The 57,025-nt window shown below is 60.4% G+C and carries 50 protein-coding genes and 2 pseudogenes (2 of these 52 running past the window's edge); 23 read left to right on the top strand and 29 right to left on the bottom strand.

Annotated elements, in window-relative coordinates; genetic code table 11:
• Together AC1DM5_RS25925 and AC1DM5_RS25920 are read left to right on the top strand one after the other, a co-directional pair.
• Positions 1-441, top strand: partial view of a UDP binding domain-containing protein gene (locus tag AC1DM5_RS25925; RefSeq protein ID WP_477975965.1) — the 3' portion only. Its footprint begins 63 nt before the window's first position; the window shows 441 of its 504 coding nt (coding positions 64-504); the start codon falls outside the window, past its left edge; the stop codon is at positions 439-441.
• Positions 442-578: 137 nt separating this feature from the next.
• Positions 579-788, top strand: a pseudogene (locus AC1DM5_RS25920) (IS110 family transposase); the annotation flags it as partial.
• A 95-nt stretch (positions 789-883) separates the two neighbouring features.
• Here AC1DM5_RS25920 and AC1DM5_RS25915 read toward each other — a convergent pair.
• On the bottom strand, positions 884-1,795 hold the full coding sequence (locus AC1DM5_RS25915; RefSeq protein WP_477820099.1) for an HNH endonuclease: 912 nt from the start codon (positions 1,793-1,795) through the stop codon (positions 884-886).
• Positions 1,796-1,846: 51 nt separating this feature from the next.
• On the opposite strand from AC1DM5_RS25915, the gene AC1DM5_RS25910 reads away from it, so the two are divergent.
• Entirely contained in the window at positions 1,847-2,743 is an 897-nt protein-coding gene (locus AC1DM5_RS25910; RefSeq protein WP_477820098.1) for a recombinase family protein, read from the top strand.
• Here AC1DM5_RS25910 and AC1DM5_RS25905 read toward each other — a convergent pair.
• On the bottom strand, positions 2,740-3,996 hold the full coding sequence (locus tag AC1DM5_RS25905; RefSeq protein ID WP_477820097.1) for a type II toxin-antitoxin system HipA family toxin: 1,257 nt from the start codon (positions 3,994-3,996) through the stop codon (positions 2,740-2,742). The genes AC1DM5_RS25910 and AC1DM5_RS25905 overlap by 4 nt on opposite strands.
• Before the next feature lie 22 nt (positions 3,997-4,018).
• Positions 4,019-4,333: a helix-turn-helix domain-containing protein gene (locus AC1DM5_RS25900; protein ID WP_477820096.1), complete on the bottom strand. Its 315-nt coding sequence runs from the start codon at positions 4,331-4,333 to the stop codon at positions 4,019-4,021.
• A 240-nt stretch (positions 4,334-4,573) separates the two neighbouring features.
• Here AC1DM5_RS25900 and AC1DM5_RS25895 point away from each other — a divergent pair.
• Positions 4,574-6,055 (top strand): annotated as a pseudogene (locus AC1DM5_RS25895) (hypothetical protein); the annotation flags it as partial.
• 169 nt (positions 6,056-6,224) lie between these two features.
• On the opposite strand, the gene AC1DM5_RS25890 reads toward AC1DM5_RS25895, so the two are convergent.
• From AC1DM5_RS25890 to AC1DM5_RS25850, 9 genes are read right to left on the bottom strand one after another with little or no spacing between them, the layout of a single operon-like run.
• Positions 6,225-7,109, bottom strand: coding sequence for an intradiol ring-cleavage dioxygenase (locus AC1DM5_RS25890; protein ID WP_477820095.1), 885 nt, complete (start codon positions 7,107-7,109; stop codon positions 6,225-6,227).
• A gap of 7 nt (positions 7,110-7,116) precedes the next feature.
• A complete protein-coding gene (locus tag AC1DM5_RS25885) occupies positions 7,117-8,871 on the bottom strand; it encodes an FAD-dependent oxidoreductase (RefSeq protein ID WP_477820094.1) in 1,755 nt (584 codons plus the stop codon).
• Positions 8,864-9,979, bottom strand: a complete 1,116-nt coding sequence (locus AC1DM5_RS25880; RefSeq protein WP_477820093.1) for a branched-chain amino acid ABC transporter permease — start codon at positions 9,977-9,979, stop codon at positions 8,864-8,866. Before AC1DM5_RS25880 ends, AC1DM5_RS25885 begins: the two co-directional genes overlap by 8 nt.
• A gap of 9 nt (positions 9,980-9,988) precedes the next feature.
• Complete coding sequence (locus AC1DM5_RS25875) at positions 9,989-10,852, bottom strand: branched-chain amino acid ABC transporter permease (protein WP_477820092.1); 864 nt, start codon at positions 10,850-10,852, stop codon at positions 9,989-9,991.
• Positions 10,839-11,561: an ABC transporter ATP-binding protein gene (locus AC1DM5_RS25870; RefSeq protein WP_477820091.1), complete on the bottom strand. Its 723-nt coding sequence runs from the start codon at positions 11,559-11,561 to the stop codon at positions 10,839-10,841. Before AC1DM5_RS25870 ends, AC1DM5_RS25875 begins: the two co-directional genes overlap by 14 nt.
• A complete protein-coding gene (locus AC1DM5_RS25865) occupies positions 11,561-12,280 on the bottom strand; it encodes an ABC transporter ATP-binding protein (RefSeq protein ID WP_477820090.1) in 720 nt (239 codons plus the stop codon). Before AC1DM5_RS25865 ends, AC1DM5_RS25870 begins: the two co-directional genes overlap by 1 nt.
• Before the next feature lie 51 nt (positions 12,281-12,331).
• A complete protein-coding gene (locus tag AC1DM5_RS25860; protein ID WP_477820089.1) occupies positions 12,332-13,612 on the bottom strand; it encodes an ABC transporter substrate-binding protein in 1,281 nt (426 codons plus the stop codon).
• 51 nt (positions 13,613-13,663) lie between these two features.
• Complete coding sequence (locus AC1DM5_RS25855; RefSeq protein WP_477820088.1) at positions 13,664-14,725, bottom strand: maleylacetate reductase; 1,062 nt, start codon at positions 14,723-14,725, stop codon at positions 13,664-13,666.
• On the bottom strand, positions 14,722-15,597 hold the full coding sequence (locus AC1DM5_RS25850) for a dioxygenase family protein (protein ID WP_477820087.1): 876 nt from the start codon (positions 15,595-15,597) through the stop codon (positions 14,722-14,724). Before AC1DM5_RS25850 ends, AC1DM5_RS25855 begins: the two co-directional genes overlap by 4 nt.
• A 98-nt stretch (positions 15,598-15,695) precedes the next feature.
• Here AC1DM5_RS25850 and AC1DM5_RS25845 point away from each other — a divergent pair, with 98 nt between their 5' ends.
• Both AC1DM5_RS25845 and AC1DM5_RS25840 read left to right on the top strand, forming a co-directional pair.
• A complete protein-coding gene (locus AC1DM5_RS25845) occupies positions 15,696-16,646 on the top strand; it encodes a LysR family transcriptional regulator (protein ID WP_477820086.1) in 951 nt (316 codons plus the stop codon).
• Positions 16,647-16,937: 291 nt separating this feature from the next.
• The gene (locus AC1DM5_RS25840) at positions 16,938-17,708 is read left to right on the top strand and encodes a class I SAM-dependent methyltransferase (RefSeq protein WP_477820085.1); all 771 of its coding nucleotides are present in this window, start codon (positions 16,938-16,940) and stop codon (positions 17,706-17,708) included.
• A 169-nt stretch (positions 17,709-17,877) separates the two neighbouring features.
• Here AC1DM5_RS25840 and AC1DM5_RS25835 read toward each other — a convergent pair whose 3' ends face one another.
• The 7 genes from AC1DM5_RS25835 to AC1DM5_RS25805 all read right to left on the bottom strand — a co-directional run bounded on the left by AC1DM5_RS25835 (position 17,878) and on the right by AC1DM5_RS25805 (position 25,226).
• Complete coding sequence (locus AC1DM5_RS25835) at positions 17,878-18,321, bottom strand: YybH family protein (protein ID WP_477820084.1); 444 nt, start codon at positions 18,319-18,321, stop codon at positions 17,878-17,880.
• A 322-nt stretch (positions 18,322-18,643) separates the two neighbouring features.
• Positions 18,644-19,489 (bottom strand): carbohydrate ABC transporter permease, encoded by an 846-nt coding sequence (locus AC1DM5_RS25830; RefSeq protein WP_310381389.1) that lies wholly within the window; start codon positions 19,487-19,489, stop codon positions 18,644-18,646.
• A 6-nt stretch (positions 19,490-19,495) separates the two neighbouring features.
• Positions 19,496-20,404, bottom strand: coding sequence for a carbohydrate ABC transporter permease (locus AC1DM5_RS25825; RefSeq protein WP_477975962.1), 909 nt, complete (start codon positions 20,402-20,404; stop codon positions 19,496-19,498).
• Between the two features lie 23 nt (positions 20,405-20,427).
• Positions 20,428-21,681: an ABC transporter substrate-binding protein gene (locus AC1DM5_RS25820; protein ID WP_477820082.1), complete on the bottom strand. Its 1,254-nt coding sequence runs from the start codon at positions 21,679-21,681 to the stop codon at positions 20,428-20,430.
• Positions 21,682-22,205: 524 nt separating this feature from the next.
• Entirely contained in the window at positions 22,206-23,351 is a 1,146-nt protein-coding gene (locus AC1DM5_RS25815) for an ABC transporter ATP-binding protein (RefSeq protein ID WP_477975960.1), read from the bottom strand.
• 132 nt (positions 23,352-23,483) lie between these two features.
• Positions 23,484-24,422: a PfkB family carbohydrate kinase gene (locus tag AC1DM5_RS25810; protein WP_477975958.1), complete on the bottom strand. Its 939-nt coding sequence runs from the start codon at positions 24,420-24,422 to the stop codon at positions 23,484-23,486.
• 3 nt (positions 24,423-24,425) lie between these two features.
• Positions 24,426-25,226, bottom strand: coding sequence for a beta/alpha barrel domain-containing protein (locus tag AC1DM5_RS25805; RefSeq protein WP_310381376.1), 801 nt, complete (start codon positions 25,224-25,226; stop codon positions 24,426-24,428).
• Positions 25,227-25,457: 231 nt separating this feature from the next.
• Between AC1DM5_RS25805 and AC1DM5_RS25800 the strand changes: the two genes are divergently transcribed.
• Positions 25,458-26,219, top strand: coding sequence for a DeoR/GlpR family DNA-binding transcription regulator (locus AC1DM5_RS25800; RefSeq protein ID WP_112542647.1), 762 nt, complete (start codon positions 25,458-25,460; stop codon positions 26,217-26,219).
• A gap of 156 nt (positions 26,220-26,375) precedes the next feature.
• Complete coding sequence (locus AC1DM5_RS25795) at positions 26,376-27,410, top strand: LacI family DNA-binding transcriptional regulator (RefSeq protein ID WP_477820079.1); 1,035 nt, start codon at positions 26,376-26,378, stop codon at positions 27,408-27,410.
• Here AC1DM5_RS25795 and AC1DM5_RS25790 read toward each other — a convergent pair.
• Together AC1DM5_RS25790 and AC1DM5_RS25785 are read right to left on the bottom strand one after the other, a co-directional pair.
• Positions 27,398-28,351, bottom strand: coding sequence for an alpha/beta hydrolase (locus AC1DM5_RS25790; RefSeq protein ID WP_477820078.1), 954 nt, complete (start codon positions 28,349-28,351; stop codon positions 27,398-27,400). The two genes, AC1DM5_RS25795 and AC1DM5_RS25790, sit on opposite strands and share 13 nt — an antisense overlap.
• Before the next feature lie 9 nt (positions 28,352-28,360).
• A complete protein-coding gene (locus tag AC1DM5_RS25785; protein WP_477820077.1) occupies positions 28,361-29,509 on the bottom strand; it encodes a Gfo/Idh/MocA family protein in 1,149 nt (382 codons plus the stop codon).
• 252 nt (positions 29,510-29,761) lie between these two features.
• Here AC1DM5_RS25785 and AC1DM5_RS25780 point away from each other — a divergent pair, with 252 nt between their 5' ends.
• The 6 genes from AC1DM5_RS25780 to AC1DM5_RS25755 are packed head-to-tail and all read left to right on the top strand — an operon-like array spanning position 29,762 to position 34,980.
• A complete protein-coding gene (locus tag AC1DM5_RS25780) occupies positions 29,762-30,583 on the top strand; it encodes a sugar phosphate isomerase/epimerase family protein (RefSeq protein ID WP_477820076.1) in 822 nt (273 codons plus the stop codon).
• Positions 30,584-30,592: 9 nt separating this feature from the next.
• Positions 30,593-31,669 (top strand): Gfo/Idh/MocA family protein, encoded by a 1,077-nt coding sequence (locus AC1DM5_RS25775; protein WP_477820075.1) that lies wholly within the window; start codon positions 30,593-30,595, stop codon positions 31,667-31,669.
• Entirely contained in the window at positions 31,669-32,490 is an 822-nt protein-coding gene (locus AC1DM5_RS25770; RefSeq protein WP_477975956.1) for a sugar phosphate isomerase/epimerase family protein, read from the top strand. Before AC1DM5_RS25775 ends, AC1DM5_RS25770 begins: the two co-directional genes overlap by 1 nt.
• Complete coding sequence (locus AC1DM5_RS25765; protein ID WP_477820073.1) at positions 32,487-33,320, top strand: alpha/beta fold hydrolase; 834 nt, start codon at positions 32,487-32,489, stop codon at positions 33,318-33,320. The genes AC1DM5_RS25770 and AC1DM5_RS25765 overlap by 4 nt, the downstream gene beginning before the upstream one ends.
• On the top strand, positions 33,317-34,039 hold the full coding sequence (locus AC1DM5_RS25760) for a ribulose-phosphate 3-epimerase (RefSeq protein ID WP_477820072.1): 723 nt from the start codon (positions 33,317-33,319) through the stop codon (positions 34,037-34,039). Before AC1DM5_RS25765 ends, AC1DM5_RS25760 begins: the two co-directional genes overlap by 4 nt.
• Entirely contained in the window at positions 34,036-34,980 is a 945-nt protein-coding gene (locus AC1DM5_RS25755; protein ID WP_477820071.1) for an ROK family protein, read from the top strand. The genes AC1DM5_RS25760 and AC1DM5_RS25755 overlap by 4 nt, the downstream gene beginning before the upstream one ends.
• Before the next feature lie 110 nt (positions 34,981-35,090).
• On the opposite strand, the gene AC1DM5_RS25750 is transcribed toward AC1DM5_RS25755, so the two are convergent.
• Complete coding sequence (locus AC1DM5_RS25750; protein ID WP_477820070.1) at positions 35,091-36,113, bottom strand: class I SAM-dependent methyltransferase; 1,023 nt, start codon at positions 36,111-36,113, stop codon at positions 35,091-35,093.
• A 460-nt stretch (positions 36,114-36,573) separates the two neighbouring features.
• Here AC1DM5_RS25750 and AC1DM5_RS25745 point away from each other — a divergent pair, with 460 nt between their 5' ends.
• Positions 36,574-38,949, top strand: a complete 2,376-nt coding sequence (locus AC1DM5_RS25745; RefSeq protein ID WP_477820069.1) for a methyl-accepting chemotaxis protein — start codon at positions 36,574-36,576, stop codon at positions 38,947-38,949.
• Positions 38,950-39,521: 572 nt separating this feature from the next.
• On the opposite strand, the gene AC1DM5_RS25740 is transcribed toward AC1DM5_RS25745, so the two are convergent.
• Positions 39,522-40,007 carry a GFA family protein gene (locus tag AC1DM5_RS25740; RefSeq protein ID WP_477820068.1) on the bottom strand — a complete coding sequence of 162 codons (486 nt, stop codon included), beginning with the start codon at positions 40,005-40,007 and terminating at the stop codon, positions 39,522-39,524.
• A gap of 405 nt (positions 40,008-40,412) precedes the next feature.
• Between AC1DM5_RS25740 and AC1DM5_RS25735 the strand changes: the two genes are divergently transcribed.
• The 6 genes from AC1DM5_RS25735 to AC1DM5_RS25710 are packed head-to-tail and all read left to right on the top strand — an operon-like array spanning position 40,413 to position 46,749.
• Positions 40,413-41,591 carry an acyl-CoA dehydrogenase family protein gene (locus AC1DM5_RS25735; RefSeq protein WP_477975954.1) on the top strand — a complete coding sequence of 393 codons (1,179 nt, stop codon included), beginning with the start codon at positions 40,413-40,415 and terminating at the stop codon, positions 41,589-41,591.
• A gap of 11 nt (positions 41,592-41,602) precedes the next feature.
• Positions 41,603-42,961, top strand: coding sequence for an LLM class flavin-dependent oxidoreductase (locus AC1DM5_RS25730; RefSeq protein WP_477820066.1), 1,359 nt, complete (start codon positions 41,603-41,605; stop codon positions 42,959-42,961).
• 10 nt (positions 42,962-42,971) lie between these two features.
• A complete protein-coding gene (locus tag AC1DM5_RS25725; protein WP_477820065.1) occupies positions 42,972-43,313 on the top strand; it encodes a DUF3088 domain-containing protein in 342 nt (113 codons plus the stop codon).
• A 12-nt stretch (positions 43,314-43,325) separates the two neighbouring features.
• Positions 43,326-44,558 carry an acyl-CoA dehydrogenase family protein gene (locus AC1DM5_RS25720; protein WP_477820064.1) on the top strand — a complete coding sequence of 411 codons (1,233 nt, stop codon included), beginning with the start codon at positions 43,326-43,328 and terminating at the stop codon, positions 44,556-44,558.
• The gene (locus AC1DM5_RS25715; RefSeq protein ID WP_477820063.1) at positions 44,555-45,880 is read left to right on the top strand and encodes an LLM class flavin-dependent oxidoreductase; all 1,326 of its coding nucleotides are present in this window, start codon (positions 44,555-44,557) and stop codon (positions 45,878-45,880) included. Before AC1DM5_RS25720 ends, AC1DM5_RS25715 begins: the two co-directional genes overlap by 4 nt.
• A gap of 20 nt (positions 45,881-45,900) precedes the next feature.
• A complete protein-coding gene (locus AC1DM5_RS25710; RefSeq protein WP_477820062.1) occupies positions 45,901-46,749 on the top strand; it encodes an NADPH-dependent oxidoreductase in 849 nt (282 codons plus the stop codon).
• A gap of 24 nt (positions 46,750-46,773) precedes the next feature.
• Here AC1DM5_RS25710 and gcvA read toward each other — a convergent pair whose 3' ends face one another.
• The gene (gene gcvA, locus AC1DM5_RS25705; RefSeq protein WP_477820061.1) at positions 46,774-47,784 is read right to left on the bottom strand and encodes a transcriptional regulator GcvA; all 1,011 of its coding nucleotides are present in this window, start codon (positions 47,782-47,784) and stop codon (positions 46,774-46,776) included.
• Between the two features lie 290 nt (positions 47,785-48,074).
• Here gcvA and AC1DM5_RS25700 point away from each other — a divergent pair, with 290 nt between their 5' ends.
• Together AC1DM5_RS25700 and AC1DM5_RS25695 are read left to right on the top strand one after the other, a co-directional pair.
• Positions 48,075-49,688: an ABC transporter substrate-binding protein gene (locus tag AC1DM5_RS25700; RefSeq protein WP_477820060.1), complete on the top strand. Its 1,614-nt coding sequence runs from the start codon at positions 48,075-48,077 to the stop codon at positions 49,686-49,688.
• A 14-nt stretch (positions 49,689-49,702) separates the two neighbouring features.
• On the top strand, positions 49,703-51,322 hold the full coding sequence (locus tag AC1DM5_RS25695) for an ABC transporter substrate-binding protein (RefSeq protein ID WP_477820059.1): 1,620 nt from the start codon (positions 49,703-49,705) through the stop codon (positions 51,320-51,322).
• A gap of 93 nt (positions 51,323-51,415) precedes the next feature.
• Here the strand turns inward: AC1DM5_RS25695 and AC1DM5_RS25690 are convergent, their stop codons facing one another.
• The 5 genes from AC1DM5_RS25690 to AC1DM5_RS25670 form a co-directional block, all read right to left on the bottom strand.
• A complete protein-coding gene (locus AC1DM5_RS25690; protein WP_477820058.1) occupies positions 51,416-52,834 on the bottom strand; it encodes an FAD/NAD(P)-binding protein in 1,419 nt (472 codons plus the stop codon).
• A 131-nt stretch (positions 52,835-52,965) separates the two neighbouring features.
• Positions 52,966-54,210 (bottom strand): acyl-CoA dehydrogenase family protein, encoded by a 1,245-nt coding sequence (locus AC1DM5_RS25685; protein ID WP_477820057.1) that lies wholly within the window; start codon positions 54,208-54,210, stop codon positions 52,966-52,968.
• 73 nt (positions 54,211-54,283) lie between these two features.
• Positions 54,284-55,342 (bottom strand): aldo/keto reductase, encoded by a 1,059-nt coding sequence (locus AC1DM5_RS25680; protein WP_477820056.1) that lies wholly within the window; start codon positions 55,340-55,342, stop codon positions 54,284-54,286.
• A gap of 12 nt (positions 55,343-55,354) precedes the next feature.
• Positions 55,355-56,290: an ABC transporter ATP-binding protein gene (locus tag AC1DM5_RS25675; protein WP_477820055.1), complete on the bottom strand. Its 936-nt coding sequence runs from the start codon at positions 56,288-56,290 to the stop codon at positions 55,355-55,357.
• On the bottom strand, positions 56,268-57,025 hold the 3' portion of the coding sequence (locus AC1DM5_RS25670; RefSeq protein ID WP_477820054.1) for an ABC transporter ATP-binding protein. It continues 238 nt past the right edge of the window; the window shows 758 of its 996 coding nt (coding positions 239-996); the start codon falls outside the window, past its right edge — the gene reads right to left on this strand; the stop codon is at positions 56,268-56,270. Before AC1DM5_RS25670 ends, AC1DM5_RS25675 begins: the two co-directional genes overlap by 23 nt.

The following is a 57,025-nucleotide window of genomic DNA, read 5'->3' as shown; positions in this document are numbered from 1 at the left end:
CGCCGGGCGCGTGAAATCAATGAGAGCATGCCTAAGTTTTCAGCGGACTTGCTGATGAGAGCTTTAATTGCGCGTGACATTCATATCAAAGGAGCGCGGATTCTGGTTCTTGGCATTACTTTCAAGGAGAATTGCTTGGACACCCGGAACTCTAAAGTTGGCGACCTTATATCCATCCTTTCTGAGTTTGGGTGTTTATGTGAAGTTTTCGATCCGCGCGCCAACGCGCAGAGTGTGGAACGGGACCTCGGTATAGAGTTGAGCCCCTCCTTGCCGGAAAGCGCATTTTCTGGCAGTTACGATGCTGTCATTCTGGCTGCACCTCATCAAGAATTTATTCAGATGGGTGCTCAACGGATACGCTCCTTCATGCGCCCAGGAGGCGTCTTGTTTGATATAAAGTCGGCCTTCTCGCGTGATGAAAGCGATCTCCGGCTCTGAGCGACTTTCGAGTTCCACTTGAAGGCGCTGGGTGAGACCGTATGCCCGTCTTCGTGGGTGAGGTGGTTCGCCCTACACTGGTCGTCCGAGGGTTGCTCGGACAGGCCGAGCCGATCCTCATCACACGAGGACGAGCCGTGGTAGATTATAGAAGCTTTTGTGGGATTGATGTCGCCAAACTGAAGAATGCGATTAACGTTGCTGAATCCGGTCGGGAGGGAGAGATCCGATTTTGGGGTGAGGTGGGAGCGTCTGATACCAGCATGCGCCGCATCATCCAGCGGATAGCTGCTAAGTTTGACCGCGTGCATTTCTGCTACGAGGCCGGCCCAGGGAGACATCGCTTACCGACGACAGGTGTGGCACGACGCCTTCACGTCCGTCCTGGCCAGCATGGAAGGGATAGGTCGCTCGCCTTGAATGGATATGAACCGCCGGCATGCTAATGTTTGAATGTATTCTCGCGATGCCATTGTAGAAATTGAGGATGCGGGCGTTCGTGAATACCTCCCGGCGAGATCGCCTTTCCAGTCTTGTTGATGAGACCCTGGATACTGTCGCGATCGTTTGCATGGCGTGAGACCAGGATCTCAAGATCGTCTGACAAGCCGATAAGGCCTCGATCAAACATCCAATGTGCGGTTCCGGAGAGCGCAATGCCGTTCGACAGGATGTCTGGTCCATTCGCTTCAACTGGGCGGATATGGGCAGCATCAACCTCGGCTCGGCCGCCGCCATTGATCAGCTTCAAGCCTGTTACCGCACATCGTTTGTCGTAGGCTTGCAAGATCAAGCGACGAAACAGGCGATCACGAACGATGCGCGACGAAAGCTGCGTGACCCGCGCCCTCTCCTGCTCGACCATAAAAGGAGCTTGGACATCCTCCGAGAACCCGTTCGGCGACAACGTGTCGATTGCTTGTCCTGACCGCGGCAGTTCCGGTTGATCTTCCGCCAGTCCGATAGAGAGAATGCGGTTGAAATCTGCTGCTGAGATCGGCCGCACTGCGGCCTGCGCTCGTCCCGAGATCCGTCCCGCTTCGTTCAGCACACCGCGCTCGATCACGCCATCCGGCCCGCTAAAAGGAACGGCGTTGACGAAATCGAGGTAGCTACCGGGTTCGATCAGAGCCAAATACATTTCGGGCGCTTTGGGATCTGGAATGACCTGTGCGACTTTGGCCACAGCGAAATATCCGCGGGTCGCCGCCACCTTTCGGGGCTCATAATAGATGATCCAGTCCCCAACACTGGCTTGGACACGGCTGAGATATTGGCCCGGAAACTGATATTGCTCAGCCGGGCTGTCGTCATAGATCGAATCTGTGCGGTGAATGAAAACCCCGAATCCCATTTGCAATATCTACCATGGCGATCGCGAATCAAAACAGGGAGATCGGTCATTATGCATGCCCTCAAGCGCGTCATGCTTTACGCGCGTTACTCAACAGATCAACAAAACCCCGCCTCGATCGAAACCCAGCTCGATCTCGGAAAAGAATTTATTCAACGGCAAGGCTGGTATCTGGCTAACGCTTTCGTTGATGCTGGCATCAGCGGCTCGTCTTTCGAAACGAGGCTAGGTCTTCAGGCTGCGTTGGCCCGGTCGAATGCTGGTGCATACGACGTTTTTCTCTGCCTCACCCTCGATCGCCTTTCCCGCGACCTGGAGCACAGCGCCCGTATTCTCAAGATCCTGCAGTTTCATGATGTTGAACTCTGGACGGTCCACGGTGCTTCAGCGGTGTCATCGATGGAATTGGGACTGCGCGCCGTCCTCAATCAGGAAGTTCTCGAGCAAGTCCGCTATCGCACGCGAGAGGGCATGAAAACCGTCGCTAAGCATGGCCGGGTACCTGGCGGCATCTGCTACGGTTACAGGGTGCGACGGGAGTTCGACGAGAACGGCGAGCCGGTGCGCGGCCTCCGTTCCATCGACCTCGATGAGGCGGCAACCATCGTCTGGATTTTCGAGCGATACGCGGATGGCCTTAGCCCGGTCAAGATTGCCGACGAACTCAATGCACGCGGAGTGCCCGGTCCACGCGGACGACGTTGGCAGGGTACCGCAATCCGCGGTCATCGAAATCGTGGCAGCGGCATTTTGAACAATCAGGCCTACATCGGGCGGATCATCTTCAACCGCCTCGCCTATCGCAAAAATCCCGCCACCGAACGTCGGGTCTCGCGGGAGAACGCTGCCGAGATGCATGTCGTTCAAGAGGTGCCGTCACTCAGGATCATTGACGACAGTCTCTGGCAACGCGTGAAGATGCGACAGGAAAACCGGTGCACTGGCTAGGATAGAGCTTCATCCCCGCTGGACTGGAAGGGTTTAGTCCGTATGCCAAGGATCGGCATCATTAGCCGCACATGAGCATCGATCCGCTCGAGAACCTTCGCCGGAACGACCTCGCGCTCCTGCAGCGACCACCAGAGCTCGTTAACGCGCTCGATAGTTTCGGCCACCGCCTTGAGAACCGCGGCTTCCGGCAGACGTGCGCGGTTGGCGAAGGCTTTCCATCGCTGCGCATTCATTGCCTTGAAGGGACGCTCGCCTGCAAGCGACAGCGCCATGGCGTCCGCTGGGATGTAGGGGATCGTCGAGAGCACATCATAGACAGGCGCGAGTTGCGGTTTGTCGCCAGCCTCGCGATAGATCAACGACCAGTTCTTCAGGTGCATGTCGCCATTGCCGGTCAAGGCAGCCAGTGCCAGTCGGCGGACGAACTCGAGCGCGGCGTCTGACGAAACGGCAACGTTCAGTGCTGCAGCGATATCATGATAGGCGGCTCCTTCGTATTTGCGAGAAGGATAGACGCCGAACACCTGCGCGAAATCCTCGATATGGATCCGCTCACCGCCAAGACCGCGATCGAAGCGTCTGACGAGCAGGACTTTTCCGTCCGACAGCGTCTCGAACTCTTCCGGGATACCCTCGAACTCCGACTGCTCGACAAGTTCACGTTCTGGTACCTCCATGCCGATCGCTTCGGCCAAAGCAAGATTGGCATATTCGTTTTCCGACACTCCGGGAAATGAGGTCGACGGAAATTTAGCAATATACGAACCTTGCTCATCGCCAAGCGGTAGGGTCAACCCACCACCTTTCCCCGTGTTCTTGATGACCGAAAGCTTCATCTGGACGCCGGCGAGCGAAAACCGAGCCTTCGGTTTCGGAACAGGCGGATCGTTGAGACCAGCAACCGTTCCGTCGCTCGGCACGACACGAACGGCACCCGGCAGATCTGACCCGAGTGCGACGAGCAGGTCGAAATCGTTGCCGGCGCGAACGGTACCGGCGTGGTGTTTTTCCATCGCCTCGCGCAGCTTGTCTTCGGGAAGCAGATTGGCGAAAAAAGCCGGCAAGGCCCTGGCAACAGGCTTCGGGTCCTTGCGCAAGCCGCCGGTGGCTGCGCGAAAAGACAGGCTGAGAACGGGAAAGCCGCCTGTTGCGCGATAGCTTTCCTCGAAGCTGAAGGCGTTGAAATCGCCGGGCGTCCGAACGATCGTGCCGACCTTCACGTCGTTCAGCATAACGTCAAGCGACGACATGGATCTCGGATCAGGAAAAGCCTTAGACACCAAGATCACCGTCCGGATGAGCGACAAATGCCGGGAGATCATCAAGATCGTCATGCGGCCGCAGCAACGCATCGACAGCAGGCACCATCGCCTGCGGCACGAGCATCAGTTCAAGCCCGAGAGCGCGGGCGATGTTGATCAGCGTCGTCGTGCGCGCCGCACTGCTTCCGGCCTCGATCTCACGATAGCGAGGACGCGATATGCCGGCCATGTCGGCGACTTGCTCCTGGGTCAACTGCCTGCCCTTACGAGTAGCCTTCAGCAACTGTCCGATATCCAGCAGGGCATCTGACTCAGACTGCGCCATCATACCTCCCTGTCATTCTTCACTGGAATCGAGGAAGACCTACCAAAATCATGCCTACGAGTCAAAATGAAAAGATATAAATAAGGATCATTTTCAAAAATAAGATCCATTCACATATCATTCACAGTGTTATTTAAATCACTGGGGCCTGTCTGGCTGATTGTCTCTACGATACATGCTTTGTTAAATCTGGGCTCTTATTTCCGCTCGCCCTCGGCACTGGTGCCAGAGAGAAACGGAATGAGTATGCCCAAACACGATCTTTCATCACGTCATTTTCAGCGAAAAATTTCGGAATTCTGCGAGGTGCGTATCGCGCCGATCGCGTCAAAACGGGTGCTAGAGAACGTCCGCCCCTATCTCATCAGCCTGATCATTTATCGCAAACGACCGCCGATCCTGAACGGCCATCTCGACTGGACCGCGATCGGAGAGGCCCGTGGGATCGAAGACGAAATGGCAGCTGAACTGAAGAAGCAGTTACGGCCGGCACTGGATGCGATCATCAGATGGCTGAAGGCACCGCCCGTCGCAGAAGACGTTCCGCCAGCGAAGCTGTCTGCGCGCGCAAGCAATGTCGAGCTGCTCAAAAGGACAGTGGCCGCCGCTTCGACCAGAAAACCCTAACGCGCTGGGGCCGACGGAGTTTTTGCACGGCACACGTCTACGTCACGCGGTCCGGCGCCAAAGCCGATCAGTCCGTTTCCGGATGCCTTGTTCGACGCGACCGACGATCCGGCAAGTTTTCAGGATGCGCTCATCTACCATATGCGCCGCTTCAGCGACAGCTACTGGCAGCTTTATCGCGCTATTATCCGCTTGACCGAGACCTTCGACAGCAAGACACTTCTGTCCTGGATCCAGGGCGAGCGTGTGCCGCGGTCGGTTGCGAGCTTCGACATCCTGCGGCGGATCGAGCAGCGCTATCGATTATCGGAAGGATACTTCAAGGCGAAGCTGCCGCATCAGGCGCGCTCACTCTACGGGCACGATCTCGGCGACATCAGTGCGGCCGAGCGGCGGCGGATTTCCTTGCACCTGCCGGATAATTTTAGCAGCCTCCCCTTCACCAAGCGGGAAGAGATCCTCGACTGGGTGCGTCGGGTGATCATTTCGGGATCAACCGAGTATCGCCGCTATCAAGCGGCAGCTAGCAAGCAGCGTTATGCGATCCGGTTTCCCGGTGTCACTTATGGCGGCGGCTCGCTGTCGCCCCGATCTCTGAAATCGGCAGTCGGCGCGAACCAGAACGTTGCCGAAGAGCTCGACGATCCCGACCTTCTGTCCGGAGTTGTTGACGCGCCGCCGCGGCTCGCCATGGAGATGGCTGACCTTATCCGGTTCAAGACCTCGACGCTGACGGCGATCGGTTTCCAGCGAAACGGGGTCTGGGGTGAGGAAACCGCATCCCAGAAGATCGAACATCTTGGCTTGATGTTCGGCGCACTGGCAGCTTCCCAAGCCGGTATCGTTAAAGGTCGCGGCATTCCGCTCAGCCAGTTGAGCTTTGGCCTGCTGGTTTTCCCAGGCGTCTGGGATTGGTACCTGCAATGGCGTGAACAGCGGCGCGGCTTCTATACCAAATGGGAGGAAGACATGTTGATGGTCGCCCAAGCTCTCACCCGCGCGGAGGTGGGCTGGATACGCCATAACTTAGCTGAACCGCCAAGCCTGCTGCATAAACACCCCTCACTATACCCATCAGTTCCGGTGGCGGGCGTGTCCTCGTCCTGACTTCAAAAATTGCGTTTGTGTATTCTAAACAACCGCAGGTCTAATCCTCGCAATCTGAACAATTTGCCAATGCGATCTACACAACGAGCGACCGCTCAATTTGGCCCATGGACCGCTTTTGACCAAATTGCCGTGACCAGTGCGGACCCATGCCAACCTAAGACTTGGCTGGCGCCAGCACGAAATCGTGCTCGACCTGCCAGAATTTTCCCTCAAAGCCGAGCTCTCTGGCTCGAGCGGGATCCTCGGTCAGCTTGAATTCGGCAAGAAGGCTCTCCTTCACGCCAAACACTGCGTCCGAATGGATGTAGGGATCGTCGGGATCAAAGATGTGCGTGACAAGCGTTTCGAACCCTTCCGCCTTGATGATGTAATGCAGATGCGCCGGCCTGAAAGGGTGTCGGCCGAGCGCACCCAACATCTGTCCGACCGGCCCGTCATCGGGGATCGGATAATATTTGGGCTTGACCGCGTGGAACCAATAGCGCCCGTCCTTTCCCGTTCGGAATACGCCGCGCAAGTTGAAATCCGGCTGGATACCTTGCTGCTGCACGTCATAGAAACCTTCGTTATTGGCCTGCCAGACATCGAGGACGGCATTGGCGATCGGCTCGCCATCGGTATCCAGGATACCGCCACTGATGACCATGTCCTCGCCCTTGTGGTCGAGGCAGATATTGGCACCCATCGGCAGTTCAGGGGCATCGGCGACGTGGAACGGTCCGAGTACCGTGCTCTCCGAAGCGCCGGTGGGCTTGCGATTGTTGATCGCATCGACCAGCATCGAAACACCGAGCACATCCGATAGCAGGATGAATTCCTGCCGCCAATCGGTACAGGTGTGGCCTGTGCGCGTGAGGAAAAGGATCGCATCCATCCATTCCTCCTGCGTCGGTTCCAGTTCCTTCACCGCTTCGTGGAGCTTGCGGGTGACCACCTCCATGATCACCTTCAACCGCTCGCTCCTTGCCCCGCCATTGCGGCTTGTGACGACGTCGACGGAATTTTCTTCGGTGAAATAACCGTTTTCTTCAGCACCCATGACGACCTCAGCGATCCAGGATTGTTTTCAGGACGTGGCGCAGTTCGGCTTCCGGTTCGGGGGCCGCCGTGTGCGAACGCCAGGCGACATGATGGTCGGGACGAACGAGCAAGGCGCCGGAATCACTGATCTCGCGGGCACGCGCCCAATCTCCCGTCAGATCCTGCCAGGCCTGCCGGGGGCCGATCTTGTGGACGGCGATCGGCACGCTGAACTCCTTCGACAGCGCCTTTGCCGCTGAAACCCAGCTGTCGCCGCCGATCCCGGTCAGGATCGTGAAGAGGCCATGACCGGTGAGATCGAGGCTGGAGACATTTTCTCCCTGCGCCCCGAACAGCCAGACATGCGGCAGCCTTGCACCAGGCCATGTCGTCGGCTGGCAATGAAGTTCGGCGTCCTTTTCGAAGGCAGGCTCCGGCTGCCCATCCTTGACGACCGCCTTCGATGCATAGCGATGGTTCATTTCGACGCCATGGGCATCGAATTCATAGACCTTATAGGCAATGGCATCGCGGATGGCAGCGCGCTGGCGTTCGGCGGCCTCGCCGTCATCGCAACGCGCATCCATGTTCTGCTGCATCTTCACCGGATCGACGGAGTCGAGCAGTCCAAGCGCCTTGAAGATCGGGCCGAATTCCTCGATCGACTTGTTGGCGCGGGTGACGATCTGCTTGGCGATGGGCGCGCGCTCAGCCTGATAGCTGTCGAGAAGCCCCATTCCCGCCTGGCCCCCGATCACCATGGCAAGCTTCCAGGCAAGGTTGAACCCGTCCTGGATCGAGGTGTTGGAACCGAGGCCGTTCGATGGCGGGTGTCGATGCACAGCGTCGCCCATGCAGAAGACCCGGCCGTTCGACAAGGTCGTCGCATACATATTGTTGACCGTCCAGGTGGAGACCGACTTGATCTTCGGCTCAAGCTCGGGAACGCCGACGAGTTCACGCACGACCTTGGTGGCAAGGGCGTTGTCGACGGCAGGCGCCGGCTGGTTGATGTCGTAACCCCAGACGATCAGCCACTCGTTCCATGGCCTGACCATGCGCACGAGGCCCATGCCGATGCCGCCGACATCAGCGCCCGGCTGCAGCACCCAGTAAAGTACGGAGGGGCGATGGGCGACATAGCGTGACAGATCAGCCTCGAAGAGGATGTTCATCGAGCCGGCCACACCCATCCGGCCCTCGAAGGTCAGGCCGGCATGTTCGGCCACCTTCGAATTGCCGCCGTCGGCGCCGACGAGGAATTTCGAGCGGATCGTCAATTCCTTCCCCGTCAGGCGATCGAGGCAGGTCGTCGTAACACCGTCCACGTCCTGGACGTGGCTCAGATATTCGGTCGACATGCGCGGCTGGGCGCCGCGCGAGCAGGCCGTCTTGAAAAGGAGCGGCTCCATGTAGGTCTGCGGCAGGTCGTTCATCCGGCCGGGTGAGGACAGGATATGCTCGGCGCGCGACAGCGGATGATTGCCCCAGCTCTGCATGCGGCCGATTTCCTCGCCGGCGACCGCCGTGCAGAAGACGTTCTGGCCCATCAGGTCTTGTTCGGTCGCAAACAGATAGGCCTCGTCCTCAACATCCCGGCCGAGATCGCGCAGAACCTCCATTGTACGCTGGTTGGTGATATGCGCGCGCGGCGTATTGGCGAGCCAGCGATAGCGATTGATCACGAGCGGCTCCAGACCGTAGCTCGCAAGCAATGCGGCAGTCGCCGAGCCCGCAGGTCCCGTGCCTATGATCAAGACGTCGGTGTTGATATCAGCCATTCGGCCCTCCCTTTTCATTTGGTAGAACAGGTCCGCCCCTGAGCAGGCGGCGAACCGGAAAGAGTTCCCAACCGGTGCGGTCGGATATCAGCCCCCAGAGCCCCCGGGGCGCAAACAGCATGGTGATGATGGCAAGCGCCCCGAGCGCCAGAAGGTACCAGGAGCCGTAGGCCGAAAAAGCGTTCTGCAGGAAAAAGAAGACCAGCACGCCAAGGATCGGCCCTTCGATCGTGCCTATCCCACCGATGACCGTGATGAAGATGACATAGGCCGTCCAGTCGGTCAGCGAGAAGGCGGCATCGGGCGATATCCGCCCCTTCTGGAGATAGATGAGCGCGCCGATGATGCCGGTGATGAAGGCCGTGAGCAGGTAGATCATCGTCTTCAGCCGGCGTGCATCGACGCCGAGTGCACGCGCAGCCGTCTCGTTGTCGCGCACCGCGGCAAGCCCGAGACCCTGGCGGCTGCGCAACAGCTTGTAGACAGTCGCAATCGTTGCGGCCGCAACGATCAGTGCGAGCCAGAAGGACAGGGCATCGGCTGCCGCGGCCGCCCGCATGCCAAACCAGTCTTCAAGCAGGGAGATGCCGAGCATGTCGCGGGTCGCATCGCGCGGCAGCGACGTGCCGGTGCCGCCGCCGAGCGCCTTCCATTGGGCAAGCAACAGTCGCCCGATCTCGGCAATCACCCAGGTTCCGATCGCAAAATACGGGCCGTAGAGGCGAAAGGCGAAGAAAGCGGTCGGTACGGCAATCAGCATGGCGGCGACGCCGGCAAGCGGAATGGCGAGGATCGGATCGAGCCCGGCAAGGATGACAAGGCCGAAAAGAGCATAGGCGCCGCAGCCGACGAAGAGCTGCTGGCCGACCGAAATCAGCCCCGCATAACCGGCAAGCAGGTTCCAGCTCTGCGCCAGGGTCAGCATCGTCAGGATGAAGAACAGATCCTGCACCACCCCGCGTGACAGGAAAAGCGGTGCTGCCGCAAGGCCGGCGAGCACAACCAAGCAGACCAGCGAAAAGATCTCGGACAGCCGCGTGCCTGTTTCGATCCTCCAATCCGGGGATGCTTGACTATCGGTTGTCATGGTTTCCAAACCCGTGGTCATGGCGCGGCCTCAATCGACAGCGCGCGGAAAGAGGCCGCGCGGCCGCAGGAGCAGAACGATCAGGAAGGCGATATGCCCGGCAAGGATCTGCCATTCCGGATTGATGGCGGCACCGATCGTCTGCGCAAGTCCGAGGATGACGCCGCCGGCAAGCGTGCCCCAGAGCGATCCGAGACCGCCGATGATGACCGCTTCGAAAGCATAGATCAGCCGTGCCGGCCCGGCCGTCGGATCGAAATTTGCCCGCATGCCGAGATAGAGCGCGGCAATGGTCACGATCATCATCGCCAGTCCCGTGGCGATCGCAAAGATCGAGTTCGGGCGGATGCCCATCAGGCCGGCGGTGACCACATCGTCCGACGTGGCGCGGAAGGCGCGCCCGAGTGCGGTGCGATAGATGAGCTGGTTCAGAGCGACAATCACCACGACAGCCGAGCCGAAAGTCAGAAGCGGCATCAATCCGGCATTGATGCCGCCCAGCTGCAGCGAGGCAGTCTCAAGCGATCCGGCGGAAATCCTTCTGCTGTCGGCAGTGAAGACCTCCAGAAGACCATTTTGGATGACGATGGACAGGCCGAAGGTCACAAGCAGTGGCGGCAAGACATCCTTGCCGAGCGTGCGATTGAGAAGGTGGTACTGCAGCAGCCAGCCGATCGCAAACATCAAGGGCGCTGCAATCAGCGCCGCGATGAATGGATCGAGGCCGAGCGACGAAACGAGAAGCAGGATCATGAAGGCTGCCAGCACGATGAGGTCGCCATGGGCAAGATTCACAAGCCGCATGATGCCGAACACCAGACTGAGGCCGGCCGCAAACAGTGCATAGAGCCCGCCGAGCAACACGCCCTGAAGAAGCGTATCAAGCCAGTTCATCGCTCTCCGCTCCAAAATAGGCTGCATGGATCTGGGTCCGATCGAGGTCGGCCGGGCGCCCGCTCAGGGTGATCCGTCCCTCCATCATGCAATAGACGCGATCGGCGACCTTCAGGGCCTGGGCGATATCCTGCTCGACGATGACGATTGCCATGCCGGATGCGCGAATGCGGCTGAAGGCTGCGTAGATATCCTTGATGACGACGGGCGCCAGACCGAGGCTGAGCTCATCGCAGAGCAAGATCTCGGGGTTCGACATCAGGGCACGGCCGATTGCCACCATCTGTTGTTGGCCGCCCGAAAGCGCAGTCGCCGGATTGCCGCGCCTTTCCTTCAGGATCGGAAACAGCGTGTAGACGCTTTCCAGCGACCAGGGGCCGGATCGCTTGCAGCCGTAGCTGCCGACCTGCAGATTTTCTTCCACCGTCAGCGAGGCAAAGAGCTTGCGCCCTTCCGGCACGAGAGCAATGCCGCGGCGCACGACATCAAAAGAAGGCATCGCACCGATCGCCTCGCCCTGATGCAGGACCATATCCGCCCGGTTGGCAATCACACCTGCAATCGAGCGCATCAGCGTCGACTTGCCGGCACCGTTGGCGCCGATGACGGCAATCGTCTCGCCGGCATCGAGATTAATGTCGATGCCGAAGACGGCCTGGAAATCACCGTAAAAGGCCGTCAGGCCGCGGGTTTCAAGAAGGCTTGCCATCAGACCTCCATACCGAGATAGATGGCGCGCACCTCGTCCGAAGCCATGATCGCTTCCGGTGCACCGATACCGACGACACGCCCGAAATTGAGGACTAGGATGCGCTCGGCAACGGCGGTCAGCGCGTGCAGCACATGCTCGATCCAGATGATGGTCATGCCGCGCTGGTGAATGCGCCTGATCGTCGCCACCAATTGCCGGCATTCGCCCTCTGTCAGGCCGCCGGCGATTTCGTCGAGAAGCAGGAGCTTCGGCCGGGTGGCAAGCGCGCGGGCGAGTTCCAGCCGCTTGCGCTCTAGAAGGGTCAGCGATGCCGCCTGTCTATTGGCCTTGGCGATCAGGCCGGTCTCGACCAGGATGTCGGCGCAGAAACCGGCGACATCGGCTTCGCTCGCCCGTGTGCCGAAAGCGCCTGCGACGAGCAGGTTTTCATAGACGGTCAGACGCTCGAAGGGCTGCGGGATCTGGAAGGTGCGGCCCATGCCGGCAAGGCAGCGCTGCATCGGCGGCGTATGGGTAACGTCCCGGCCGTCGAAGCGGATTGCCCCGCCCGCGACGGACAGATTACCGTTGATCAGGTTGAAGAGCGTGGATTTGCCGGCACCATTCGGCCCGATGACGCCGAGCGCTTCGCCTGGCTCGACCGAAAAGCGGATATCCTCGGCAACGACGAGCGCACCGAAGGATTTCGAGACAGCATTGAGTTCCAGGATGGGCATCGGCCAATCTCCGCAAAGATCCGCCCGGCCGCAAAGCCGGGCGGACGTGCCTTACGCCAGCGCTTCGAGCTTGCCGCCGAGCGGCACGTTCGAGGCAAGGCCGTTTTCGACGACGATGAGATCGTAGCCGCCGCCCGATTTCATCCGCCACTGACCGCCGACCAGCGGCGTCTTGGCGACGTTCTTCTGGGCGAAGGGCGGAAGCTTCTCATTGCCCCAGGCAATAGGTCCGACAAGCGTGTCGAGCTTGGTCTCGCCGATCGCTTTTGCGACCGCATCACCGTCGCTGACATCGCCGGCGCGCTTCATCACGTCAACGGCAAGCTCGAACAGTGCATGGGCAAAACCGATCGGCTGCGTCCAGGGACGGCCTGTGGATTTCGTAAAGGCATCGGCGACGGCAGCCGTCGTCTCGCCCGTCAGTGACGATTTGAACGGATGGCTCGGTGTCCACCAGACTTCCGTCGACAGATTGTGGCCGGCATTGCCGAGCGCCTCAACCGTCTGCGGAAAGAGCAGCGCCTTGCCGATCGAGGCGATCTTTGGCTTCAGACCCTGCTGCTTGGCCTGGTTCCAGAAGGTGGTGAGATCCGGCGGGATCATCACGCCGGTCAGAATATCCGTGCCGGCCTGCTTGAAGGCATTGATCTGCGCGGAGAAATCGTCCGTCAGGTTCTGATAGCGACCCGTGTCCGTCAGCCCATAGCCGAGCTTTTCAAGCACCGGCGGGAAGCCGACGACCTTGTCGCCCCAGGCATTGCCGTCCCCGTCATTCGGAAAGAGCCCGCCGATCTTCTTGTTGGTTTCGATCTGCCCCCACATGCCGGTGAAGACGGCAATGATATCCTCCAGGCCCCAGAAGAAATGATAGGCATAGTCGAAGGGCTTCCATGAGGCAGGATCGCCCGGATTGCCCTGCTGGCCGATGAACCAGGGTTGCCAGGGCGCAACCGTGGAAATGCAGGGCATGCCCTCGCCTTCGCAGATCGTCGAGACCGGATTGGTCGTCTCCGGCGTCGAGGAAACCAGCATCAGGTTGATCTGGTCATCGACGATCAGCTCCTTGGCGACCTCGGCAGCGCGGTTGGGGTTAGATTGGCTGTCCTTGACCACGACCTCATAGTTGAGGCCGAGCTTCTTGGTCGTCGCCAGGAAAGCGTCGATGACGAACTTGTCGGCCTCCCCGAAGGCTGCAAGCGGACCGGTCTGGGGGCTGACATAGCCAAGCTTGATTGCCGCCGTCTGACCGATTGCCGGCGTGGCAAGGCTGGATGCGACAATCGCGGCTCCGCCGGCTGCCGTCGTCTTCAGAAAATCGCGCCTCGTAAACATGTGTCCTCCCATTGTCCTCTCCTCCCAAAGAGTGCTTAGTCAGGCAGACGATCAATCTGCCGGTCGGCGGCCGTCCCAGGCCTCTTGCAAAAGCGCCCTGATTGAATCCCGGTCGATCGGGCGCGGGTTCCAGTATGGATTCTCAACGGCAATCGACGCCGCACGGTCGAGATCGGCCTCGGTCAGCCCGAATTCCTTGAGCGTCAACGGCGCGCCAATCGACCTGGCGAAATCCCACAGCCCGCCGCCGATCGAGCCTGCGAAGAGATCGGCAGCAGGGGCAAGTTCGATTGCTGCGGCCCTGGCATTGAATGCGGCCGTATGCGGCAGCATCACCGCATGGGTCTCGGCATGCGGGGTGTCGAAGGAGCCGCCGAGCGTGTGGCAGATCTTGTGATGCAGCGCCATGCCGACCGTGCCAAGCACCGTGCCGCAGAGCCAGGCGCCGTAGAGCGCTTCATTTCGGGCATCGGCATCGTCAGGCGCTGTTACGATTTTTGGCAGGCTTCTGGAAAAAGCGCGCAGCCCCTCGAGCGCCATCAGGGTCGAAATAGGATTACGATCACGTGCATAAAGGCCCTCGAGCGCATGCGCCATGGCGTTGAGGCCGCTCGTCACACTCATCGAAACCGGTAGCCCCAGGGTCAAGGCCGGGTCGTAGATGACGATTTCCGGCAGGATCCGTGCATCGCGCACGGTCGTCTTGCGACCGCCTTCCGTCTGGCCAAGAATGGGCGTGACCTCGGAACCGGCATAGGTGGTCGGCACGACGATCTGCAGAAGGTCGGTGCGATAGGCAATCGCCTTGCCAAGGCCAGTCGTCGATCCTCCGCCAAGCGAGACCACACAATCCGCCTCGATTTCGGCCACCATCTTCATCGCGGTCTCGGTCACGTCGACCGGCGTGTGCATGGTAGCGCCGGCAAAAACGCCGCAGGCAAGGGAGCCAATTTCGGTTGCCAGCGCTTCCGCATCCGCCCTTTGATGGGGCGTTGCAAGGACGAGCGCCCGCTTGCAGCCCGTCGTCACAATCCATTCGGCGACCTTGCTCCTGCTGCCGTCGCCGAAGACAATCCGGGCCGGACTGCCGGCATAGGAAAACGCGTCGATCATGCCGCCCTCCCCGGTTTTGCCCGGACCATGACGAAGATAAGCTCCACCGCCTTTGCACTACGTCCGTCGACCTCGACGGGATCGAAAGAGGTGATGAGTTCGGGCCGCACGCCAAACAGCGCGTCTTCGTGCAGGTGCGGATCGCTTGCGTCATAAACGTGCGTCGTAATCGTCTCGAAGCCCTTTGCACGCACGACGAAATGCAGATGCGCCGGCCGGCGCAAGGGATAACCGGCCGCAGACAGCAGCCGACCGACTGGACCGTCGGCCGGCACGCCGTAGCCGGACGGAACAATAGAGCGATAGGAAAAGCACCCCTCTACATCGGTTCTGAACAGGCCCCGCAGATTATGTTCGGGCTGGAGATCCGGTTGCTGGTTCTCGTAGAAGCCCTCTGCATTGGCCTGCCAGGTCACGACCTCAGCGCCTGCGACGGGCAGGCCGTCGAGATCCTGAACGCGAACCGACACCATAAGCGGTTCGCCGATGCCATCGAGCGAGATCGACGAAGCCGAAGCACGTGCAGGCGCATCGGCTCGGAAGAAGGGGCCGCGGATGGTATTGGGAGTTGCCCCCTTCGGCCGACGCGAATTGATGTCTTCAATAAGTGCCGAAGCGCCGATCAGGTCGGACAGAAGCACCCATTCCTGCCGGCGCTCGTCCGAAGCATGACCCACCTCCGTCAGAAAAGCGATGAACCTTCGCCACTCGTCCTGGGTCGGCCGAAATTGCTTGATGAGGTCGTGCGCATGGGTCACGGCGGCTGCGAGCAACTCGACTAGCCTCGCGTCCCTGCCGGCAGAAAAACGCTCAGCGAAGGCTTCAGACGATGTCGCCTCGCTGAATGTGAGCGGTTGAGAGCGCCCCGCCATGCCAATCCTCCCCGACTTGCTCTGCGACGTATGCGGAGAATAGCAGGCAGAGCCACATCGATTGATGATTTTGTTGAGAGATAATATAACGGATCGTTATGAAGATCGATGAGCGTCACCTGATCCAGCTCGCAGCCGTCGTCAAGACCGGCGGTGTTACCGAAGGCGCGGCTTTGCTGGGACTTGCACAACCTGCCGTCTCGCGCACCTTGTCCATGTTGGAAAAGCGCTTGGGCGAGCCGCTTTTCGTCAGGGGCCGTCGGCCCCTGCAGCCGACAGCCTTTGGCCTGGCGCTCGCCGAGCATGGTTTCGTCATGCTGGCGGCCTCCCGCAAGGCCTCCGATCTCGTCGAGAGTTTCAGGGTCGGCAAGAGTGGCGTCGTGCGCGTCGGCGGCACGCCCTTTTTCATGGATGGGCTGATTGCCGGAATCTGTGCGGAGTTTCAGTCGAGCCACCCCGATGTGCGCATTGATCAGAGCTACGGCTACTTCCCGGATCTCAGGGTAGCGCTGAAAGCCGACCAGATCGATCTTGCTATCTGCCCGATCGATATTCTCGATGAAGGCTCGGGGCTTGAGTTTCAACAGATTCTTCCCGGCCGCAACGTTGTCGCCTGCCGTGTCACGCACCCCCTGCTCTTGAAGCGGCGGCCGCAGCCGAGCCATCTTCTCGAATATCCCTGGGTCGCACCGCCACCGGGTAGTCCCTTGCTTGCGGATTTGCGCGCGCTGCTTCTTTCATTCGGCGCAACCGAGCTCAAGATCCGCTATTCGGGCGGTTCGCTGATGGCGGTGATCAACTATCTGAAGACCGCCGATGCACTGACAATCATGCCCCATAGTGTCGTCTTTGCGCAACGCAAGGACAAATCGATCACGGCATTGCCAATCACCATTCCGCATCCCGAACGGGCACTGGCGATTCTCAGCCGTGTTGATGCGCCGCGCTCTCCCGCCGTCGACCAGTTTGCCACATTTGTCCGCTCCGGTTTCGAAAACTTGCGCCACCTCATCAAACGCCATGAAGAAGCGGTCGTATGGGGTCTTTGATATGCCAGCCGCTCGATCAGTGAGGACTTTTGACGGCACTTCCGGGACGAGACCAGCATAGCCGGCTGAACGAGATCAAATTGCCGCTTCCCGTCGTTCACAGCAACGATCCAGTTTCCCCCTCGCGCACGGCAAGGCACTGGCGCGAGCTGTGGCGGACGCGAAGTCTGTGAAGACCGAAGGCGACGGCCATGAAATTCATCCCGAGGATTGGGAAAAGATCATTTCTGCTATCGACGAACATGACGAACTCTCGTCAAGTGACCGAGGCAAAACCACGTGAGGATGGACATGTTGGATCGTGCTGACTTCTATGATGCAGAGTTAAAGCGGCACAATCAGCATATGCGTGCCGCCGCCTCCGTTGGAATACGTGACCGCGTGCTCGATATCGGTTGCGGGGCAGGACAAACGACGCGTGAGGCCGCCCGTGTCGCGGTGGAGGGCGAGGCGATCGGCGTGGATACTTCCACAGAGATGCTTGAGGTTGCGCGACGACGTTCCAACGAAGCGGGATTGCGAAACATTGCCTTTGAGCAGGGTGACGCCCAGCACCACGCATTTCCGGCTGCGGGCTTCGACCTCTGCATCAGCCGGTTTGGCGTCATGTTCTTTGCTGATCCGGCGGCAGCGTTTGCCAATGTAGCCCGCGCGATGCGTCCGGGCGCGCGCCTTGTATGGATGGTGTGGCAGAGCCAGGAGCGCAACGGTTGGTCTGGTGCCATCAGGCAAGCCTTGGCTCCGGGAATTGCGATTTCCGCACAGGCTTCCACGCCGTTTTCGCTTAGCGATCCCGCCATCGCTGCAGAACTTCTCAAGACGGCCGGCTTTGTTTCGATCGATTTTGCCGAGGTGCGAGAACCGGTTTTCTACGGACCGGACGTCGATACGGCCTTTGACGCGCTCGTCGAGCTCTATCTTGTGAAGGACGCGCTGGCGCAAACCGGTGAAGCGCCCGACACGGCGCTGCAGCGGCTGCGCGAACTGCTGGAGGCATATATGACCACGGAGGGCGTACTCTTTGAGTCGCGCGCGTGGATCATTACAGCTCGCAGGGCGTAAATCGGAGCCGAAGGCTGACTGACGAGGAGATGTCCTCGCCGTTAAACATGCGTTTCGGCCGGCACTCGTCGACGCCGATGAAGCCGTTCTACTCATGCTCAAAGTCGCATCCGGTCGCCTTCGCGCCGAGCGGATGAAACTGGTGGAGAGGCACCCTGAAGCCGGTGTTTTAAGGTTTCAGATCGAGCAGCGCCAGGCCGCTTCCATCCATGGCGAAGGGCACGGAGGCATGCTGATGCGCCACCATCCAGCGGCCAGCGTGCTTCACGAGGCCAAGGGTTTGGCGGTACCAAAGATCGACTTCGGTGCCGTCGGTCTTCGTTCCCGTCATGTGCAGCAAGCCACTCCAGAAAGCTACGTCTCCGCCAACTGTCAGCTTAGCGTCGTACACTTCGCTGCCGATCGAACCTTCCCAGGTGTCGAACCAGGCCTGCAGGCCCGCCTCGTCCTTGCCGTGATAAACGAGCGGCGGCGCCAACGAAAACTCTACAGAATCGTCGGTTTCGTAGAGCAATGCGCCTTTGGCGTCTTTTTCGCCGAGCGCGGTGGCACGCATCATCAGCATGGCGACAATCGCCTCTTCTTCGATATTGGCGTTGGTTTCTTTGCTCATTGGCCGTTCTCCTGTCCTGTTGTTAAGCATAGGACGAACGGAGGAACGACAATTCGACATTGACGACGCGAGAATTCTTCGCCTTCACCGATCCAGCAGCATCGGTAATGAGGTGATGAAGCGTATCGGAGCTTTCAGCATCGCGACGCGTCGACAGACGCGGGAAAGCAGGAATTCGCGTCACACGAGGGCGTGACGAAGGGCAGGCGCTTCAGCGTCGCGGCGACAGGTCCGCATGATCCAGCGCCATAGTGATGATACGCTCGTCTGTCTCTTGCCAAAAACGCAAACACTGCTGCCCGCCACGCGATCATTCGCCTGCTCAGCTCTTCACCGACCCGGCTGCCATGCCCGCCAGGAAGTAGCGTTGGGCAATCAGATACAGGACCAAAAGCGGGAGCGATCCCAGCACGCTCATCGCCATCATCTCGTTCCATTCGAAAGCATGTTGGCCCATAAGCAATTCAATACCGATGGGAACAGTCCGCATGTCCATCGACTTCGTCAAAGTCAGGGCAAAGAGGAATTCGTTCCATGCCAGCAGAAACGTATAGACCGCCGTCGCGACAATGCCGGGTACAGACAGCGGGATGATCACACGCCATAGCGCCGTCCAGCTCGACCCGCCGTCGACAAGCACTGCCTCGTCGAGTTCCTTTGGCAGGGTATTGAGATAGCCCGTCATGAGAAGGATCGCATAAGGCAGGGTGAAGACCATGTAGGTCAAAATCAGCGCAAAATAGGTGTTGAAAATACCAAAGGCGACGACCATGCCGAAATAGGGGATCAAAAGCGTGATCGGCGGCACGGTCTGCGTGCTGATGATGAACACGTTCAGCGTTTTCTTGAGCCTGAATGAATACCGGCTGAAAGCATAGGCCGTCAGGATGGCGATCAGCACCGTCAGAACCGTTACCACTCCAGCGACGAGATAGCTGTTGATAAAGAAGCGAACCTTCGTTGGGTCGTTGAAGATCGAAAGATAGGCGACACTGGTGAATTGGTCGGGCAGCAGCCGCGGCGGCAGGGCAAAGATCTCGGTGTTTGATTTCAAGGACGTGAAGAACATCCACAGGATCGGAAAGCCCGCGAAGACCAGCCCGACCGCCAGCCCGAGATATGTCAGAAGGGTCGGCACAATGGTTCGACTGAGAGAGCGTTTTGCCATTGCCGGTCACCTGGCCTTCTGATGTTTGATGTAGAAATATGTGGCGCCCATCGAGATGATCAGAATGAAGATTGCGCTCGCCGACGCGCGCGAAAATTCATAACTCGAAAAAGCAAGTTTGTAGGTGTAGGTGCTGAGCACTTCGGTCGCGTAGATCGGACCGCCTCCCGTCGTCATCCACACGAGGGGAAAGACCTGCATCGTCCAGATAAAATCAAGCAAGGCGATGCTGATGATGATCGGCATCAATTGCGGGATCGTGATGTAGCGGAATTTCTGGAACTCGTTGGCGCCGTCAATACCGGCAGCCTCGTAGAGATCCTTGGGAATGCCCTGAAGACCAGCGAGAAGGCTGACCATATAGAGCGGATATCCCGCCCAGATATTCGCAAAGGTCAGCGCGTGTAGCGCGGTTCTCGTCGAAGAAAACCACTCGACCTTGAAGTCAATGATATGGAGCGTCATCAGGATGCTGTTGACGACGCCATTGGGATCCAGGAGCAGCCGCCAGATGATCGCTATGATCACCGCCGTGAAGAGCCAGGGCAAAATGTAGAGAACCCGCAGGATGCTTCTGATCAACGGATCGACACGCTGGCTGTTGAGCAAAAGGGCGAAGGCCAGACCGATCAGAAGATGGAAGATAACGCTCATTATCGTGAAGTAGAGTGTCTGCCCGACCGACTGCCAGAAAATCGGATCTTTGAAGATCGTCACATAGTTCTGCAAACCGACGAAAGACGCGTCCTTCTTCGTGATTGCACCGTCCATCAGCGAATAGCGCAAGACGGTGAGCATGGGAAACAGCATCAGCAAGCAAAACAAAAACGTGGCCGGGGCAACATAGAAGTACGGAACCAGCCTCTTTCTTATTCTTCGTCGTGTTGTGGCGGCTGCGTGTTGGAAGTAAATCACGCTGCCGCCACCGTCTTGGGAGACTACTTGGCGAATTCGGCCAACCATTGCTTCTGCGTATTGGCGGCTGCCTCCTTTGCGCCTTGCTGACCGTCGAACATCTTTTGAACTTCGACGTTCATCTGGCGCATGAGATCTTCGGCCACCGGCAGTCCGACGAATTCGTTGGCCAGCTTCCCGCTCTGGAAGATTTTGAAGGCTTCTTCAAACAGTGGGTCCGACTTGGAGAAATCGGGTTTGGCGTGGATATTGCCCGGGAAGGCATTGGCGATCGACACGAGGCGGCTGTTCACTTCCGGGCTCATCAAATATTCGACGAGCTTCCAGGCTTCGGCCTTGTGCTCGCTTTTGTCGCTGATGCCGATACCCCAGGAAGCATAGGGCAGCCCGCGCTTGCCGGTGTAGCCGTCGACGGCGGGAAGGGCCGAGATGCCGAACTTGAGATTGGGGTTACGCTGGCGAATGAGATTGATGTGCGCCAGCGAGTCGATCATCATGCCGACGCGACCGTTGACAAACTCTTCGACCTTGTCCTGCTCCTTCTTGGCAAAGATGCCGGGCGAGATGACGCCGGCGTCCTGCAACGACTTGATGTATTCAAGCGTGCCGACGACGGAGGCGTTTTCCAGATCGGGCTTGCCGTCCTTCAGCATGGAAGCTCCGGATGCCCAGACCCAGGACATCACGTCATTCTGGATGCCGCCCGGATTTTGCAGCGAAAGCGGCAGCACCCAACCATATTGGTTCTTCTCCGCATTGGTCATCTTCTTTGCGGCAGCGGCGAATTCGGTGCGGTTTGTCGGCATCTTTTCGACGCCGGCAGCCTTTGCCAAATCGAGGTTGACGAAAACAGGGTAGACGAACGAAGCAAGCGGGAACATGACGCTCTGCCCGTTGACCTTGATGATGTCGGCGATCTGGCTCTGATCGTATTTGGCGTCAGCCATCAGGCTGTCCATCGAAGCGATGGCGCCCTGCTTTGCCAGGCCGTTAACCCATGCTCCGTCGAGGCCGACGACATCGCTGAGTGTCCCGGACGCAGCGCCCACGACGATCTGGTCATGGGTGGCGGAATAGGGACCGCTGACAAGCGTCACCTTGATGTCGGGGTTCTTGGCTTCAAAGTCGTCCATGATGCTGCGCAGAGCACCGGCGGGCATTTCCGGCTCCCACCATTGGATGAACTCGAGATTGGTCTGAGCAAAGGCGCAGCTGGCGCAAAGTGCCCAGACAGCCACGGCAAACTGTGCCGCCACGATATATCTTCTGACGTTCATGTTTCCCTCCCTAGGAACGATATTTTGCTCGATCCTCCCGATCGATACCAAAGTAGGTTCCTTCAGGGGTCTGGCTGTCAATGAAGAACTGCAAACGGAAAAAGCAAGAGGGCTATAGGAGCGAGAGAATCTAAACTAACATGTTGATTTATATGTACTTTTCTCTCGGATTTTGTCCTGATTTTTTCTTTCTCGCACATTCCTCGTGTCGCATTTTTTCTTTACTTTCGTAAACAAATGAAAGCCACGCCGCTCAAAGGAAAGCAAATGAAAGGGTCGCGGATTAGCGAAAACAAGGTCTCTGCAGGGCCAGGTTAGCCTTGGAAACAACATCTTAAAGTTGTTCTGATGCGCCAACCAGTACCGGAGGAACCAGACCTGGAGACGTGAGATCTTGCGCTCGCTGCTGATCCGCCGCGCGTCAAGCTGTTAAGCGAGAAGCTTTGGGGCAAACACTTGCGAGCAACGAAGCAAGCGAGCGTTCTTGCGGTTGCTACACACCAGATCCGCTGTCGCGGACGATGCTAGATTGCCAGATGCGTCTGGGGATCGAAGAAGTGCAGCTTGGCAGCATCGATCGCCAGGTTGATCACGGCACCCGGCTGGATCGCGCTAACGGCCTCGAACTTCGCGACCGCGTTTGCCGCACCGCTCAGGTCCTCGACGGCATCGGGGTCGCCGGAATCGATACGCACCGCGTCGATCTTCAAATGAACGATCAGCTCGGAGCCCAGTTCCTCGATCGTTTTTACGAGGGCCGGGATCGTCGCGTAGCGTGATCCCGATTCCAGGCTGCCGTCGTAAAGGTCTTCCGGGCGAATGCCGAAGACGACAGTTTTGCCTTCGAACGCGGCCAGACCGGGAGAATGCTCGAATGCGCTCGCCGACAGCGGTATGGAGAAGGCCGGCAGTTCGATCCTGCCGTTCTGCAAACGGCCTTCGAACAGGTTCATCGACGGCGAGCCGATGAAACCTGCGACGAAGGCGTTGACCGGCCGGCTATACAATGTTTTTGGCGTGTCGACCTGCTGGAGGACGCCGCCCTTCAAGACCGCAACCCGGTCGCCCATGGTCAAGGCTTCGGTCTGATCGTGCGTCACATAGATCGTCGTCACGCCAAGCTGTCTTTGCAGGCTGACGATTTCGGCGCGCATTTGCACGCGCAGCTTGGCATCGAGGTTTGACAGGGGCTCGTCCATGAGAAAAGCTGCCGGTTCCCGCACCATTGCGCGTCCCATGGCGACCCGCTGGCGTTGGCCGCCGGAGAGCGCGGCCGGTTTGCTGTCGAGCAGCGTATGCAATTGAAGGGTCTTTGCTATTTCGTGGACCCGCTTCGTGCGCTCTTCCTTGCTCTTGCCCGCAAGTTTCATCGAGAAGGCAATATTTTCGAATACCGTCATATGCGGATAGAGCGCATAATTCTGAAAGACCATCGCTATGTCCCGGTCCTTCGGCGCGAGATCCTCGACATTCTCTCCACCGATGCTCAGCGTCCCGCTGCTGATTTCCTCCAGCCCGGCGATCATGCGCAATGCCGTCGATTTTCCGCATCCCGAAGGGCCGACGAGGATGAGGAACTCGCCATCATTTATCGTCAGGCTAAGATCCTTGATCGCGTGGAATTTGGTTCCAAAGGTCTTGCAAATCTTATCCAGTACAACAACAGCCACGGCACTTCCTCCTTAGTATCATCGCCATCCAATCCTGAAGACAGCCCCTCCCCGGCGCTGTTTCAGATCGAACCGAAACCGTCATCTGCGCAGTGCTAATCCGATCGTCCAGAGCACCAGTGTGATGAACTCTCAGTCTGCCGGCGCAATCGGTCTGGGCGCGGACGCATCTTCCCTCGCCAGCCACGCAAGACAGGCGCTTTGATCCGGCAGAGCCATGCGGCCACCGGGGCCCGTCACCGAGATCGCGGCTGCGGCAGTTGCATAAACGGCGCAGTCGACAGGCTGCTTTCCCTGTGTCAGCGCAAAAGCATAAGCGCCGTGAAAGCAATCTCCGGCGCCCGTCGTGTCGACCGCTTTGACCTCGTAGGCCGGAACATGCCACAAAACGGCGTCTCCCGTCTGCCTGATATAGGATCCTCGCTCACCGTCGGTCAGAACGACTGCGGTGCGGTCGTCAGACCAAAGCTTGTGCAGGATCAACGTCGGATCGGTTTCGCAGGAATAAGTCTGCGCAAATTTCAATGGCAATACGAGATGGTTGGACAGGCTCATCAATCGTTCGGTCGCAGGCCCGATCGTCCATTCAATGTCTGCCACCACCGCCAGACCCAGCTTGCGGGCGCGCGCAACAATCGTATCTGCGTGGGTGGCATAGCCGTCGATCAACAGCACCTGGGCTTGTGCAAGAGTGCTGTCGGCCAATGCCTCGGAGGTTCCGTGCGGCACATCATCGTCATAGGCGATAAACCTGTCGCCTTCAGGCCCGACCGTGATCACCGACCGTATTGGCCTGGCATCGGGGCGGCAGGGCGCAAAGGATATATCGACCCCGAGCCGTTCAAGCTCGCGGGCGCTGATATCGCTAAGAGGCTGATCACTCAGCCAACCGATGAAACCAGCCCGTCCTCCCAGCTTTGCGACCGCAACAAGGGCCGTCGCGACATTGCCGCCGTGGTCCTGGGTGCGACTTGTCACCTTTCCCTTGCCGGCACTCAGCGGTCGATCGACATAGATGAGATCGTCGATCGCCAGAGCCCCGAAGCCCAGAACCTGAAGGTTGTGTGTCACCCGTCAACCGCCCGCGGCAGCGAGCGCCTCTTGCGGCGCCATACCGCTGTGAATAACAAGCTTGAAGGCGCGCGCCGCCATCGTCGTATCGCCGTGTCCCCAAAGGTTTCGCCCCACCACGGCGCCCTTCGCTCCCGCCCGCAGGGCGTCGGCGGTCTGGGTCAGAGCCCCGAGCAGATTTTCGGTTTTCGGACCGCCCGCGATAACGATGGGAACCGGGCAAGTGGCGACGGTTTCTTGGAATGAACCGAAGTCCCCGGTGTATCCGACCTTGATCACGTCAACGCCTGTCTCAAACCCGATCCGCACGGCATAAGCGATTTCGTCGGGAGTGAATACGATCTTGCCGCCGTTTGAATAGTCGCGGGGATAGACATGGGCAACGACCGGCATTTCAAAGCGAGCAGCGGCGTTGACAGTATCGGTGAGCCAGCGAATATATTCGCCTTCCGTATTGCCGCGCACCGGAATGGCAACGGCCAGAGCATCGGCACCGTAGCGCACCGCGTCCTCGGGTGTCGCGATCAACTGACGGATTCGATCGTCCGGCGTAAAGCAGCCGGCTTGAATGACCAGCGCTGCCTTGCCGGCATAGGCAGGCCACAAATGGCGCGCAGCCCCAGGCTGAATGCTGATATAGTCCGGCTCTCCGGCCATCACCCGCTTCAATGCGCCCGGCAGATCCGCCAGGCCGCCCTCACGGACGTTGCCATAGCCAACGAAGTGGTCGACCGCGCCACCGAACAAATGCCCCGACGGATGTGAAAACAGCCGTGACAGGCGAATTTTGGTTCCAAGGCCCATATCGATGCTGTCCCTTTACAAGTTTGATTTCGCGTTGAGACCCTAACTCGAAAATAAACGAATATTCAATATTTCGATTTCTTTCGTTTTGATTTAAGATGACGAAAATGCGGGCTGGACACGTGCCGACACCGCCTTTTCTCGCGTTTTTTGACCACAGTGGTTGCCGTGCATTTTCGATTTTCGAAAGCTCAGCACCGTCACTTATTCGAAAGGAATTCGAGGTCACACATGCTTGCGGAACAACGGCGACATCAGATCATGCTGGAACTTCAGCGCACCGGCCAAGCGCGCACCACACAGCTGGCGGAAAACTTCGGCGTCTCCGAGGTGACCATCAGATCCGACCTGGAAATTCTGGATGCCAAGAAGCAGCTCATCAAAACGCATGGCGGCGCGATCGCATTGCCGGCCAGTTCGCCCGCGGCAGCCTTCGAAGAACGGATGAACCGCAATTTCGATGCCAAACGGCGCATCGCGCAGATGGCGGCACGCCAGATCATCGACAACCAGTCCGTTGTGTTCGACAGCGGCTCGACCCTGCTGCAGGTCGCCATGCAAATGCCCCCGGTCAATAACGTCGTGGTGGCCACAACCGCCATGAATATCGCGCAGCATCTGATGTATCGGCCGGGGCTGGACGTGCATATGATAGGTGGCCGGGTCTTTCCGAGCACCGTCAGCACGATCGTCTCGGATTCCGACAAGGCCGTGGGCGGTCTTGTCGCCCACCAGGCGTTCCTCAGCGCTCATGCCATCGACCACGCATTCGATGTCGTCGATGTCTCGGAAGACATTGCACGCACCAAACGCAATCTGGTCCGCATGGCGAGGCGCGTGATCCTCGTGGCGGATTCCAGCAAGTGGGATATTGGCGCCTCGTCCAAGGCATTTTCGCTTTCCCGGGTCGATCTGATCATCACCGACACCGGCATGCCGCACGGGATTCGCAGTCGGCTGGACAAGCTGGGGGTCGAAGTGCGCTATGTGTAGAGGCGATTACGCCGCCAATTGTGCTTTATGTAACAAAAAATTTTGCGCATGCGACATTGTCAGGCTACAAACGCAATTCGAAAGCCCTCACACTGACCGCCTTTGCGACATCGGCTGATGCAGACGAGCCTTGGCGCAGTGCAACCAGAATTGCCAATGGACAAGATGACGATCAAAACCATGGACGATTTCGCCCGGTCCTGTGGCGTTTCTCGTCCAACGCTTTCTAGATATTTCGATAACCCGAGCAGCGTAAAACCGGGGACGCGCAAACGCATCGAGGAGGCGCTATCGGCGTCGGACTACCGTCCTAATCTCTATGCGCGCAATCTCAATCGCAAGAGGACACGGAACATTGGCATTCTCGTGCCTGTCATCACAGATCCATTCTATGCCGAAATGGTCAACCGTCTGGAATTGCTCGTCCGTGGTGAAGGTTACTGGCCAATCGTCATCTCGTCCCACGGCTTGCCAGATCTTGAAGCCGAGGCTGTGAACACACTTCTGTCCTTGAAGGCTGCCGGCGCGATCATCGCGCCTCTCGGTCTCTCTTCCGAGCCTGGCATCTTCGAAAAACTCCGGGAGAGCATTCCCATTGTCTACTTCGATACGTTCATCGAAGGCGACACGCCCTTCATTGGCAACAACAACGCCCAAAGCGTCGCGACGATTGTCGACTATCTCTGCCGATCGGGCGAGCCGCCTGCATATTTCGACATTCCGCATGTCAATCACAATTCCGGGGAGCGGCTGGCAAGCTATATCGCCACGATGGGGTCGCTCGGTTTCGAACCGGTCGTGTTCGGCGCCACCGAGAGCTACGGCTGGGATTTCGAACGTATGGGATATGAGCAGACCGACGCAATGATCGCGGCTGGAACGCTCCCGGGCAGGACGATTCTCTGCGCGAACGATCGCCTCGCCTTCGGTGCGATGGCAGCCGCCCACTCACGCGGCCTTCGCGTCGGCCGCAGGAGCGATAGCGATCTTCGCATCGCCGCCCATGACGACCACCCTCTCAGCCGCTATACCTGCCCGCCATTGACGACGATGGCGCAAGACTTCACCGCCATGGCACGCAGCAGCGTCGACACACTGCTTTCGATGCTGGACGAAGACAATGACACCACGCAGGTCGCTGCACGAAAAATCATCCTCGACGGTACATTGGTGATGCGTCAGTCGGCGTGATCGACGAGGCTGCGCCATCCGGCAACCGCCTCTTCCACCGCCCGCCGCGCCGCCGCAATGTGCCGCCCCATGGAAACGAAGCCATGGATCTGGTCCTGCCAACGCCGCAGGGCTACAGGGACACCCGCCTCGGCAAGCCGGCGGGCGTAGGCCTCGCCTTCGTCTGCGAGGATATCATGGCCCGCAATCGCGACGAAGGCCGGTGGCACACCCGCGACATTTCCGATGCGCAGGGGAGAAACGCGCCAATCAGCGATATCAGCCGCATCGCGGATATAATGATCGCGGAACCAGCGCATCGTCGAGGCAGTCAAACCGTAACCTTGCGAAAACCTGACATAGCTGTCGGTCGTCTGTCCGGCATCGGTGTTGGGATAGAGCAGGAGCTGCGCCGAGAGTTTCGGCGCTGCGCCGTCCCGCGAGAGAAGTGACAGGACAGCGGCCAGATTGCCGCCGGCGCTATCGCCGGCAACCGCGATCCGATCTGGATCGATACCGAGCGCGCTTGCCTGCCCCACAACATAGGCAAGCGCCGATACGCAGTCTTCCAAGCCCGCCGGGAACTTGTGCTCGGGCGCCAGCCGATAGTCCGGGCAAAATACGATGCAGGCACCGATATTCGCAAACCACCGGCAGATCTCGTCATGGGATTCAAGCGTGCCGACGACCCAGCCGCCGCCATGAAGGTAGAGAAGTGCCGGCGCATCCGCGTTCGGGGCGCCCACACCTCGGTAGATCCTGAGCGAGATCGAGCCGCCCGTCCCGGTGATCGTTCTGTCCTCGATGGCCGCGACCGGCTCGCGATCGCCCTGCAATGTCGGGCAAGCCGCGTCATAGGCAGCGCGCGCCTCGTTGACTGTCCCGCGCTCAAAGGGTGGCTGGTTTACGGCGCGACCGAGCGCCAGGACATGCGCGGCGCCGGGATCCAATCGATCTTTCATCGCTTCACCTCAAGCAAGCAGGCTGCGGGCTTCATCTTCTCCGAGCAGCGGCGGCTGTGCGACTGCACTCGCAATCGCAACCGCGCTCCTGGCCTCGCTGGATGCCAGGGTCGCTTCCATGATCTCGAGAACATGAAGGGCCAAATCGCCGGAGGCGCGCGGCGCCCTGCCCTCGCCAAGTGCGCGCACGAGATCGGCAACGCCCAGCATGCGGTAATTGGCGCGGTCGGGAGCGCTATACGGCCAGTTCAGGGCGCCATACAGCTCGCCTTCGCTTTTGAAATTCTTCCATTCGGCGCCGCGCTCGGAGAGCGAGACCGTTCCGCCGAACGTATCGGGATCGGGCAGGCGCAACGAACCTTCCGTACCGTGCAGCTCGATTGGATGATTGGAGTGCCGGAAGACATCCCACGACGTACCGAAATTCACCGTCGCGCCCGATTGAAACTCGAGAAGCGAGAGCACGTTGGTTGGCGTGCCCACTTTGAACCTCGTGTTCTTGAAGGGGCCATCAGCGGTGATCAGCCGTTCTTCCTGGCCTTTCGTCGCCATCGCCATGACGCTTTTCACCGGGCCGAGCAGATTGACCAGCATCGTCAGATAATAGGGACCCATATCGAACATCGGCCCACCACCGGGCTGATAATAGAATTGCGGATTGGGATGCCAATGTTCCATGCCGCGGCCGAACATGAAGGCGGTGCCGCTGACCGGGCGGCCGATCGCACCTGCATCCATCAGGCCTCGTGCACGCCGGCCGGCGGCGCCGAGGAATGTATCGGGAGCCGAGCCCAACAGAAGACCGCGACCTCCGGCTTCCGCCACGAGCTTGCGGCCCTCGGCGGCCGACGTCGCAAGCGGCTTTTCAGTGAAGACGTGCTTGCCCGCAGAAAGCGCCGACATCGTCACGTCGAAATGGACGGCCGGGATGGTGAGGTTCAGGACAAGGTCGATTTCGGAGTCGGCCAGGAGCGCATCGACCTCCATCGCCCGGATGCCATATTCCTTCGCCCTCAGCGCCGACATGTCGGATGAGATGTCGGCACAGGCCCTCAATTCGACGCCGGCAAACAGGGCGGCGTTACGCAGGTAGGTCATCGAGATATTGCCGCAGCCGATAATGCCGATGCCCAGCCTGGTTCCCGGATATGCTTTCATGAATTGGCCTCCCCACCAATTTCAGATGTTTCGCCCATCATCGATGGGCATCGCTGCCGCGACAATCGCTATAGAACACTTTATTTCTTGACGCGCGATAAATTTTTATAAACCATGCGGAAATAGCAATCCGATCGTGGCACGCGGCTCGCCAGGGGACGTCGCCACTTCACCATCATGCCAAGAGCGCGGTCATACCGGTCCAGCGACATATCAACGAAGGCCTAGGCAGGTCGAAGTCAAGGAATGAGCATGAGTATCAAAGACCTGAAAGTCGGCTGCCAGACATTCACCTGGGAAATGCTCGGGAGAAACTGGAATGGCGGCCCGGACGATCTGCTGGAAGCCATTGCGGAGGGCGGCTACGCGGGCATCGAGATTACCGACACGATGATCGGCCACTACGCAGATCGTCCCGATGATTTCGCCGCGAGCCTGAAGAAACATGGCCTGACGCTCGTGTCTCTTGCGATGGGCTCGAAAAGCGGCTTCACCATCAGGCAAGAGATCGAGACCGACCTCAGGACCACACAGCGCTGGATCGATTTCGCGGCCGCCTTTTCCGGCGCCCTCGTTTCGATCGGCTCGGCGACAGTGGTGTCCGAAGGACCGCGGGAGGCGAAATTCGAAATCGCCGCGGAGTTCTACAATCGGGCCGGCGAACTGGGGAAAGCTTCGGGCGTGGATATTGCTGTGCATCCGAGCTCGCATCACAATACGCTGCTGTTCGACCGCGCCGATTATGACAGGATCTTCTCGCTGATCGACAAGAACCTCGTCGGCTGGGTGCCGGATACCGGCCATATTCTGCGCGGCCACGACGATATTCTGGATACGCTGCGAACCTATCAGGACCGCATCCGCTATCTGCATCTCAAGGACGTCGATGCAGACGGCAAATGGGCCATGCTTGGCAAGGGTGTCTGCGATACGCCTGCCGTGATCGACATCGTCGCTGCCGCGCCGCGCTTCAATGGCTGGCTGGTCTTGGAAGAAGAATCGGACACGGCCGCTGCCGATCCCGTGGCAGCCGTAAAGACCAACCGCGAAACGATGCGCCGCTACGGCGCCTGAGGAAGAGACATGATCCGCAAGGAAGACCGGCGGCTGCGTGTGGGTGTGCTTGGCTGCGGCCCGATCGCACAGTTCGCCCATCTCGAATCCTGCGTGAAGGCCGGGAATGCCGACCTCTACGCCATCTGCGACGCAGCACCCGACCTGCTTGCACGCATGGGTGCGACATACGAACCACAGAAGATGTATGCCGATTATGACGCGATGCTTGCCGATCCCGAGCTCGAAGCCGTCATCATCGCCACGTCGGACGCCTATCACGTGCCGATGTCGGTCAAGGCGCTCGATGCGGGAAAGCATGTGCTCTGCGAAAAACCGACCGGTGTGACGATCGAGGAGGGCCGCGCGCTCGCCGACGCCGTCAAGCGCTCCGGCAAAGTGCTGCAGGTCGGTCACATGAAGCGGTTCGACCCGGCGCTGGAGGCTGCCCGGGATTTTGTCCGTGACGATATCGGCGAGATCTTCGCGCTGAAAGCCTGGTACTGCGACTCCACCCACCGCTACACCAATACCGACGCGGTCCAGCCTCTGCCGATCACCAGTAAATTTGCCAGAAAACCCTCCGGAAATCCCAAGGCTGACCTGCGCCAGTATTTCATGCTGGCGCATGGCTCGCATCTCGTCGATACCGCCCGCTTCCTGTGTGGCGAGATCGTCGCGGTGCGAGCCCGCCTTCTCGAGCGCGCCGGCGCCTATTGCTGGTTCGTGGAAACCGAGTTCGCCAATGGCGCGCTCGGTCATCTCGATCTGACGGTCGCGGTCCGCATGGACTGGCATGAGGGCTTCCAGCTCTACGGCGAAAACGGTTCGGTGATCGCCAAGACCTTCAATCCCTGGTATCTCAGGGCGAGTGAAGTCGAGATCTTCCACGAAAAGGACGCGACGACCCGCAAGCCGCTAGGAGCCGATGGGCACTTCTTCCGCCGGCAACTGGAAGGACTTGCCGATACCGTGCTGAACGGCGCACCGATGCGCGGCGCCGATATAGAGGACGGCATCGCCTCGATCCGCGCCATGGTCGCCATCGCCCGCTCGGTTGAAACCGGCGAACGTGTCGAACTCGCAACCGTCACGGGATCGGTCTGATGCAGCTTGGAATCTTCGCAAAGACCTTCCCGGGCACCGATCCCAAACAAGTGCTCTCGGCCGTGCGAAACAGCGGATTTGCGACGACGCAGTTCAATCTCGCCTGCGTCGGCCTGCCATCGATGCCGGATGCAGTGGCGCCGGAAACGATTACCGCGATCCGGGCGGCATCTGAAGAGACCGGCGTTTCGCTCGCGGCACTTTCAGGCACCTATAACATGGCCCATCCGGACAAATCCGTGCGGGAAAGGGGGCTCAAACAGCTTGGGGTGGTGATCGAAACGGCAGCGGCCTTGCAGATTCCGCTGGTGACGCTCTGCACCGGCAGCCGCCATGCCCAAGACCAATGGATGCATCATCCGGACAATGCGCTTCCGTCCGCCTGGGCCGATATGGCGGCCGAAATGGAAAAAGCGCTGGAACTTGCCGAGCGGTACGATATCGATCTCGGCATCGAGCCGGAACAAGCAAACATCGTCACCTCTGCTGCCGATGCGGTGCGGCTGATCCGAGAGATGGGTTCGAAGCGCCTGCGCATCGTGCTCGACCCGGCAAACCTCTTCGAGCAGGCGACACCAGCCGAAGTGTCCGAGATCATCGCGAGGGCGATCGAACTCTCGGCCGGGCATGTGACGATGGCCCATGCGAAGGACCGCCATGCCGACGGCCGCTTTGCGACGGCAGGTCAGGGTACCATCGATTTCCCTGCCTTCATCGACGGCCTGCGCGCGACCGGTTTTAACGGTGCGCTCGTCACGCACGGTCTTGCGGCGGAGGAAGCACCCGCGGTCGCCAGGTTCCTTTCGGATCTGATCCGATGAAGGTGCAGATCACCTTCAGACGAGACGATGCCGACCTTTCCGTTCACGACTGCGGGACAGGCAAAGCCCTGCTCTTTCAACACGGGCTCGGAGGCAATGAGGCGCAGGTCGCACAGGTTCTCCCCGAAGGGCTCGACTGGCGGCGGATCACCACCGAGTGCCGCGGGCATGGCATCTCGACGCTCGGCACGCGGCACCCCTTCTCGATTGCGATGTTTGCAGCCGACGTCATCGCCGCTGCGGACGAAAGAGGAATAGACCGGTTCATCGCCGGCGGTATCTCCATGGGCGCAGCCATCGCGCTGCATCTGGCAAAAGCGCATCCCGAGCGCGTCATCGGCCTCATCCTGGTCCGCCCGGCCTGGTCCTTTGCCCGCGCGCCCGACAATCTGGCGCCAATCCGCGAGATCGCGGCATTGCTTCGATCTCATCCACTTGCAGAAGGCCAGGCGCTTTTTGCCAGGTCGGCGACGGCGGAACGTCTGCGGGTGGAAGCACCTGATAATCTCGCTTCCCTGCTCGGCTATTTCGAGCGCCCGGATGCGTCAGCCTTCGCCGATGTGCTGGGCGATATCGCCTCGGATGGGACCGGCGTTTCGCGAGAAGACGCGGCAAAGCTTGCTGTTCCCGCCCTCGTCCTCGGCAACCGGCAGGATGCCATTCACCCGCTCGCCGTCGCACAAGTGATGGCTGACACGCTTCCCAATGCGCGTTTCCTCGAAGTGCCGGCAAAGGCGGTGGATGCCGAAGCGCATTTCGCCGCGGTCCGAACGGTGATCCAGCAATTCCTCGACACAGAATTCAAACATCGGAGCGTCGCTCAGCCATGACATCGAAATCTCTCTCCGGCGGCGCCATAGCCGCATTGCCCCGGCATAGGCTGCTCGGCGAGTTTTCACTCTGGTCCGCAGATCTTGCCAATATGGAGCGCGACCTCCACCGCATCGAACCCTATGTCGATCTCCACCATATCGACGTTGCCGACGCGCGCTTCACACCCGGCTTCCTGTTCTTTCCCGATTTCGTCGCCCGCATCGCCAAGCTGACGGCAAAACCGATCCATGTGCATCTGATGGTCGAGGCCGAGATTGTCGAGGAGCAGACACGCCAGTTCATCGAGGCGGGCGCCGATCTCGTCAGCGTTCATGCCGAGAACGGTGAAGCTGGCTTGCGCGCAGTGGCACTCGCAAAAGAGCTTGGGGCCGAAGCCGGCGTCGTTCTGCGGCTGGAAACTCCGGTCGCCGAGGCAGAACCGTTCCTCACCGAGGTCGCCTTCTTCACGCTGCTCGGGACCTCGATCGGCGTCAAGGGACAAAGCCTTTCGGACAAAGCCTGCGACCGGCTTCGCGAAGCGCGCTCGCTGATGAAGCGTGCCGGACGTGAAAAGGAGATCGTTCTTGCTGCGGACGGCGGCATCCGCGAACAGACCGTTCCACTGTTGCGGGCAGCAGGTGCCGAGACGGTCGTGCTCGGATCACTGGCGTTCGGTGACACGGATCTGCCGGGGCGTATCGCGTGGCTGCATGCTCTGGAGGCTGAGCCCCAATGAGCAGAATCGCGCTTGCATTCGATCTAGGTGGCACGGAGTTGCGCGCCGCACTGGTTGGCGACGGTGGCAAATTGCTGGCTTTCGCATCCGTGCCGACGCGCGCCAGGGATGGACCGGATGCAGTCATCGAACAGATCACGATGCTTGCCGAGAAAACCTGCTCGCAACGTCCCGACGCCAGGCCGCTCGGTATCGGCATCGGAGCGCCCGGCCCGCTCGATCCGGTCGCGGGTATCCTTACAGCACCGCCGACACTCTCGGGCTGGCGTGAAGTCCCCCTCGCGCGCCTTCTTCAGGACCGCTTGAACCTGCCTGTCCGATTAGAGAACGATGCGAACGCCGCCGCTCTCGGCGAATGGCGCTTCGGCGCCGGCCGCGGCGCGGCCTCGCTGGTGTTCGTCACCGTGTCCACCGGCATCGGCGGCGGGGTGATCTCCGATGGCCGGATCGTGCACGGGCGCCGCGGGCTCGCAGGCGAAATCGGCCATATGACCATCACAAGCGAGAGCGAACGATGCCTTTGCGGGGCGGTGGGCTGCTTTGAGGCGGTGGCTTCGGGCACGGCACTCGGCCGGCGTGCGACGGCGCTGACAAAACCGGGCGACGGTTCGGCGCTGCGAACGCTGTCCCACGACGGCGAGGTGACGGGCCGACACGTTGTCGAGGCTGCGCGCGGGGGTGACGAAGCGGCCCTTGCGCTGATTGATAGGGAAGCCCGCTGGCTGGGCATCGGCTTTACCAATCTGCTCCATCTCTACTCGCCCGACATGATCGTCATGGGCGGTGGAATTTCCCATGGCTACGATCTCCTTCGCAAACCGATCGAGGCCACCATTCAGGAGCGGGCGATGCCCGCTTATCGCGATGTGCCGGTCGTGCCGGCACAACTCGGAAGGCATGCCGGCTTGATCGGCGCCGCAAGCCTGATCTTTCTCAATTGAGAGGTTCCGAAATCTACTGTTTCCGCAGCCATTTCGGCTGCGCAGCAGCGCATCACGCCGTGGATTGATGGTCTGAGCGAGTCGGTCGGCGCGCGCCAGACGGTCGCAGGCTATTCAAAGAGAATGAGGCTTGCCGGAGTTGGCGGCAGCGGTTTGACCATGACACCGGCAAGGCCGGCCAGTCTTGCCATCTCAGTCAGCTCACGTTGCGTATAAGCCTGACCGGCCGGCGTGCCGGCGAGCATCTCCCAGGAGAAGGCCGCGGGAAAAGGCGGCGACACACCATCTTCGTTCGGCACGAAATCGACCGCGACGATCTGACCATCCTCTGCAAGGCTTGCGATGATCCTTCGTAACAGTTGGGCACATGTCGGCAAATCGAAGTGGTGCAGAAAATTCGGAAGCAGCACGAGATCATAACCCGTGCCCCACTCCACATCGAAGGCACTGCCGGCGATTGTCTGGTACCTGTCAGCCACGCCGGCTTGTTCCGCATTCTGCCGCGACAGTTGCAATACGGCGGCCCAGTCGACGGCGACGATCTCCGCAGATGGAATGGCCTTCGCAATTTCGATCCCGAAAACGCCCGGACCTGCAGCGATGTCCAAAACTCTTTTGGGAGGCCTCGGCCAGCCGGAGATTTCGCCAGCCAGTATTTTGGCGCTGAGCCCTGTAAAGGAGCCCATGCCGCGCGCAAACTTCACCCAGACGGGGTTGTCTGCCGACATGTTCGCAAGCCCGGCCGAACCGCCGTTTCGCACGACAGCGGCCGGATCGCGAAGAAAATTATCCAGTATTTCGGGAGCGGCGACAAACTCAACGGCGGAGCCCATATAGGCCGGCGAATTGCGATCGAGGAACATTCTGGTCGAGGGCGTCATTCGGTACTGTCCGCTCTCCTTCGTCAGGAAACCATGCACCACGAGGTAGTCGCACAGGATGCGCACCCCACGCTCCGAGGCGCTTGTCGCCGACGCCAGCAATGCTGCCGTTTTGCCCTCGCCGATATGAGTAAAGAGATCGAGCTCGATGGCCGCCCTGATCGCTGCCGTCTTTCGGCATGCAAACAGTGCATCGACCACCAGTTCGGGCGACACTACGCCAGCATGGGCGTCCTCAACAATTGTTTCCATGGGATCCCCCAGAGCCCTCGACCGATCTTGCCTGGCAGCGCCAGCCGCAGAAATTATGCGTATATCCGCATATTCTACAATACTTACCGCGCTAACCCTATCGGGTGCGCGCCTCCATGGCCGAGCTGTCCTGCCGGCCGCCGCCGACATTATTCGAGTTGCTCGTCCTCGCCGGCAGACTGCAGATCGAGCATGGACCGCGGCAGGCCTGTGCCGGGCGCAAGTGAAGGCGACGCTATCTTGTCGTCAGATTGTTGCAAATCAACAAGTGAACGGCTGCCCGTTTCATTAGCGAATACCGGACGATACACCCTAAATTAAGCCTCTTCGAATATTCCTTAATTCGCAAACGATTTTCGTAACGTCGAGGCGCGTCCCGAAATCAGTTCTCGGTCAGAGGAGCCGGGACGGAATAGATCGGGGTGCGATCGATCACATGCCCGCTCGAGGAGGCAAGCGCATGCAGTTCAAATCGGCTACCGGACGCAATATTTTCTCTGTGGCGGCCTGCGGCGTCGTCGCCACGATCGCAGCATCGGGCGTCCTTTCTTATATCGCCTACAACGATATGCGCAAATCGAACCTCGACCAGATGCTCCAGATCGCTGCCACCAACGCGCTCAACGTTGAGAAATCCATGAGCGTGGCGCTCAATATCGTCAACGGGCTGGAAACGTCGCTATCGACGATGAAGGAAGGTGGAAACTCGGACCGCGCGGCCGCCGACGCCCTGCTCAGGAATACGCTGCAGGACAATCCGATGGCGCTTGGCGTCTGGACCGGCTGGGAACCGAATGCCTTCGACGGCAAGGACAAGGATTTCGTCGACAAGGAAGGCCACGATGCTACGGGACGCTATGTGCCCTACTGGGTACGCAGTGGCGACAAGATTCAGCACACGCCGCTGGTCGATTATACCGTGTCGGGCGCCGGCGACTACTACCAGCTTCCCTTCGTTCAGAAAAAGACCGTCGTCATCGAACCCTACGTTTACGCCGTCGACGGTAAGGACGTGCTGATGACCTCGGTTGCCAAGCCGATCATGGTCGAAGGCAAGGCGCTCGGCGTGGCCGGCATGGACATTTCGCTCGACGACGCCAACAAAGCGATCTCTGCAGTCCACCCGATGGAGACCGGCTATCTCAGTCTCGTGACGGGCGCCGGCAGCATCATCAGCCATCCCTCCGCCAAACTCGCAGGCACGAATATCAAGGATGGCGGCGATCTGACCGCCGGTTGGGATCGGCTGATCGCAAGACCCGGAGTCGAACAGGAGATCGCAGGCCCCGATGGTCAGACCTATTTCTCGGTTGCCTATCCGGTAAAGCTCACAAATGACCTGAACTGGTATGCGGTCGTCTCGGTGCCCAAATCCACGGTCTTCGCCCAACTGAATAACATGGTCTGGAGCGCAGTTGCGATCACGGCCGTCGCCGCTTTCCTGCTCGGTCTTGCAGGCTGGCTCATTGCCCGCAGATTCATCCGCCGCATAGAGGGCGTGATCGCCGAGACCGATCGTATCGCCCATGGCCAACTCGACGTGCAACTGAGCGACAAGAATGCCAAGGACGAAATCGGCGACCTGTCACGCTCCCTCGGCATCCTGCTGGAAAGCAATCGTCAGAAGATCAAGCTCGAAGTCGACGCGGAAACGTCACGAGCTCGCGAGGAGGTCGAACGGCAGGAACGTTCCGTCCTCCATACCGCCCGTGAGGATTCGATCAAGTTCGCGGTGAGCGAACTCGGGAACGGGCTTGCCAGCCTTTCGAATGGAGACATGACCGTCCGGCTGGAAAAGCCATTCACTGACTCCCTCGACGAAATCCGCGTCGATTTCAACGCGTCTGTGGAAAAGCTCCAGGCAGCCCTGATTTCCTTCTCCGAAAACGCTGCCGTCATCCAAGCCGGTTCTGAGGAAATCCGCTCGGGCGCCGATGATCTCGCGCGCCGCACAGAGCAGCAGGCAGCTTCCGTCGAGGAGACCGCCGCAGCGCTCGAGCAGATCACGACGTCCGTCAAGGACTCCACACTTCGCGCCGAGGAGGCGGGGGCTCTCGTTGGTCGAACTAAGGAAGGTGCGGAAAAATCCGGGGAGGTTGTGCGCAGCGCCGTTGAGGCCATGAGAGGCATCGAGCAATCCTCGCAGTCAATCTCCAACATCATCGGCGTGATCGACGATATCGCCTTCCAGACGAACCTGCTGGCCCTCAATGCCGGCGTTGAAGCGGCGCGAGCTGGGGAGGCCGGCAAGGGTTTCGCCGTCGTCGCGCAGGAAGTGCGTGAACTCGCACAGCGCTCGGCGGCGGCGGCCAAGGAGATCGAGGCACTGATCACCTCGTCCGGCGACCAGGTCAAGCGTGGCGTCAGCCTGGTCGGCCAGACCGGCAAAGCATTGCAGGCGATTGTCGTCGAAGTGCAGCAGATCGACATCAATGTCCAGGCCGTTGTCCAGGCAGCCCGAGAGCAGTCGACGGGTCTCATGGAGATCAACACGGCAGTCAACCAGATGGACCAGTCGACCCAGAAGAATGCCGCAATGGTCGAGGAATCGAACGCCGCCTCGCATACGCTGGTGACGGAGATATCTGCTCTCTCAGGGCGTCTGGCCCAGTTCAATCTCGGCCAGGCGGCAAAGGCGGCCTCTGCCGCTCGCGCGACTATCAGGCCGTCTGCGCGCCCGGTCGCGACCCTTGTTGCGCATAGAACGGTTCCCGCCTCGGCCACCGGCTATAAGCCTGCTCCCTCGCCGGCCCGCACACTCGGTGGGAAGCTCGCAGTCGCGCTCGGCACGTCGCCTGCACAGGTGACGGCCGACGGCAATTGGGAAGAGTTCTAGACGCGGTGCGCGCCATGTCTGGATGGTGCCGATTGGCAATGTGATGTTGGCCGGTATTTGAGCTTTGCGGGCCGACGTCCAGAAACGACTAACCCAATGGCGGAGCCATGGCTGCCCCAGTCGGGATGGAATGCCAGCCCTTGATGAGACCAAACGCGTATCGGCACTCGGCATTGTCTCCGAACATGCGTGTCTTGCCGATGAGAGTACCGATCTTCTTCGGGCAACGAAGCTTTTTTGCGAGTTCGCCAGGGACTGCGTTCCCATCGAGGATGCGGCCGCATAGTCCATCCATCGTCATTTGCGCGTTTGAGTATATTCGTTGGGCAAGCGACTTCGCCCTTTCCCATTCGTGTTCAACGGATGGCTCCAAGCATGTCACCCGCTCGCCGACAAGAAACGCGAGTTACCATCACGCATTTCGAGCTTTCCGATACACCCTGCCGTTCAGAAATCCCGCGTATAGTGATCGATCGCCTCTTCTTTTCCGTTACAGAAGTGTGTCGTCCGGCCACCCTTCGATGTGATCCGTGATCGAGTAACCCTATTATTCGCTGACGCTAAACCGGACACTAGACAGTCGGAGGCCAGATATCCGTTTCATGGTCTGGATGCTGGTGGTTGGTGCTCGTGATCCGATGCAGCATCTGAGGGTTGTCGGCGTAAGTCGGTCGGTCGCCGGGCACCTGTACGAGCCCAGAATACCAAGATACACGACTCTCGTTGCCGTACTGATTTTCGGGCGGCGCACGGTTAGGCTCGTCGAGCGTACCGACAAGAACACCGATGTCCTCACCATCAGGATAGTCGAATGTCAGCGGAGTGCCGCAGTCGCAGCAGTATCCGCGGCGCCCGACATCCGAACTGCGGAAGTAGCTGACTGCGCCGCGTGTCACGCGAAATGCCGTCTTCATTACGGGGCAGATGATCGCGAAGGGGCCGCCTACTGCCTTCTGGCACATTCGGCAGTGACATATGTGAACGTTCTGCGGTTGCTGATCGAGCGAATATCGGACGGCACCACATTGGCAGCCTCCCGTCAGAACGATAGCTTGCATAATGTCCTCCACTGACTAAGTTTCGGAAATCGGCGACGTCCAGGACTCCTGCGGACACATGCTTCAAAGTCGGTCCTTGCGAGATAGTATCCCGCGAAGAAGGTCCACATCAAGCAACGTCCTTGCCGCCTGTGGCGCCATAGACGTCGCCGTTGATGAAGCTTGCTTCCTGCGACACGAGCAGGACAAAAACAAGCGCCAGCGGGTGGCGCTCATCAGTCAGGCGACTGAGCCGTATCAGGAACCGGAGCAGCCGAGACTCGTGATCCGATTATGCGCTGCTTCCGGAAAGAATTTCTTTCCCGAACCCCAAATTCATTTGTCTGGACTTGCCCTGAGCAACGGTCGACGGTCGGCGCCATAGACGCCGCCAGAGCTCCTGGCGCCACGATGCGCAGAGGCGATATGTCGTTCGAATTTGACGTTGATGATCCGCTCCTAGCAAAGGCTGCCGAGTTGCGAGCAGCATTCCACCTGGATGCGGTCGATCGGGACAAGCAAGGGGGAAGACCTCTTGAGCAGATCAGGCTCCTGAAGAAAAGCGGCCTGCCGTCGGCGCAAATCGCGAAAGCCTATGGTGGACAGGGGGCTTCCTGGCTGACAATCCTTCGCATCGTGCGGGAGTTCGCCAAAACCGACGGATCGCTCGCGCATCTCTTCGGCTACCACCATTTGCCGCTGAACCTCATCTTCTTTCGGGGTTCGAATCCCCAGAAGGACAGGTGGCTGAGCGGATCGGCTGCCGGCAATTGGATCTGGAGCAATTCCGGCAATGCCATGTCGAAGACCTCGACAGGCGAAAAGACCAAAGGCGGCTGGAGGATCAACGGCAGCCGTCCCTTTTCCTCGGGCTCGCACATTGCCGACTATATTCAGATATCCTGGGAAAATTCGTCCGGTGAACGCCTGACCGCGGCGGTCCCCGCAGATCGTCAGGGCATCGTGATTGCGGATGACTGGGATGGCATCGGCCAGCGGCAAACCGGCAGCGGCACCGTCCATTTCCGCGATCTTCATATCGACTACGATGAGGTGATCAGCGCGCCTTCGGTGCCACTGACGCCTTACGCGTCCCTTACCTCGCTTCTTCAGCAGAGCGTACTTCTCAACGTGTTCGTCGGCAGCGCCCAAGGCATCCTGGAAGAGCGCCGCGACTATACGGTAACGTCATCCCGACCGTGGATCTATTCGGGCGTGGAACGACACATCGACGACCCCTGGATCAAACGCCAATATGGCGAACTCTATATCCGCGCGCTTGCGGCCGCAGAGCTTGCCGACAAGGCTGCCCGCAGCCTCGATGACGCCTATGCGCAAGGACCATCCCTGAGCCACGCCGATCGTGGTGCTGCCGCCATCGATATCGCCACGGCCAATCTTTATGCGGGCGAGGTCGGCCTTGCCGTGTCGAGCGAGGTCTTCGAGGTCATGGGCGCGCGTTCCGCCACGCAGGCCAACGGCTTCGACCGTTTCTGGCGCAATGTCCGCACCCACACGCTGCACAATCCTGCCGAATACAAGAAGCGCACGGTCGGCACCTTTCTGCTGACGGGCGAGTTCCCCGTGCCGGCCATCTACCGCTGAAAGGATATTCCATGGCAAGACGCAAGGACCAGATCAAGCTTGGCGCCTTCCTGCTCTTCACCGGTCACCATGTCGCCGCCTGGCGCCATCCGCAGGCCTCTGTCGGCACGGAATTCGAAAATTATCTCGAACTTGCACGCCTTGCCGAGGCTGCGAAATTCGATGCGATCTTCTTTGCCGATGGCGTGGCGGCACGGTTGAAAGACGTCGAAGCGGCAAGCCGCAAGGCCCATAGCGGCGTCTATCCGTTCGAACCGATCACGTTGCTTTCCGCGCTTTCCTCCGTCACCCGCAATATCGGCCTGATCGCCACCGCTTCGACGAGCTTTTCCGATCCTTTCAATCTGGCAAGGCAGTTTGCCTCGCTCGACCGGTTGAGCGGGGGGCGGGCCGGCTGGAACCTCGTCACATCCTCCGATCCGGACGCCGCCTATAATTTCGGGCACGACGGGCAGATCCTGCATGCCGACCGTTACGAGCGCGCCGAGGAATTCGCCGATGTCGTGCTCGGCCTCTGGGACAGCTTTGAAGACGACGCCTTCATTCGCGACAGGCAATCGGGACGCTATTTCGATCCTCAAAAGCTCCACAGGCTCGATCACAGTGGCAAGCACTTCAAGGTGCGCGGCCCCCTCAACATCCCGCGCTCACCGCAGGGGCGGCCAGTCCTCGTTCAGGCAGGCGCCTCCGAGCCCGGCAAGGAACTTGCCGCGCGTACCGCAGAAGCCGTATTCGCCGCCCAGATCACCCTTGAGGAAGCGGTCGCTTTCTATGCCGACGTCAAAGGCCGGCTTGCCAAATTCGGCCGTTCACATGACGATCTGAAGATCCTGCCGGGCATTTTCCCGATTGTCGGTAGAACGGAATCCGAAGCACAGGAAAAGTTCGAATCCCTGCAGACGCTCATTCAGCCCGAAGTCGGACTGAACCTTATCTCCCAGCTCTCCGGTGTCGATCTATCCGCCCATCCGCTCGATGGACCGGTGCCCGACAATCCGCCGGCGACCAATGCCGGTAAAAGTCGACAGGCTCTCGTGCTCGATCTCGCCCGTCGCGAAAATCTGACGATCCGACAGCTCTATCTGCGCATCGCTGGCGCCCGCGGCCACTGGCAAGTGGTCGGAACGCCAGTTGAGATCGCCGATGTCCTCGAAGAACGTTTCGAGAATTACGGTGCCGACGGCTTCAACATCATGGCGCCGCTGATGCCTGGCGGGCTTGCCGATTTCATCAACCTCGTCGTTCCTGAACTGCGCCGCCGCGGCCTTTTCCGAACCGAATATGAGGGCACGACACTGCGTGAGAATTTGGGCCTCAAGCGCCCGGCAAACCGCTTTGCGGATGCCGGCAATGCTGCGGCTGCCGAGTGAGGAACAACATATGAGCCGCGACAAGCTTTATCTCATTGCCCCCGGTTTTTCCGACCCCAAGAAGCCAGGCCTCAGCTTCGTCTGCCCCTATTGCAACGCCATCGAAGGGTTGCTGGCGTCCTTTCCGGATCTTGCGGCCAGGATCGAGGTGGAGAGGGTTGCCTTTCCGCGTCCGCGCGCCAGTGTGATCGCCGCCGTCGGCGAGGAGCACCAGTCGTTGCCGGTGCTGGTTCTGGCCGAGAACGCACCAGCAGATGCAGACGACTGGAACGGTGTGCGTTTCGTCAACAAGACCGATCGCATCCTCGAACTGCTTGCCGAGCGGCACGGCTTCCCGCGGCTTCATAGCTGAAGGAAGAGCACGATGACCGTAAAGCCCCCTGCTTTCGAACCAAGCCTGCCCGAACCGAACCTGCCGCCGCCTGCTCTCTTCGAAGCGGACCGCAGCAATCCCTATCTCGACCGCGCAGCCGAACTCGCGGAGATATTCGCTCGCGACGCCATCGAACGCGACCAAGCTGGCGGACGCCCCTCCGAGCAGATCAGACTCATCAAGGAGAGCGGCCTCGTCAATCTACTGATCCCGAGAGAATTCGGCGGCGAGGGACAGCCCTATTCGACCGCGCTTAAGGTCGTGCGCGAATTTGCCAAGGTCGACGGCTCGCTCGGTCATCTCTACGGCTATCATTTCAGCCCGCTGCAGAACGCGGCAGCCGCAGGCGATCAGCGCTCACATGATATCCTGCACCGGTCGGCGGAAGGCCGTTGGTTCTGGGGCAATACGACCAACAGTTTTTCACGCAGCCTGTTCGGGCGCAAAATCGCCGGCGGCGTCATTCTAAACGGCTTTCGACCTTTCGCCTCCGGCTCGCATGTCGCCGACTACCTGATGGTCGCCTGGGAGGATGAGGAGACCAATCAGCGCAGCTTCGCCTATATTCCGGCCGATCGCGAAGGGATTACCATCGCCGACGATTGGGACGGCATCGGCCAGCGCCAGACGGGCAGCGGCCGGGTCTTCTACAAGGATGTCAGGATCGACGGTGACGAGATCCTGACGGAGCGGCCGCGCGATCCGATCGCGCTTCTTGCACCCCAGCAGCAGCAGAGCGTGCTTCTCAACGTTTTTGTCGGCAGTGCGCAGGGCGCTCTTGCGGCTGCGCGCGACTATACGGTGACGAAATCGCGGCCGTGGATCTATTCCGATGTCGAGCGGCACGTCGATGACCCCTGGATCAAGCGGCAATATGGCGAGCTCTGGACGAAGGTGCAGGCTGCGACCGCGCTTGCCGACCGGGCAGCTCAGGCCATGGACGCTGCCTATACCAAAGGCGCTGCGCTGACCGCAGACGAACGCGGCCAGACCGCGATTGCGGTCGCCTGCGCCAACGTGCTTGCCGGCAAGGTGGCGCTTGAGGTGACGAGCGAGATCTTCGAGGTCATGGGCGCGCGTTCGGCGGTGCGAGCCTATGGTTTCGATCGTTTCTGGCGCAATGTCCGCATCCACACGCTGCACAATCCGGCCGAGTACAAGACACGCAATGTCGGGTCGTGGTTCCTGACCGGTGACTATCCTGAACCTGGGATATTCCAATGAGCGGGCGTGAGCTTCACCTCAACATCAATATCCTGCATTCCGGCTTCTCGCCTGCGGCCTGGCGGATGGAAGGCAGCGATCCGCGCGCCTCCTTCGATGTCAATCACTATGTCAACGTCGCCAGGATCGCCGAACGCGGCACATTCGATGCCGTCTTCCTTGCCGATCAGGCGGCAATCTCGGACCGAGTGGACTTCCGGCCGCTGACGTCGCTCGAGCCGACGATCGTGCTTGCGCTGGTCGCCGCCCATACACAGCATATCGGTCTCATCGCCACGGCCTCGACGACCTATAACGAGCCCTACAATATCGCCCGCCGCTTTGCGACGCTCGATCATGCAAGCGGCGGCCGGGCCGGCTGGAACATCGTCACCAGCGCCGACCTGTCGCAAAGCCGGAACTTCGGCCTAGAAAGGCCAGTCGCTCATTCCAGCCGTTACGAGCGCGCCGGCGAATTTAGCGCCGTCGTCAAGGCGCTATGGGACAGCTGGGAAGAGGATGCATTCATCGGCGATGCGGCGACGGGCCGTTTCGTCGATCCGGCGCGCCTTCATGTGATCGCCCATCGCGGCAAGCATTTCTCAGTGCATGGACCGCACAATATTCCACGCCCGCCTCAAGGTCATCCCGTCCTCGTCCAGGCCGGCGGCTCGGATGACGGAAGGGAGCTCGCCGCCGAACATGCAGAAGCTGTCTTCTCCGCCTCGCAATCCTTCGAGGAGGCGCTCGATTACGCCGGCGACCTGCGCCGACGCGCCGCCAGGTTCGGCAGGCCGGCCGACAGCATTCTCGTGCTTGCCGGCCTTGCGACGATCATCGGAAGCACCGAGATCGAGGCCAAACGACGGCAGGAGGAACTGAGCGAGCTGATACCGCTCGAATATAGCCTCGCGCGACTTGCAGGCGTGCTGCAGCTCGACCCCAAGAGCCTCGATCTCGACGCGCCGTTGCCGGACGATATCCCGCTGCCGGCCGATGGCGGCCATACATTCTTCCGCGCCACGCTGGCACTCGCCAAACGGGAAGGGCTCAGCGTGCGCGGCCTGATCCGAGCCTTGAACGGCGGCACCGGCCATCGCACTATTGTCGGCACGCCCAAGGACATCGCCGACGACATCGAGCGCTGGTTCACTGCCGGCGCGGCCGATGGCTTCAACCTGATGCCCGACGTGCTGCCGCACGGTCTGGAGGTCTTCGTCGACGAGGTCGTGCCGATCCTGCGCAGGCGCGGGCTTTTCCGGCACGCCTATACCGGCAGAACTCTGCGCGACCACCTTGGTCTTGCCCGTCCTGCCAACCCTTATGCCGCTGCAGCGGAATGATAGATAAGAAGGAGAGGCCAATGACATCCTCTAGGGCAGCGACGACGAGCAAAGGCGACCGTCTGGGCCAGCTTGCCAGCGAGCGGTATCGCAACGAACAGCGGCTAGCGGCGGGATGGAACGAAACAATCGACACGATCCTCTCCCATCGCAGCGTGCGCCACTATCTGCCGAAACCTGTGCCGCAAGAGGCGATTGAGCTTGCGGTCGCTGCGGCCCAGTCGGCGCCGACCTCGTCGAACCTGCAGGCCTGGAGCGTCGTCGCAGTCGAGGATGCCGGGCGCCGCGACCGACTGAATGCGGTCGCCGGAAACCAGCGCCAGATCGCGCAGGCACCGCTCCTGCTCGTCTGGCTTGCCGATCTCGCCCGTCCCCGCACGATTGCGACGGAGCGCGGCGCAGCCGCCGAGGGCCTCGACTATGTGGAAAGTTTCCTGCTCGGCGTGATCGATGCCGCACTCGCGGCCCAGAATGCTGTCGTGGCACTGGAGTCGCTCGGTCTCGGCACCTGCTATATCGGCGCGCTCCGCAACGATCCGGAGAGGGTGGCGCGTGAACTCGACCTGCCGGATGGGGTCTTTCCCGTCTTCGGCCTTACCGTCGGCTTTCCCGATCCGGCCGTGCCCGCCGGCGCCAAGCCGCGCCTGCCACAGACCACCGTCCTGCATCGCGAGCGCTACGAGCGGGAAACGCCGCAAGACGATCTTGCCGATTACAACCAAGTTTTGAGAGGCTTCCAGGCTGAGCAGGCCATGCCGCTGATCGATTGGACCGATCAGGTCCGCAACCGGATCGGAACAGTGGATTCCCTGAAAGGACGGCATGTCCTCGGCGACGTCGCACGCAGGCTCGGCTTCAAACTGAAATAGTCAGACTCCGTCGGTGGCGTCAGATTATTCTGCGGCAATCATGCCGAGCACGGAGCGAGGGTTGTGGCCAACGATCGCTTCGACCGTCTGCGCCATGCGCGCCTCGCCGAGCAGCCAGCTGCGGAAGAGGTCGACGCGCATCAATCGCGCCTTGTGGACCGTGGTCGCGAAGTAATAGGAAAAGGCGACCGGCTGCGGACTACCGAACGGGCTGACGAGCCGGCCGGAACGGATCTCCGCTTCGGCGAGCCTGATCTTGCCAAGGCCAAGCCCCTGCCCCGCCAATGCGGCGTCGAGCACCAGCGAGGACTGGTTCAGCCGGAACCCGCCCTGCGAGAGGCGATAGGAAAGTCCTTCAGCACGGAGCCACGCCTGCCAATCCGGGCAGGAATGATCATGCTCGGCGCCCTCCTCATGCAGAAGGGGCACCCCTTCGATCACCTCGGGTCTGTTCCAGAGCCCGTGGCGTTCGGCAAATTCCGGACTGCAGACAGGCAGGATCGCCTCGGAAAAGAGAGGATCGACGGCAAGACCGGGATAGGCACCGCTGCCGTAGCGGATGACACAATCGGCATCGCCGGTATCGAGGTCTGTGAGCTGGGTCGACGCATCGAGAAGGACCTGCAGGCCGGGTGCCGCCCGACGCAGGGCGTCAAGACGCGGGATCAGCCATTTGCTCGCAAAGGACGGGGCGACGGAAATGCGGATCGGCTGCTCCTGGTCGCTCGCTGCAAACTGGGTCATTGCCGCGAGCACTGCGTCGAAGGCATCCGTCAGGCCCGGCATCAGCGATCGCCCTGCCGGCGTCAGCTGCAGCTGGCCGCGCACGCGGTTGAACAGTGGTTGGCCAAGATAATCCTCAAGCAGCCTGATCTGCTGGCCGACGGCAGCCGACGTGACATGCAGTTCCTCGGCGGCGCGCACGAAATTGAGATGCCGGGCCGTCGCCACGAAGGCCCGCAACGATGTCAACGGCGGCAGCCGCGCGAGTGTCGGCTGGATGGCTTTCCGGCGGGTGGCTGCAAATGTTGTCATAACGCAATTGCACCACAAACAACCCCCGCAAGACGAGAACCCGCTTTGCGCACGGCAACAGCTGCGAAACATTTTCTTCCGCGCCAGGAACGTCATTGAGAAGCAAAAACTAAAACCGCGAAATTGTCTATATAAATAGTAGATTACTTTGCATCCGGCCAAACCACGGCCCGGAAAGTATTTCTTTCGCCGAGCGACAGAAAAACATTCTTCTCGATTTCGCTGCCCTGGCCGGATGATGCGCCCACAGCGACCTGCCCGCCCGGGCAGTTGAAATCAGGGGATCGTTCATGGATATCCGTAGGCGTCAGTTCAACCAACTCCTCGCATTCACAGCGCTTGGCGCTGCTATGCCGGCAACCGTTTTTGCCGAGACGACGGGACCGGTTTCGGGCGGTACGCTGAACCTCCTCGTCCAGCCCGAACCGCCGACGCTCGTGACCCTTGCCCATACGGCGGGTCCGACCACCCGTGTTTCCGGCAAGGTCACCGAGGGCCTACTTGCCTATGGTCTCGATTTTAAGCCCATACCGCAGCTCGCCACCGAATGGCATGTCAGCGATGACGGGCTCGAATACAGTTTCAAGCTGCGCCAAGGCGTGAAATGGCATGACGGCAGGGACTTTACTTCCGAGGACGTGGCCTTCTCGATCCTGGCACTCAAGGAGGTCCATCCACGCGGACGCGCCACATTCTCGAGCGTGACCGAGGTCGCCACTCCCGATCCCCATACGGCGATCATCCGGCTTTCGAAACCGGCGCCTTACCTGATCGGTGCACTGCAGGCCAGCGAATCGCCGATCGTGCCGAAACATGTCTATGACGGCGCCAAGGATCTTGCCGGCCATCAAAATGGCCGCGCGCCGATCGGCACAGGCCCCTTCATCTTCCGCGAATGGGCCGTCGGCAGTCACGTCATCCTGGACCGCAACCCGGACTATTGGGACAAGGACAAGGGCAAGCCCTATCTCGACCGCATCGTCGTCAAATTCATCCCCGATGCCAGCGCCCGTCTTGCAGCGCTCGAGACCGGTGAGGTCGATATCGCGCCCGACACGCCGGTGTCACTCAGCGCGATCGACCGGCTGAAGGCTTCGCCGACGCTTGCCGTCGACGATCGCGGCAACGACTATTCGCCGAGCGTCTACCGCATCGAATTCAATCTGGAAAACGAGTACTTCAAGCACGACAAGGTCCGCCAGGCGGTGGCGCATGCGATCGACCGCCAGGCGATCGCAGATATTGCCTTTTACGGCTATGCAGTTCCGGCGCCGAGCCCGATCAGCCCCTTCCTCAAGGCCTTCTACAATCCGGATGTTCCGATCTACGCCCATGATCCACAAAAGGCCGAGCGGCTCCTCGACGAGGCCGGTTTCCCGCGCGGCACCGACGGCATCCGCTTCGAAGTGCCACACGATGTGATGCCTTATGGCGACACCTATACGCGCATTGGCGACTATCTGCGCGACGCACTTTCGAAGATCGGCGTCAAGGTGAACCTGCGTGGACAGGACGTGCCGACCTGGCTCAAACGCGTCTATACCGACCGCGACTTCGCTTTCGTGACCAACGGGATGGGCAATACGTTCGATCCGACCATCGGCGTACAGCGCCTCTATTGGTCCAAGAACTTCAAGAAGGGCGTGCCCTTCTCGAACGGCTCGGGCTACAACAATCCGAAGATCGACCAGATCTTCGAACAGGCGGCGATCGAAAACGACCATGCCAAGCGCGTCGAGCTCTTCAACCGCATGCAGGTGATCATCGCCCGCGACCTGCCCGACATCACGCTGGTCTCCTTCCGGCAAATGACGATCTTCAACAAAAAGGTTCAGGACCACACGGTCGTCGCCGACGGTCTCTCGGGCAGCCTCTCCTCCACCTATCTCCTCAAAAACGCCTGACAGGGACGATCCACATGAGCATCAATCGCCGCAGGTTCAACCAGTTGCTCCTTTTGTCGACCGCCGGTACGCTCCTGCCGTCGATCGGCCTCGGGGCCACGGAAGGCAAGCCGAAGCCGGGCGGAACGCTGAACTTCATCGTCGAGCCCGAACCGCCGACAATCCTGGCGCTGGCGCATACCGCGGGCGGCACGCAGAAGGTCAGCCCGAAGATTACCGAGGGGCTGCTGACCTATGATTTCGACCTGACGCCGAAGCCACAGCTCGCAACCGAATGGTCGACCTCCAATGACGGGCTGAGCTACGCGTTCAAGCTGCGCCCCAATGTCAAATGGCATGACGGCAAGCCATTCACCGCCGAGGACGTCGCCTATTCGATCGAGCTCCTGAAGCAGGTCCATCCACGCGGGCGCGGCACCTTTGCAAATGTCGTCAAGGTCGAGACGCCCGATCCACTGACGGCGATCATCCGCCTGTCGAAGCCCGCACCCTATCTGCTCAGCGCTCTCTATGCGGCGGAATCGCCGATCGTGCCGAAGCATGTCTACGAAAACGTCGCGATCGCCGACGTACCGGTCAACAGGAACGGCAGCGCGCCGATCGGCACCGGCCCCTTCGTCTTCAAGGAATGGGTGCGCGGCTCGCATATCATCCTGGAGCGCAATGCCGACTACTGGGATGCGGGCAAACCCTATCTCGACCAGATCGTGATCCGCTTCGTGCCCGATGGAGCAGCACGAGCGGCCGGCTTCGAGACCGGTGAATTCGATATCGGCGGCGACAATCCGATCCCGCTCAGCGATCTCGAGCGCATCAAGGCCTTGCCGAATATCAGCGTTGATTCCCGCGGCTACGAGACCAAGGGCGACCAGACGCAGCTGATTTTCAATCTCGACAACGAATATCTGAAAGATGTCAGGGTTCGTCGCGCCATCGCCCACGCGATCGATCTCGATGTCATACTGAACACCGTCTGGTATGGCTACGGCCATATCTCGCCGACGCCGATCAGCACCTTCCTGCCGCGCTACCACGATGCCTCGATCAAGCCCTACGCCTACGATCTTGCGGCAGCCGAGCAGCTTCTCGACGAGGCCGGATACAAGCGCGGCGCCGACGGCACCCGCTTTGCGCTCAGGCTCACCCACAATTCCTATAATGAAGGGTTCAAGCGGGTCATTGAATATCTGAAGCAGAACCTCGCCCGCGTCGGCATTGCCGCGACGATCGATTCCTATGATTTCTCGACCTATATCCAGAAGGTCTATACCGAACGCGTCTTCGACGTGACGGCCGAATATCTCGGCAACCAGTTCGATCCGACGCTCGGCGTCCAGCGCATCTACTGGTCGAAAAACTTCAAGCTCGGCCTGCCCTTTTCCAATGCGGCTCACTATGCCAATCCGGAGGTCGACCGGCTTCTGGAGGCGGCATCTGTCGAGATCGACGAGGAGAAGCGCAGACAAGAATTCAACGACTTCCAGAAGATCATCGCCGACGAGGTTCCAGTGGTGAATCTGATCGCGCTCGAGAATGTCACGGTTTTCAACAAGCGGGTAAAGAACCATACGATTGGTGCCGAGGGCGTCCAGGCCAATTTCGCCGAGGTCTATATCAAGGACGGCGAAGGCTGACGTTCGGGGGTCACGACCAGCCTTCACGGATCGGGGGCGCATCGTCAGATGCGCGCCCGATCGCTTTCTAATCCGTACTCCGCGAATTCATGATCACGAGGCGGCGCGGGCCGGTGTGAACTTGGCGAGGATACGGTCGGCGAGCGCGATCGCCTGCGTGCGCTGCTCGGTAATCGAGCTCGATTCCCAGGCTACGCCGCGCAGCGGATGGCCGATGGCGCTGAGGTTGCGGTGAACACGCCCTTCCTCGCTGATGAGGTCGCCCTCGGGTGTGGCATCGATGCCGAAGCCGGTCGAATGCGGACGTACCTCACCGCTTGAAAGGAGCTGGCGGACAAACGGATCGGAGATTTGCCGCCAGTCGTGCAGCTGATGCCCGCGGCAATCGATCACACCGCCGAACACGGCTTCCTCCTCTCCTGCCCGGCTCTTCAGGTGCGCTGCAATGCCATTATCGTGTGGCTTCAACGCGAGCAGGCGGGCCGTCCCGTGAGTGAGCCGCCCTTGCGACCGCGCAGTCTCGACGCTGCGGTGGCTCTCCGGCGCGGATCGATGCGCCGCTACGTCCCAGAAGGCCCTTAGATGGCGGGCAAAGCGCAGCCGTTCCCGATCGGGCGCATTCTGCCAGAGCGGCAGGATGTGGGGGCGGATGGCAAGCGGCAGCCCCTGCCAGTCGCCGCCGGCGGCGGCAAGCGCGCGCCGTTCCGCCTTAACGCGTGCAAGCAGGGTGCGTGCCGTCGAAGGCAGCGGCCCGTCGGCAAGAAAGTCACGCGCCGGATCCGCGTTCCTGCGGCCCTCGACGAACTGGCCTCGCCGCGAGATCACCCGGTAGCGTCCGCGAAACCCTCTCGCCTCCATGCTCGCGATCGCATCGACCATGGAGAGACTGGCACCGATGATGAGGATATCGGAACTGTCACTCAACCGGTCGAGCGCTGCCGCGTTCCAGGGATTTTCGGCAAAGCGCGGATGTCTCGCGACCGCAGCCTCGTCAGGGCGCAGATCGGGCTGGAATACCCCAAGCGCCAGCACGGCCTCGTCCGCTTCTAAGATAGTGCCGTCCGTGGTCGCAACACGGACCCGGTGTGGCGACGATGACAGATGTGCCGCCGATGAACGGATATGACGCAGGCTCGATCCGGAGCGCGCCTGCGCAGCCGCGCGCTTCAGTTCGTCGCGCACGTAGGTCCCGTAAAGATGACGCGGCGGGCTGCTTGCGGCGACGTCTGCGGGCGGCTGCCAGCCGTTGGCGTGGCCGTTTTCGGCAAGCCAGCGGGCCAGATGATCCATATCGTCGGGATAGAGCGAGAAGATCTCCGCCGGTCCGTTGACGAGATGGGCCGGGTCGCCGGTGCTATAGGCAACGCCACGCCCGAGCTCGGCACGCGGCTCGATGATGGTGATCGACAGCGCGACCGTGGTCCGGTCGAGCAGTTTGAGCGCAGTCAGCGCGCCGGCAAAGCCGCCGCCGATAATGATGACGGAATGGCCTGGCTTTGGATCGAAATGCATGAGACCTCCCTCCCCGTCACGCAGATCCGGGGGATGACAGCAAGAAAGGCGCACAGATCTCCTGCCGACGCGGCGGCCGGATATCAGGATGACCTCGGGTGATGGATGGAAGCGACGCGACGGGCTGGGTTCTAGAAGACTTTGCCTTCCTCCAGATGCGTCGTCGTTCCGTTGATATAGAAATCGCCGACCACACGCGCCTTGTGCAAAAGCGGATTATGGTTGAGCACGGTGCGGATATTGCGCCAGTGGCGGTCAAGATTGAGATGTCTCGATGTCGCCGAGCCACCGCCGAGTTCGAAGACATTGGTTGCGGCAGAAAGCGCGATCTGAGAGGCAACGATCTGCGTGCGCGCCGTCGTCAGGGCGCTTTCGACAAGAGCGGCTTCCAGTCGTTCCGGATCGCCTGCGCCGAACGCCGCGACGGAACGGTCAAGCGCGCGGGCCGCCTCGCGGATCAGCGTATCGACCGCAAAGGAGCCGCTGGCGATCTCACCCAGAATTTTCTGCACAAAGGGGTCGGCATTGGCCGTCTCAGCCGCACTATGGGCGGCCGAACGCGCCTGCCTGCGTACGTAATCGGTGCCTTCGGCCACTGCACCGCGCACCGCACCGGCCATGGAGGCGGCAAGGTGGAGCTGGCGCAGGGTCGATGTATGGCGCCCGACAAGCGAATTGAGGCCGCGCGTGGAAATCTCGTGGGGCAGGACCTCGACGTCCTCAAGCAGCACGCCGCCGCTTGCGGTCAACCGTTGGCCCATGCCGTCCCAGTCATCGAGAATGGTGATGCCCTTGCGGTCGACCGGCAAGAGAACGCTGACGAGCTGGTCCTCGTCACCTTTCGCGCTGAAGGAAGCGAAATCGGAAAAAGCAGTGCCCGTCGCATACCATTTGCGGCCATTGAGGCGATAGCTGTCGCCCGATTTTGAAAGCCTGGTCGTCACCTCGCCGGGCCGCTTGGTGCCCTGTTCCGTGTGAGCGCCGCCGAACAGCTTGCCGGCAAGCACTCTGGCAAGCTGTGTGCGATCGAGCGCTGTATTCGGATTGAGAATGAGGCTCTCGGTGAAATTGAAATGGCTGCGAAGCGCATGCGCGACATTGGAATCGGCCGCACCGATCGCCATGATCGTCTCGATATAGTCGAGGACACTGCCGCCTGGCCCGCCGAGCGACACGGGGATGCGCAGCGCTCCGAGGCCGGCCTCCTTGAACAGGCGGAAAGCCTCAAACGGAAGCTCGCGATCAAGATCGCGCCGTGCCGCTTCCTTGCCGATTTCGGCTGCGAGCGCCGGTACCGTCGAAAGCAGGGCGGCAAGATCGGTATCGGGCGTTGATCCACCTGCAGATAACAGCGCGGAAGAGGTCGGGGTGGCCATGGTCAAGCTTTCAACGGCGAATTTTTGAAGAATGGGGAGGATCCACGCGAGAGCGGATCCTCCCTTTGCGATCTCAGGCGACGGCGCGCGTCAGCGACACGACATTGTCGGTCCCTACTTCGCTGACGCGCGGAACGCGCCCTTCGACCGGATGGCTTGGATCGTTGAAGCCCGGCGTCGACGGATGACCGGTCGCGACCAGCCTATCGACCAGGGCCTCGTCCTCGGCATCGAGCTTGACGTCGAGCGCGCGGATATAGCTGTCCCAATGTTCTTCGGTGCGCGGACCGGTGATGGCGGCCGAGATCAGCTTGTTGTTCAGCACCCAGGCGAGCGCGAACTCGGTCGGCGTAATACCCTTACGGTTGGCATGGGCTGCGATCTCCTTGGCGATCGCAATCGATTCCGGACGCCATTCGGTTTCGAGGATGCGCTTGTCGCCACGGCCTGCACGGGTATCGGCACCCGGCTCCTTGCCCGGCTCATATTTGCCGGTCAGCACGCCGCGGGCGAGCGGCGAATAGGAGACGGCGCCGAGGCCGTAATAGTGGGCGGCCGGCAGTTGTTCGGCTTCGGCCGTGCGGTTGACGATGTTGTAGAGTGGCTGGCTTGCGACCGGCCGGTCAATGCCGAGCTGATCGGCAAGATGGGCGATCTCGGCGATGCGCCAGCCGCGGAAGTTCGAGACCCCGAAATAGCGAAGCTTGCCCGCGCGGATAAGGTCGGCAATGGCGCGCACCGGCTCTTCGAGCGGCGCGTCGAAGACGGCGCGGTGGAAATAAAGAATGTCGATATAGTCAGTGTTTAGGCGACGCAGCGAATTCTCCACCGTCTCGATCACCCATTTGCGCGAGTGGCCGCCAAGGTTCGGGCCCTTGGTGTGCGAGTTGACAAACTTGGTCGCCAATACCCAGTGATCGCGGCTTGATTTGATGCCGCGACCCACGACCTCTTCCGACTTGCCGTCGTGATAGACGTCGGCCGTGTCGATGAAATTGATCCCCTGCTCGCGGGCCTTGTCGATAATGCGGAAGGCGACCTCGTCGGGCGTCGGCCCGCCGAACATCATGGTCCCGAGGCTGAGCGGTGACACTTTGAGCGCGCTGCGCCCGAGGTAGCGATAATCGACCATTTCATTCTCCATTCATTGGGCGTGGTGACAGGCGACGGCATGGCCGGCGCCGAACTGGCGGAATGCCGGATCCTCTGCCCGGCAAATATCGGTGGCAAGCGGACAGCGCGTATTGAAGCGACAGCCGGACGGTGGATTGTGTGGACTTGGCAGGTCGCCGGTGATCGGTGCGGCCTGCTTGCGGCGCGACGGGTCGGGGACAGCGGCAAGCAGGGCCTGCGTATAGGGATGTTTGGCACCGCTCCAGAGGTCGGCAGTCGAGGCGCTTTCGACGATGCGCCCGAGATACATGACGAGCACCCGGTCGGCGAAATAACGAACGACGGACAGATCATGTGAGATGAAGAGATAGGAAAGCGACAGCTCAGTCTTCATCTCCACGAGCAGGTTGAGGATCTGGGCCTGGATCGACAGGTCAAGTGCCGAGACAGGTTCATCGCAGATGACGAGTTCGGGCTGCAGGATCAGCGCCCGGGCGATCCCGATACGCTGGCGTTGGCCGCCGGAAAATTCGTGCGGATAGCGCTCGAGAGAATCGCGCGGCAGGCCGACATGCTCCACCATTCCCGCAGCGATCGCATCGCGCTTCCTGCGATCGCCAATGCCATGCACGGCAAGCGGCGCCGTCAATATCGTGCGGATCGTCTGGCGCGGATTGAGCGAGGCGAAGGGGTCCTGGAAAATCATCTGGATGCTGCGGCGGATCGACTGCAGCTCGTTGTTCGACATGGCGGTAACATCGCGGCCGCGAAAGCGGACCTGCCCGGAAGACGGCGTGACGAGACGCGTCAGCGACTTGCCGAGCGTCGACTTGCCGCAACCGGATTCGCCGACGAGCGCAACCGTCTCGCCTTCAGCGATTTCCAGTGACACGCCGTCGACGGCGCGCACCGTGCCGGCGCTTCCTGGATAATGGGTGGAGAGCCTATCGACCGACAGGAGCGACATGAGCGACCTCCGCATGGACTGAAACATAGGGGCAAGCGACTTCGCGGCCAGCCGAGATGGAAAACAGCGCCGGCACCGTCTGGGCGCAGGCAGGACGGGCGACCGGACAGCGCGGGCGGAACGAACAGCCCTTCTCGCCGGCCGCCGAGACGATGGAGCCCGGAATTTCGGCAAGTGGCCCATCGCGGTAGTGATAATCTGCCGTCAGGCGTGGCGAGGCCGACAACAGTCCGCGTGTATAGGGATGATAGGGCGTGTCGAAGACCGGGCCGGGAAGCCCCTCCTCGATCTTGCGGCCGGCATACATGACGACAACGCGATCGGCCCATTGCGCCACGATGCCGAGATCGTGGGTGATGAGGATGACCGCCATGTTCAGCTTGGCACGCAGATTATCGAGAAGCTGCAGGACCTGCGCCTGGATGGTGACGTCGAGCGCGGTCGTCGCCTCGTCGGCGATCAAAAGTTTCGGATTGCAGGCAACGGCAATCGCGATCATCACGCGCTGGCGCATGCCGCCCGACAACTGATGGGGATAGTCGTCGATGCGTCGGGCCGGCTCCGGAATGCTGACGAGGTCCAGAAGCTCGATCGACCGGGCACGCGCCTGCCGGCGGCTGAGATCCTCATGGATCCGCAGCACCTCGATGATCTGGTCACCGATCGACAGCACCGGATTGAGTGAGGTCATCGGCTCCTGGAAGATCATCGCGATGTCGCGCCCGCGAACCTGTC

The organism is Rhizobium sp. 01T437, from assembly GCF_056398505.1.
Note: the sequence above shows the minus strand (reverse complement) of the source record. Positions and strands in the feature narration are given on the sequence as shown.

What these genes read in the sequence shown, in the direction of transcription:
- AC1DM5_RS25915 (WP_477820099.1), bottom strand. Translation starts at nt 1,795, where the DNA reads ATGGGATTCGGGGTTTTCATTCACCGCACAGATTCGATCTATGACGAC.
- AC1DM5_RS25910 (WP_477820098.1), top strand. Translation starts at nt 1,847, where the DNA reads ATGCATGCCCTCAAGCGCGTCATGCTTTACGCGCGTTACTCAACAGAT.
- AC1DM5_RS25905 (WP_477820097.1), bottom strand. Translation starts at nt 3,996, where the DNA reads ATGTCGTCGCTTGACGTTATGCTGAACGACGTGAAGGTCGGCACGATC.
- AC1DM5_RS25900 (WP_477820096.1), bottom strand. Translation starts at nt 4,333, where the DNA reads ATGGCGCAGTCTGAGTCAGATGCCCTGCTGGATATCGGACAGTTGCTG.
- AC1DM5_RS25890 (WP_477820095.1), bottom strand. Translation starts at nt 7,109, where the DNA reads ATGGGTGCTGAAGAAAACGGTTATTTCACCGAAGAAAATTCCGTCGAC.
- AC1DM5_RS25885 (WP_477820094.1), bottom strand. Translation starts at nt 8,871, where the DNA reads ATGGCTGATATCAACACCGACGTCTTGATCATAGGCACGGGACCTGCG.
- AC1DM5_RS25880 (WP_477820093.1), bottom strand. Translation starts at nt 9,979, where the DNA reads ATGACCACGGGTTTGGAAACCATGACAACCGATAGTCAAGCATCCCCG.
- AC1DM5_RS25875 (WP_477820092.1), bottom strand. Translation starts at nt 10,852, where the DNA reads ATGAACTGGCTTGATACGCTTCTTCAGGGCGTGTTGCTCGGCGGGCTC.
- AC1DM5_RS25870 (WP_477820091.1), bottom strand. Translation starts at nt 11,561, where the DNA reads ATGGCAAGCCTTCTTGAAACCCGCGGCCTGACGGCCTTTTACGGTGAT.
- AC1DM5_RS25865 (WP_477820090.1), bottom strand. Translation starts at nt 12,280, where the DNA reads ATGCCCATCCTGGAACTCAATGCTGTCTCGAAATCCTTCGGTGCGCTC.
- AC1DM5_RS25860 (WP_477820089.1), bottom strand. Translation starts at nt 13,612, where the DNA reads ATGTTTACGAGGCGCGATTTTCTGAAGACGACGGCAGCCGGCGGAGCC.
- AC1DM5_RS25855 (WP_477820088.1), bottom strand. Translation starts at nt 14,725, where the DNA reads ATGATCGACGCGTTTTCCTATGCCGGCAGTCCGGCCCGGATTGTCTTC.
- AC1DM5_RS25850 (WP_477820087.1), bottom strand. Translation starts at nt 15,597, where the DNA reads ATGGCGGGGCGCTCTCAACCGCTCACATTCAGCGAGGCGACATCGTCT.
- AC1DM5_RS25845 (WP_477820086.1), top strand. Translation starts at nt 15,696, where the DNA reads ATGAAGATCGATGAGCGTCACCTGATCCAGCTCGCAGCCGTCGTCAAG.
- AC1DM5_RS25840 (WP_477820085.1), top strand. Translation starts at nt 16,938, where the DNA reads ATGTTGGATCGTGCTGACTTCTATGATGCAGAGTTAAAGCGGCACAAT.
- AC1DM5_RS25835 (WP_477820084.1), bottom strand. Translation starts at nt 18,321, where the DNA reads ATGAGCAAAGAAACCAACGCCAATATCGAAGAAGAGGCGATTGTCGCC.
- AC1DM5_RS25830 (WP_310381389.1), bottom strand. Translation starts at nt 19,489, where the DNA reads ATGGCAAAACGCTCTCTCAGTCGAACCATTGTGCCGACCCTTCTGACA.
- AC1DM5_RS25820 (WP_477820082.1), bottom strand. Translation starts at nt 21,681, where the DNA reads ATGAACGTCAGAAGATATATCGTGGCGGCACAGTTTGCCGTGGCTGTC.
- AC1DM5_RS25805 (WP_310381376.1), bottom strand. Translation starts at nt 25,226, where the DNA reads ATGGGCCTTGGAACCAAAATTCGCCTGTCACGGCTGTTTTCACATCCG.
- AC1DM5_RS25800 (WP_112542647.1), top strand. Translation starts at nt 25,458, where the DNA reads ATGCTTGCGGAACAACGGCGACATCAGATCATGCTGGAACTTCAGCGC.
- AC1DM5_RS25795 (WP_477820079.1), top strand. Translation starts at nt 26,376, where the DNA reads ATGGACAAGATGACGATCAAAACCATGGACGATTTCGCCCGGTCCTGT.
- AC1DM5_RS25790 (WP_477820078.1), bottom strand. Translation starts at nt 28,351, where the DNA reads ATGAAAGATCGATTGGATCCCGGCGCCGCGCATGTCCTGGCGCTCGGT.
- AC1DM5_RS25785 (WP_477820077.1), bottom strand. Translation starts at nt 29,509, where the DNA reads ATGAAAGCATATCCGGGAACCAGGCTGGGCATCGGCATTATCGGCTGC.
- AC1DM5_RS25780 (WP_477820076.1), top strand. Translation starts at nt 29,762, where the DNA reads ATGAGTATCAAAGACCTGAAAGTCGGCTGCCAGACATTCACCTGGGAA.
- AC1DM5_RS25775 (WP_477820075.1), top strand. Translation starts at nt 30,593, where the DNA reads ATGATCCGCAAGGAAGACCGGCGGCTGCGTGTGGGTGTGCTTGGCTGC.
- AC1DM5_RS25770 (WP_477975956.1), top strand. Translation starts at nt 31,669, where the DNA reads ATGCAGCTTGGAATCTTCGCAAAGACCTTCCCGGGCACCGATCCCAAA.
- AC1DM5_RS25765 (WP_477820073.1), top strand. Translation starts at nt 32,487, where the DNA reads ATGAAGGTGCAGATCACCTTCAGACGAGACGATGCCGACCTTTCCGTT.
- AC1DM5_RS25760 (WP_477820072.1), top strand. Translation starts at nt 33,317, where the DNA reads ATGACATCGAAATCTCTCTCCGGCGGCGCCATAGCCGCATTGCCCCGG.
- AC1DM5_RS25755 (WP_477820071.1), top strand. Translation starts at nt 34,036, where the DNA reads ATGAGCAGAATCGCGCTTGCATTCGATCTAGGTGGCACGGAGTTGCGC.
- AC1DM5_RS25750 (WP_477820070.1), bottom strand. Translation starts at nt 36,113, where the DNA reads ATGGAAACAATTGTTGAGGACGCCCATGCTGGCGTAGTGTCGCCCGAA.
- AC1DM5_RS25745 (WP_477820069.1), top strand. Translation starts at nt 36,574, where the DNA reads ATGCAGTTCAAATCGGCTACCGGACGCAATATTTTCTCTGTGGCGGCC.
- AC1DM5_RS25740 (WP_477820068.1), bottom strand. Translation starts at nt 40,007, where the DNA reads ATGCAAGCTATCGTTCTGACGGGAGGCTGCCAATGTGGTGCCGTCCGA.
- AC1DM5_RS25735 (WP_477975954.1), top strand. Translation starts at nt 40,413, where the DNA reads ATGTCGTTCGAATTTGACGTTGATGATCCGCTCCTAGCAAAGGCTGCC.
- AC1DM5_RS25730 (WP_477820066.1), top strand. Translation starts at nt 41,603, where the DNA reads ATGGCAAGACGCAAGGACCAGATCAAGCTTGGCGCCTTCCTGCTCTTC.
- AC1DM5_RS25725 (WP_477820065.1), top strand. Translation starts at nt 42,972, where the DNA reads ATGAGCCGCGACAAGCTTTATCTCATTGCCCCCGGTTTTTCCGACCCC.
- AC1DM5_RS25720 (WP_477820064.1), top strand. Translation starts at nt 43,326, where the DNA reads ATGACCGTAAAGCCCCCTGCTTTCGAACCAAGCCTGCCCGAACCGAAC.
- AC1DM5_RS25715 (WP_477820063.1), top strand. Translation starts at nt 44,555, where the DNA reads ATGAGCGGGCGTGAGCTTCACCTCAACATCAATATCCTGCATTCCGGC.
- AC1DM5_RS25710 (WP_477820062.1), top strand. Translation starts at nt 45,901, where the DNA reads ATGACATCCTCTAGGGCAGCGACGACGAGCAAAGGCGACCGTCTGGGC.
- gcvA (WP_477820061.1), bottom strand. Translation starts at nt 47,784, where the DNA reads ATGACAACATTTGCAGCCACCCGCCGGAAAGCCATCCAGCCGACACTC.
- AC1DM5_RS25700 (WP_477820060.1), top strand. Translation starts at nt 48,075, where the DNA reads ATGGATATCCGTAGGCGTCAGTTCAACCAACTCCTCGCATTCACAGCG.
- AC1DM5_RS25695 (WP_477820059.1), top strand. Translation starts at nt 49,703, where the DNA reads ATGAGCATCAATCGCCGCAGGTTCAACCAGTTGCTCCTTTTGTCGACC.
- AC1DM5_RS25690 (WP_477820058.1), bottom strand. Translation starts at nt 52,834, where the DNA reads ATGCATTTCGATCCAAAGCCAGGCCATTCCGTCATCATTATCGGCGGC.
- AC1DM5_RS25685 (WP_477820057.1), bottom strand. Translation starts at nt 54,210, where the DNA reads ATGGCCACCCCGACCTCTTCCGCGCTGTTATCTGCAGGTGGATCAACG.
- AC1DM5_RS25680 (WP_477820056.1), bottom strand. Translation starts at nt 55,342, where the DNA reads ATGGTCGATTATCGCTACCTCGGGCGCAGCGCGCTCAAAGTGTCACCG.
- AC1DM5_RS25675 (WP_477820055.1), bottom strand. Translation starts at nt 56,290, where the DNA reads ATGTCGCTCCTGTCGGTCGATAGGCTCTCCACCCATTATCCAGGAAGC.